Source organism: Streptosporangium sp. NPDC000095 (genome assembly GCF_042899335.1).
In the GTDB taxonomy this organism is placed as follows: domain Bacteria; phylum Actinomycetota; class Actinomycetes; order Streptosporangiales; family Streptosporangiaceae; genus Streptosporangium.
On sequence record NZ_JBIAZS010000031.1, the window covers coordinates 1 to 55,939 of the forward strand.

The 55,939-nt window shown below is 67.6% G+C and carries 54 protein-coding genes and 1 tRNA gene (1 of these 55 cut by a window edge); 40 read left to right on the forward strand and 15 right to left on the reverse strand.

Annotation, left to right across the window (positions count from 1 at the left end):
* Window positions 1-628: 628 nt before the first annotated feature.
* Window positions 629-1,084, reverse strand: coding sequence for a hypothetical protein (locus ACFY3V_RS38115; RefSeq protein ID WP_389780184.1), 456 nt, complete (start codon window positions 1,082-1,084; stop codon window positions 629-631).
* Between the two features lie 376 nt (window positions 1,085-1,460).
* Between ACFY3V_RS38115 and ACFY3V_RS38120 the strand changes: the two genes are divergently transcribed.
* Window positions 1,461-1,889, forward strand: a complete 429-nt coding sequence (locus ACFY3V_RS38120) for a hypothetical protein (protein WP_389780186.1) — start codon at window positions 1,461-1,463, stop codon at window positions 1,887-1,889.
* Between the two features lie 503 nt (window positions 1,890-2,392).
* Window positions 2,393-5,524, forward strand: coding sequence for an NACHT domain-containing protein (locus tag ACFY3V_RS38125; protein ID WP_389780188.1), 3,132 nt, complete (start codon window positions 2,393-2,395; stop codon window positions 5,522-5,524).
* Between the two features lie 8 nt (window positions 5,525-5,532).
* Here ACFY3V_RS38125 and ACFY3V_RS38130 read toward each other — a convergent pair whose 3' ends face one another.
* On the reverse strand, window positions 5,533-6,825 hold the full coding sequence (locus ACFY3V_RS38130; protein ID WP_389780190.1) for a hypothetical protein: 1,293 nt from the start codon (window positions 6,823-6,825) through the stop codon (window positions 5,533-5,535).
* A gap of 346 nt (window positions 6,826-7,171) precedes the next feature.
* On the opposite strand from ACFY3V_RS38130, the gene ACFY3V_RS38135 reads away from it, so the two are divergent.
* Window positions 7,172-7,462, forward strand: a complete 291-nt coding sequence (locus ACFY3V_RS38135; protein WP_389780192.1) for a hypothetical protein — start codon at window positions 7,172-7,174, stop codon at window positions 7,460-7,462.
* A gap of 283 nt (window positions 7,463-7,745) precedes the next feature.
* Here ACFY3V_RS38135 and ACFY3V_RS38140 read toward each other — a convergent pair whose 3' ends face one another.
* Together ACFY3V_RS38140 and ACFY3V_RS38145 are read right to left on the reverse strand one after the other, a co-directional pair.
* Window positions 7,746-7,958 (reverse strand): hypothetical protein, encoded by a 213-nt coding sequence (locus tag ACFY3V_RS38140; RefSeq protein WP_362906728.1) that lies wholly within the window; start codon window positions 7,956-7,958, stop codon window positions 7,746-7,748.
* 42 nt (window positions 7,959-8,000) lie between these two features.
* Window positions 8,001-8,360, reverse strand: coding sequence for a DUF6247 family protein (locus ACFY3V_RS38145; protein ID WP_389780194.1), 360 nt, complete (start codon window positions 8,358-8,360; stop codon window positions 8,001-8,003).
* Between the two features lie 549 nt (window positions 8,361-8,909).
* Between ACFY3V_RS38145 and ACFY3V_RS38150 the strand changes: the two genes are divergently transcribed.
* The 4 genes from ACFY3V_RS38150 to ACFY3V_RS38165 all read left to right on the forward strand — a co-directional run bounded on the left by ACFY3V_RS38150 (window position 8,910) and on the right by ACFY3V_RS38165 (window position 11,232).
* Window positions 8,910-9,827 carry an alpha/beta fold hydrolase gene (locus ACFY3V_RS38150; protein ID WP_362906732.1) on the forward strand — a complete coding sequence of 306 codons (918 nt, stop codon included), beginning with the start codon at window positions 8,910-8,912 and terminating at the stop codon, window positions 9,825-9,827.
* A 21-nt stretch (window positions 9,828-9,848) separates the two neighbouring features.
* Window positions 9,849-10,508 (forward strand): TetR family transcriptional regulator, encoded by a 660-nt coding sequence (locus ACFY3V_RS38155; RefSeq protein WP_362906734.1) that lies wholly within the window; start codon window positions 9,849-9,851, stop codon window positions 10,506-10,508.
* A 120-nt stretch (window positions 10,509-10,628) separates the two neighbouring features.
* The gene (locus ACFY3V_RS38160) at window positions 10,629-10,913 is read left to right on the forward strand and encodes a hypothetical protein (protein ID WP_362906736.1); all 285 of its coding nucleotides are present in this window, start codon (window positions 10,629-10,631) and stop codon (window positions 10,911-10,913) included.
* Window positions 10,843-11,232: a tyrosine-type recombinase/integrase gene (locus ACFY3V_RS38165; protein WP_362906738.1), complete on the forward strand. Its 390-nt coding sequence runs from the start codon at window positions 10,843-10,845 to the stop codon at window positions 11,230-11,232. The genes ACFY3V_RS38160 and ACFY3V_RS38165 overlap by 71 nt, the downstream gene beginning before the upstream one ends.
* An 80-nt stretch (window positions 11,233-11,312) precedes the next feature.
* Here the strand turns inward: ACFY3V_RS38165 and ACFY3V_RS38170 are convergent.
* Window positions 11,313-11,386: transfer RNA gene (locus ACFY3V_RS38170), tRNA-Gly, on the reverse strand.
* Window positions 11,387-11,516: 130 nt separating this feature from the next.
* On the opposite strand from ACFY3V_RS38170, the gene dcd reads away from it, so the two are divergent.
* The 3 genes from dcd (at window position 11,517) to ACFY3V_RS38185 (ending at window position 14,257) form a co-directional block, all read left to right on the forward strand.
* A complete protein-coding gene (dcd, locus tag ACFY3V_RS38175) occupies window positions 11,517-12,092 on the forward strand; it encodes a dCTP deaminase (protein ID WP_362906740.1) in 576 nt (191 codons plus the stop codon).
* 542 nt (window positions 12,093-12,634) lie between these two features.
* On the forward strand, window positions 12,635-13,252 hold the full coding sequence (locus ACFY3V_RS38180) for a DUF47 domain-containing protein (protein ID WP_030924556.1): 618 nt from the start codon (window positions 12,635-12,637) through the stop codon (window positions 13,250-13,252).
* Window positions 13,253-14,257: an inorganic phosphate transporter gene (locus ACFY3V_RS38185; protein ID WP_350943060.1), complete on the forward strand. Its 1,005-nt coding sequence runs from the start codon at window positions 13,253-13,255 to the stop codon at window positions 14,255-14,257.
* A gap of 199 nt (window positions 14,258-14,456) precedes the next feature.
* Here ACFY3V_RS38185 and mshD read toward each other — a convergent pair whose 3' ends face one another.
* On the reverse strand, window positions 14,457-15,374 hold the full coding sequence (gene mshD, locus ACFY3V_RS38190) for a mycothiol synthase (RefSeq protein ID WP_362906743.1): 918 nt from the start codon (window positions 15,372-15,374) through the stop codon (window positions 14,457-14,459).
* A gap of 131 nt (window positions 15,375-15,505) precedes the next feature.
* Here mshD and ACFY3V_RS38195 point away from each other — a divergent pair, with 131 nt between their 5' ends.
* From ACFY3V_RS38195 to ACFY3V_RS38205, 3 genes are all read left to right on the forward strand, one after another.
* The gene (locus ACFY3V_RS38195) at window positions 15,506-17,311 is read left to right on the forward strand and encodes a bifunctional metallophosphatase/5'-nucleotidase (RefSeq protein WP_389780199.1); all 1,806 of its coding nucleotides are present in this window, start codon (window positions 15,506-15,508) and stop codon (window positions 17,309-17,311) included.
* 404 nt (window positions 17,312-17,715) lie between these two features.
* A complete protein-coding gene (locus ACFY3V_RS38200; protein WP_389780201.1) occupies window positions 17,716-18,849 on the forward strand; it encodes a sensor histidine kinase in 1,134 nt (377 codons plus the stop codon).
* A complete protein-coding gene (locus ACFY3V_RS38205) occupies window positions 18,846-19,532 on the forward strand; it encodes a response regulator transcription factor (RefSeq protein WP_350943067.1) in 687 nt (228 codons plus the stop codon). Before ACFY3V_RS38200 ends, ACFY3V_RS38205 begins: the two co-directional genes overlap by 4 nt.
* Before the next feature lie 99 nt (window positions 19,533-19,631).
* Here ACFY3V_RS38205 and ACFY3V_RS38210 read toward each other — a convergent pair whose 3' ends face one another.
* A complete protein-coding gene (locus ACFY3V_RS38210; RefSeq protein ID WP_350943069.1) occupies window positions 19,632-20,345 on the reverse strand; it encodes a response regulator transcription factor in 714 nt (237 codons plus the stop codon).
* Between the two features lie 206 nt (window positions 20,346-20,551).
* On the opposite strand from ACFY3V_RS38210, the gene ACFY3V_RS38215 reads away from it, so the two are divergent.
* The 9 genes from ACFY3V_RS38215 to ACFY3V_RS38255 all read left to right on the forward strand — a co-directional run bounded on the left by ACFY3V_RS38215 (window position 20,552) and on the right by ACFY3V_RS38255 (window position 25,414).
* Window positions 20,552-20,803, forward strand: a complete 252-nt coding sequence (locus ACFY3V_RS38215) for a MoaD/ThiS family protein (RefSeq protein ID WP_362906751.1) — start codon at window positions 20,552-20,554, stop codon at window positions 20,801-20,803.
* Between the two features lie 100 nt (window positions 20,804-20,903).
* Window positions 20,904-21,584: a DUF2993 domain-containing protein gene (locus tag ACFY3V_RS38220; protein ID WP_362906753.1), complete on the forward strand. Its 681-nt coding sequence runs from the start codon at window positions 20,904-20,906 to the stop codon at window positions 21,582-21,584.
* Window positions 21,585-21,632: 48 nt separating this feature from the next.
* Window positions 21,633-22,145 (forward strand): sigma-70 family RNA polymerase sigma factor, encoded by a 513-nt coding sequence (locus ACFY3V_RS38225; protein WP_350943074.1) that lies wholly within the window; start codon window positions 21,633-21,635, stop codon window positions 22,143-22,145.
* Window positions 22,142-23,005 (forward strand): zf-HC2 domain-containing protein, encoded by an 864-nt coding sequence (locus ACFY3V_RS38230; protein ID WP_362906755.1) that lies wholly within the window; start codon window positions 22,142-22,144, stop codon window positions 23,003-23,005. The genes ACFY3V_RS38225 and ACFY3V_RS38230 overlap by 4 nt, the downstream gene beginning before the upstream one ends.
* Before the next feature lie 265 nt (window positions 23,006-23,270).
* Window positions 23,271-23,627: a thioredoxin family protein gene (locus ACFY3V_RS38235; protein ID WP_350943562.1), complete on the forward strand. Its 357-nt coding sequence runs from the start codon at window positions 23,271-23,273 to the stop codon at window positions 23,625-23,627.
* A gap of 91 nt (window positions 23,628-23,718) precedes the next feature.
* On the forward strand, window positions 23,719-23,802 hold the full coding sequence (locus ACFY3V_RS38240) for a putative leader peptide (RefSeq protein ID WP_350943563.1): 84 nt from the start codon (window positions 23,719-23,721) through the stop codon (window positions 23,800-23,802).
* Window positions 23,803-23,864: 62 nt separating this feature from the next.
* A complete protein-coding gene (locus ACFY3V_RS38245; RefSeq protein ID WP_350943077.1) occupies window positions 23,865-24,263 on the forward strand; it encodes a DUF4395 domain-containing protein in 399 nt (132 codons plus the stop codon).
* 15 nt (window positions 24,264-24,278) lie between these two features.
* Window positions 24,279-25,118, forward strand: coding sequence for a sulfurtransferase (locus tag ACFY3V_RS38250; protein WP_350943079.1), 840 nt, complete (start codon window positions 24,279-24,281; stop codon window positions 25,116-25,118).
* Entirely contained in the window at window positions 25,118-25,414 is a 297-nt protein-coding gene (locus ACFY3V_RS38255; RefSeq protein WP_350943081.1) for a DUF1416 domain-containing protein, read from the forward strand. Before ACFY3V_RS38250 ends, ACFY3V_RS38255 begins: the two co-directional genes overlap by 1 nt.
* Before the next feature lie 325 nt (window positions 25,415-25,739).
* Here the strand turns inward: ACFY3V_RS38255 and ACFY3V_RS38260 are convergent, their stop codons facing one another.
* Window positions 25,740-26,795 carry a DsbA family protein gene (locus ACFY3V_RS38260; protein WP_389780206.1) on the reverse strand — a complete coding sequence of 352 codons (1,056 nt, stop codon included), beginning with the start codon at window positions 26,793-26,795 and terminating at the stop codon, window positions 25,740-25,742.
* Between the two features lie 106 nt (window positions 26,796-26,901).
* On the opposite strand from ACFY3V_RS38260, the gene ACFY3V_RS38265 reads away from it, so the two are divergent.
* Window positions 26,902-28,197 (forward strand): hypothetical protein, encoded by a 1,296-nt coding sequence (locus ACFY3V_RS38265; protein ID WP_362906760.1) that lies wholly within the window; start codon window positions 26,902-26,904, stop codon window positions 28,195-28,197.
* Here ACFY3V_RS38265 and ACFY3V_RS38270 read toward each other — a convergent pair.
* From ACFY3V_RS38270 to ACFY3V_RS38280, 3 genes are read right to left on the reverse strand one after another with little or no spacing between them, the layout of a single operon-like run.
* Window positions 28,187-29,392, reverse strand: coding sequence for a hypothetical protein (locus tag ACFY3V_RS38270; RefSeq protein WP_362906762.1), 1,206 nt, complete (start codon window positions 29,390-29,392; stop codon window positions 28,187-28,189). The two genes, ACFY3V_RS38265 and ACFY3V_RS38270, sit on opposite strands and share 11 nt — an antisense overlap.
* Window positions 29,392-30,084 carry a hypothetical protein gene (locus ACFY3V_RS38275; RefSeq protein WP_389780209.1) on the reverse strand — a complete coding sequence of 231 codons (693 nt, stop codon included), beginning with the start codon at window positions 30,082-30,084 and terminating at the stop codon, window positions 29,392-29,394. Before ACFY3V_RS38275 ends, ACFY3V_RS38270 begins: the two co-directional genes overlap by 1 nt.
* Window positions 30,081-30,737, reverse strand: coding sequence for a hypothetical protein (locus ACFY3V_RS38280; protein WP_350943090.1), 657 nt, complete (start codon window positions 30,735-30,737; stop codon window positions 30,081-30,083). The genes ACFY3V_RS38275 and ACFY3V_RS38280 overlap by 4 nt, the downstream gene beginning before the upstream one ends.
* 167 nt (window positions 30,738-30,904) lie before the next feature.
* Between ACFY3V_RS38280 and ACFY3V_RS38285 the strand changes: the two genes are divergently transcribed.
* From ACFY3V_RS38285 to ACFY3V_RS38300, 4 genes are all read left to right on the forward strand, one after another.
* A complete protein-coding gene (locus tag ACFY3V_RS38285; RefSeq protein ID WP_362906768.1) occupies window positions 30,905-32,851 on the forward strand; it encodes a hypothetical protein in 1,947 nt (648 codons plus the stop codon).
* A gap of 274 nt (window positions 32,852-33,125) precedes the next feature.
* Entirely contained in the window at window positions 33,126-36,098 is a 2,973-nt protein-coding gene (locus ACFY3V_RS38290; RefSeq protein ID WP_389780212.1) for an ATP-binding protein, read from the forward strand.
* A 221-nt stretch (window positions 36,099-36,319) separates the two neighbouring features.
* The gene (locus ACFY3V_RS38295) at window positions 36,320-37,606 is read left to right on the forward strand and encodes a MurT ligase domain-containing protein (RefSeq protein WP_350943094.1); all 1,287 of its coding nucleotides are present in this window, start codon (window positions 36,320-36,322) and stop codon (window positions 37,604-37,606) included.
* Complete coding sequence (locus tag ACFY3V_RS38300; RefSeq protein WP_350943096.1) at window positions 37,596-38,312, forward strand: glutamine amidotransferase; 717 nt, start codon at window positions 37,596-37,598, stop codon at window positions 38,310-38,312. The genes ACFY3V_RS38295 and ACFY3V_RS38300 overlap by 11 nt, the downstream gene beginning before the upstream one ends.
* A 57-nt stretch (window positions 38,313-38,369) precedes the next feature.
* Here ACFY3V_RS38300 and ACFY3V_RS38305 read toward each other — a convergent pair whose 3' ends face one another.
* The gene (locus ACFY3V_RS38305; protein ID WP_350943097.1) at window positions 38,370-38,732 is read right to left on the reverse strand and encodes a DsrE family protein; all 363 of its coding nucleotides are present in this window, start codon (window positions 38,730-38,732) and stop codon (window positions 38,370-38,372) included.
* A 67-nt stretch (window positions 38,733-38,799) separates the two neighbouring features.
* Here ACFY3V_RS38305 and ACFY3V_RS38310 point away from each other — a divergent pair, with 67 nt between their 5' ends.
* From ACFY3V_RS38310 to ACFY3V_RS38325, 4 genes are all read left to right on the forward strand, one after another.
* A complete protein-coding gene (locus ACFY3V_RS38310) occupies window positions 38,800-39,309 on the forward strand; it encodes an FABP family protein (RefSeq protein WP_389780215.1) in 510 nt (169 codons plus the stop codon).
* Between the two features lie 146 nt (window positions 39,310-39,455).
* Window positions 39,456-39,761, forward strand: coding sequence for a DUF2470 domain-containing protein (locus ACFY3V_RS38315; protein ID WP_389780217.1), 306 nt, complete (start codon window positions 39,456-39,458; stop codon window positions 39,759-39,761).
* Between the two features lie 649 nt (window positions 39,762-40,410).
* Complete coding sequence (locus ACFY3V_RS38320) at window positions 40,411-40,896, forward strand: winged helix-turn-helix domain-containing protein (RefSeq protein WP_389780219.1); 486 nt, start codon at window positions 40,411-40,413, stop codon at window positions 40,894-40,896.
* A gap of 263 nt (window positions 40,897-41,159) precedes the next feature.
* Window positions 41,160-42,182 carry a LacI family DNA-binding transcriptional regulator gene (locus tag ACFY3V_RS38325; protein WP_389780221.1) on the forward strand — a complete coding sequence of 341 codons (1,023 nt, stop codon included), beginning with the start codon at window positions 41,160-41,162 and terminating at the stop codon, window positions 42,180-42,182.
* Window positions 42,183-42,312: 130 nt separating this feature from the next.
* On the opposite strand, the gene ACFY3V_RS38330 is transcribed toward ACFY3V_RS38325, so the two are convergent.
* Window positions 42,313-45,345: a family 16 glycoside hydrolase gene (locus ACFY3V_RS38330; protein WP_362906779.1), complete on the reverse strand. Its 3,033-nt coding sequence runs from the start codon at window positions 45,343-45,345 to the stop codon at window positions 42,313-42,315.
* Window positions 45,346-45,729: 384 nt separating this feature from the next.
* Here ACFY3V_RS38330 and ACFY3V_RS38335 point away from each other — a divergent pair, with 384 nt between their 5' ends.
* The 7 genes from ACFY3V_RS38335 (at window position 45,730) to ACFY3V_RS38365 (ending at window position 52,281) form a co-directional block, all read left to right on the forward strand.
* Complete coding sequence (locus ACFY3V_RS38335; protein ID WP_362906781.1) at window positions 45,730-46,677, forward strand: ABC transporter permease; 948 nt, start codon at window positions 45,730-45,732, stop codon at window positions 46,675-46,677.
* Window positions 46,678-46,729: 52 nt separating this feature from the next.
* The gene (locus tag ACFY3V_RS38340) at window positions 46,730-47,737 is read left to right on the forward strand and encodes an ABC transporter substrate-binding protein (protein ID WP_362906783.1); all 1,008 of its coding nucleotides are present in this window, start codon (window positions 46,730-46,732) and stop codon (window positions 47,735-47,737) included.
* A gap of 7 nt (window positions 47,738-47,744) precedes the next feature.
* Window positions 47,745-48,539: an ABC transporter ATP-binding protein gene (locus ACFY3V_RS38345; RefSeq protein WP_362906785.1), complete on the forward strand. Its 795-nt coding sequence runs from the start codon at window positions 47,745-47,747 to the stop codon at window positions 48,537-48,539.
* Window positions 48,540-48,655: 116 nt separating this feature from the next.
* On the forward strand, window positions 48,656-49,726 hold the full coding sequence (locus ACFY3V_RS38350; protein WP_350943114.1) for a hypothetical protein: 1,071 nt from the start codon (window positions 48,656-48,658) through the stop codon (window positions 49,724-49,726).
* A 160-nt stretch (window positions 49,727-49,886) separates the two neighbouring features.
* Entirely contained in the window at window positions 49,887-50,621 is a 735-nt protein-coding gene (locus ACFY3V_RS38355) for a cupin domain-containing protein (RefSeq protein ID WP_362906788.1), read from the forward strand.
* 85 nt (window positions 50,622-50,706) lie between these two features.
* A complete protein-coding gene (locus ACFY3V_RS38360; protein WP_350943118.1) occupies window positions 50,707-51,120 on the forward strand; it encodes a Fur family transcriptional regulator in 414 nt (137 codons plus the stop codon).
* Window positions 51,121-51,297: 177 nt separating this feature from the next.
* The gene (locus tag ACFY3V_RS38365; RefSeq protein ID WP_362906790.1) at window positions 51,298-52,281 is read left to right on the forward strand and encodes a glycine cleavage T C-terminal barrel domain-containing protein; all 984 of its coding nucleotides are present in this window, start codon (window positions 51,298-51,300) and stop codon (window positions 52,279-52,281) included.
* Window positions 52,282-52,443: 162 nt separating this feature from the next.
* Here the strand turns inward: ACFY3V_RS38365 and dtd are convergent, their stop codons facing one another.
* Window positions 52,444-52,869 carry a D-aminoacyl-tRNA deacylase gene (dtd, locus tag ACFY3V_RS38370; protein WP_350943120.1) on the reverse strand — a complete coding sequence of 142 codons (426 nt, stop codon included), beginning with the start codon at window positions 52,867-52,869 and terminating at the stop codon, window positions 52,444-52,446.
* Between the two features lie 57 nt (window positions 52,870-52,926).
* Between dtd and ACFY3V_RS38375 the strand changes: the two genes are divergently transcribed.
* On the forward strand, window positions 52,927-53,868 hold the full coding sequence (locus tag ACFY3V_RS38375) for an asparaginase (protein WP_362906792.1): 942 nt from the start codon (window positions 52,927-52,929) through the stop codon (window positions 53,866-53,868).
* Window positions 53,869-53,907: 39 nt separating this feature from the next.
* On the opposite strand, the gene ACFY3V_RS38380 is transcribed toward ACFY3V_RS38375, so the two are convergent.
* Window positions 53,908-55,710, reverse strand: coding sequence for a DUF2207 domain-containing protein (locus tag ACFY3V_RS38380; RefSeq protein WP_389780226.1), 1,803 nt, complete (start codon window positions 55,708-55,710; stop codon window positions 53,908-53,910).
* A gap of 134 nt (window positions 55,711-55,844) precedes the next feature.
* On the opposite strand from ACFY3V_RS38380, the gene ACFY3V_RS38385 reads away from it, so the two are divergent.
* Window positions 55,845-55,939 carry the 5' portion of a neutral zinc metallopeptidase gene (locus ACFY3V_RS38385; protein ID WP_362906796.1) on the forward strand. It continues 949 nt past the right edge of the window, so 95 of the gene's 1,044 nt are visible here — the first part of the coding sequence; the start codon lies at window positions 55,845-55,847; its stop codon lies beyond the right edge, outside the window.

Below are 55,939 nucleotides of genomic sequence, written 5' to 3' on the forward strand. Positions count from 1 at the left end.
GCCCTGTCTCGCATCGAGGGCGGCGGTGGCATTCCGGATATAGCGACACTGCTGCGCCTTGGTGCGGCAATGGGGGTTCGGTTCCGCGTCGAGCTTGTCGTCGACGACGACACCACTGAAATCGAGCCTCTAACGGTGCATCACCGACAGCTCACGAACGCATAAGCTGCAGGCGGCCACTTCCAGGCTCAGTCTGTAAGCTTCCGCTGCTCCTTCCGCAGTAGCGGTCTTCAGCTGCGACAGCCTTGCTCGGGAGTCGTCGGCGCCAGGGGAACGAGGAAAGGCCCAGCTCTAGATCACGTTCTTGAGCTGGGCTTTTGATATCAGAGCGGGTGACGGGAATCGAACCCGCGCTGTCAGCTTGGGAATCATCTACTGACCTTGCTGCTCTGAGCTGGGAAAACGGGGGTGCAGGTCAGAGCGGGGCGAGTCCCCGTGGTTCCCCGTGAGTGACCGTGGTTCCCCGCCTGTTCTGGCACGCATCTGGCACGCGATCAAGGTACCGACCTCTTCCTTATCAGGATCATCCCAGTCATGATCAGGGCCGTACGGTTGGCCGCCGACAAGTGAGGGCGGGTGTAGGTGTGGGCTATTGCAGTAGGAGGCTCAGACCGCTCGGGCGCGTTCTTCACCGCTTGCCGCCCAAGTGTTGTCGTGATGGGCTCTCCAGGTGAGTCACGATAGGTACCCCGGTGAGCTTGAGCTCCCCCTCACCTTTCCGCATCGCCGTTTCAGGATTTGGAGCTACGTGCCCACCCACAGCGGGCTCGTGCTGCGAACCGAATTCGAGCCGGACGAACTTCACGTCGAACTCCTCTTCAAGCCTGTAGGCGCGATCAAGCTTCCCACCTTCATGGACGGCGGTCTTGTCGTTGACGTGGCGGATCGCCCCACGGCGAGTGCCGTTCTGGGAGATCCTGGCGCCCACATCAGTTCCGAGAGCCGTGTCTTCACAGTCAGGGGCGATCACTTCGCGGGCCACGTTGTAGCGGATTACCTGTTTCTCCGTGAAGAACGTCGGACGCGATATAGCCCGTTCTCGCTGTTCTATGGCTACCTCAGCAGCGATTTCAACCGGTGACAACCGACAGCACCCACCCGCCGGATCTTCCCGTCTGCCTCGTCCCACCCCGAAGGGGCAACAGCTCGGGGACGGAGGGTCAAGGCCGTCTTCGCGTGTACGTCAGCCGGTAGACGTTCCTCGGTCATGGGATGTCAACGGTCACAGACGGCCTTGATCCGGAGGAGTCGAGATGTTGGGCTTGCCTGGGACGTGGCAGGCGGGAAGATCCGGCTTTCACCTCAACCATCTACGGCCTTCGTGGGGCAACGTCGATCATCCCGGAGCCGAGTACCCCCGCCGGAGGCATTCGGTCGAAAGGTAGAAGACTCTGGACTCGCGAGAGCGGCTGATGTCAGCGTGAGGTACCCGCAGAGCTTCGATCAGGAATGATCTCTATATGGTCGATGAGAGAGGACTGTCGGCAGAGGACTATGCGTCGATGGTCCATGCAGGTGAGGTGCTGCATGCGAAGGGGTGGCGCAAGGTCTTCACCGTGTCCGAGATGGCTGAGAAGTGGGCATGGCTCGTCGCTAAGGTCGAGAATGGATACGACGACATGGTGGATGAGTACACCAACGATCTTTATTGCCGGGACTGGCTGGCTGAGGCGTGGCCGATGTTGACGCACCCGGTACGGGCGGTCTGGCACTCGGAGATCCACCCGCTTGACGAGCGTTTTCGCGCGGCGACCGTTGACGACGGAGGCAGGGCGATCTCTCGATACCACCGGATTGCCCTCAAGGAGGGTTGGTGGTGGCGGAGGAAGCCGCGGAACCTGACCGGCTCCTTGGAGTCCTACTTTGTTGATGCGCTGGATGACGACTGATCTAGGCCGCCGGGGGCGGCGTAACCGAGAAGTCCCAGGGCGAACGGAGTAGATCAGCTGACGGCGATGTGGCTGGTTTTTGCGCGGTGGCGTGTCGCCGGGGCGGCGAGTGGTTTGGGTACGGCGGGTGCGCGGGTCGGTGGACGGCCCGGGGCGCCGCCGGCCGGGACCGGCGCCCACGCCGCACGCCCGGACGGCGGGCGGTGGAGGGCCGGGTACGGCGGCGCGGCGCGCCGCCGCTTGATACCTATGAGAACAATTCGGCAGTGTATCTGGCCGTTTTAGAGAATACGGGATCTTCGTAACACATCGCCTGGAATCGTATAAATATCAACATATCGTTCATACACTACGTAAAGATGCGCAAACGCGCATTAAAGGGCTGACTGTTGATCTGAAAATATCTTGCCCGAAATCCTAGTTTGCCGTGTTTGGTGACAGGCTGTCGCAAGACCTTCTATACTCCGTTACCGCTGACAACACACCTTCCATGGGAATCTAATATGAATGTTGAATTAATCTTGCTGGCCAGTGAGCCAAATGCTCGCGGCGACCTTTTAACTCGCCTAGCTGGCGATCTTTTTCACTCTCTGGGATACGAAAACTGTCAGTTCAATGTGGCCAAAACTGGGCGCGAAATTGACGTAGTTGCCACTCATCGCTATGAAAATTCCCGGCTTGTAGCTGAGTGCAAAGCTACGGCCGAAAAAATCGGAGGAGCCGATATTAACAAGTTTGCTGGAGTGTTAGATGCGGAGAGGAGGCGATGCGAGGAAACAATAGCTGGCTACTTTGTTTCTTTGAATGGATTCAAGGATTCTGCTGTAGTCCAAGAGCAAGAGATTAAACCTTCTCGCCTTATTTTGATAGACGGCGCCAAGGTGGCAAACGAGATAACGCGCGCTGGCATAGTTGTGCCAGTGAATCGGGCAGTACAATGTGCGGCTAGGATCGCACAGCGGCAAGGCTTGATTGGTAACGTCGGCTCAGATGCTTTGCTTGTTGGTTACAAATCTGGATGGGTTTGGGCGCTTTTCTTAGAACATCAACATGTTCGCACACACGTTTGTATACTGCATGCTGATGGTGCCCCTCTAGCACAGGAATTATGTCTAACCATTCAAACGAAAGCCGAGCAACATCATCAAGATCTGGCAACCCTTCCAACCCTCAATGATATGGATGCAGAGAAATATCCAAATGCAGAAGTCGTTCAGCGTAGGTATTTTCAGCACCTCCTTGCGGAGTATGGAGAAATCACTCTTGAGGGGATGCCGGCAGATCACGAAGTAGGGTCTCAGCAGTTTAAATTAGAAGATCTTTACGTCGGGCTACAGCTGATAGATACACAAGAGGAAGGGCTGGAGAGGCGGAATCATCCACTAGAAAGATCCATCGGACATGTGCTTAGCAGCCATCGGTGCATTGCGATTCTAGGCCCGCCTGGCGCAGGCAAGACAACCACACTTAAGAGGCTAGCGATTGCTTATGCAGATCCGAGGAGAAAAGAAAATATCGATGATGGTTTGCCTAACGAAAAGTGGTTTCCGCTTGTTCTGAGATGTCGCCAACTCAGCGATCGCGCAGGCCTGCCGATAATGGATTTAATCGGCGATCTAGCTGGGCGCGCAGAAATGCCTGAACTTCGTCAGGCGTTCCAAAACCTTATTAGAGTTACTCTTCGGCGCGGGAACTTGCTCCTGCTCGTTGATGGTTTAGATGAAATACCGGACCCCTCAAAGCGTCAGACATTTGTTGCGCAGCTTCGTACATTTTTGGCCACGTACCCTCAAGCGCGCCTAGTGCTCACTTCTCGCGAGACAGGGTATCGTTACGTAGCTACTTCGGTTATGTCTGTGTGTCGACCATTTAAAGTCGCGCCACTCTCCAAGTATGCAATTGAAAAATTAACGATACATTGGCATCGCCATGTAATAGGTGACTCTCCGGTTGTTGAACGGGCCGCCATTGAACTTTCTAGATCTATCATCGCTAGCGATCGGGTGTTTAGGTTAGCAACTAACCCTTTACTCCTCACCACCCTTCTACTGGTACGCCGTTGGGTTGGCCAGCTTCCGCGCCGAAGAAGTGTTCTTTATTCAAAGGCGATCGAAGTTCTACTTATGACTTGGAATGTAGAAGGTCACGCGCCGATCGAACAAGACGAAGCAGTACCTCAGCTGGCTTATGCCGCTTATAGAATGATGGCGTCCGGAAAATCCAATGTCTCTTCTCGCCAGTTAGCTGAGTACTTTGCGGACGCTCGTAGAGATCTTCCGGAGATGCTCTCCTACACTGCATTATCTGTAAGTGATTTTCTTAGGCGGGTCGAAGAGCGGAGCAGCTTGCTTACTCTGAGCGGTTATGCTATTGAAGATGGCGAACTTAGAGAAATGTACGAATTTAAGCATCTGACCTTTCAGGAATACCTTGCTGCTACGGCAATAGCGAACGGTTACTTGCCGCCAAACCTAGCCGAAGCCTCCATTTTGGAAGTGTTGGAAGATCGCTTTTATTCAGATGATTGGCGAGAGGTAGTAGCTCTAACCGCAGTTCTTGCACGTCGAGGCGGATCCGCTATTGTTCAAAACCTTGTGAAGCTTATAGAGAACTTGGAGGAGGATGTATCTAATTCCAAAGACAGATCACGTCAGGTGCCCTATGAAAGCCTTGTTGCTTGCCTGGAGGACGAAGTCGCGATTGCTCCTCCTCTAGTACGGGAAGCTCTGGAAAGGTGTATTAGGTTTTCCAGAGGACCCCGGAACCTATCTCATGCATGTTTCGGAGGTCGCTACGAAAATGAACTCTATGAGGTAGTCACTACAGGATTGCGTCAGCTTGACAAATATGCAGCATCTTGCGGCTCCGAACTCGGTTCCCTTATGGAAATGCGATTAAAGGCTCAGTTTGGTGATGAAACGGCTGTCGCGCAAAGTCTCTTGGAGCGGCTGGAATCTGAAAATGAAGTTTCTCATCTTGAAGTAGCAGCATATTTAATGAAATCCGCGTTTCTGGCGTCCAGAGTTAGTAGAACTAGACGTAGCGCACGTCCGTTTGCATATAGTGAGATCGTTCGAAAAGTTGCAGAAAGAATAATTCGATGCGATGATCTATCCCCAACGCTTTTGTTTATGTATTTGTGGTCTATGTGCTGGGCCATAAGCGTAGTCAACCTCGAGCCAGATCTTCTTATGGATTTAAAGAAGAAAGCTTTTGAGATATGGAGGACCGCTAGAAGCAAATATTTAAGTCGGGAGGCATCCTGGCTTTTGTGGACAGGACCAATAACGGATCGCTGGATAATTGAAGGCGAAGCATTCGAGGCGGATTTAATTGTCGGATTTCTAAATTCTGAATTGCAGTCAATCCATTACCGACCAATCGATCGACAGCGTGCAGCGATGATTGCTGGTTACTATACTGGGGTTTGGTCGGAGGAGGAGCTAACTGCTTTGCTCTCGGCGCATATTGAGAGACAGGAAAATTTGCGTGGTAAAGATCTGGAATTTTACATAAATCTTCTCGAAAGGCTGGGCTCTCAGGGTTTGGAGGTTGCTAAGCCCTTGAAGGAACGCCTGCACGCGGATCAATCATCGAGAGGTGTGCGCCATGTCACCCGAAACACTGAGGTGTAAGGTTTTTCTTAATCTAGAAGCTCTATTTTTCGATTAGTGAGTGCATTACGGGCGGTGCGGTAACGCTCATGGAAATTATTGGCCAGGCGCTCCCGTCGGTATAGTTGACGTAGGATACGGTCGAGATCTGCTGCGCGGTTGACTAGGTCGGTAAGAGATTTGCGTTCAATGTCGAAGGCAGCGAGACCTTGGTCTACTGCGGCGTCAAGGTTGCCACGGCGAGCTTGGATGATGCCGAGGTCGATATGGGCGTCGGCGACGCGCATTGGGGCGTTAGAGGTGCCGTCTGGACGGGTGTGCATCTGGATTGTTTCAAGGGCGTGTTCTTCGGCGCGGTCGTTGTCTTCGAGCCAGGTGTAGGCAGTGGCGGCGTAGAAGACCCACTTGGCGTGGTCAAACACGAAGTGGTGGTCAGGATTGCCAGGAAGCGGGAGTTTCGCCAGGGCATCGGCTCCTCGGGTGAGGGCCTTGTCTGCTTCGCGGCGGTCGCCGATTCGGGCCAGTCCGCGGGCCTCTTGCAGGGTGAGTTGAACCTGGGCGCTGGATTGGCCGGCGACGGCCTGGCCCATGCGGGCGGCGGTGACAACGTCTTCGTAGCGGCCCTCGACCAGGGCGAACCATGCGGACATCTCGTAGGCCCATCCCATGAGTTCGCCGTGGCCGACCTGGCGGCCCATCTCGTAGGCGGCACGGCGGGCGGTCTCGGCTTCCTCACGTTCTCCCAGGTCGTAGTGAACGCACCCAAGTAAGGCCGTCAGCCATCCGGTGATGACGAGGAGTTCGCGGTGCTGGGCGAGGGTGATCCGTCCGCCGAGTAGACCGTTGACCTGGGAAAGGCGCTTCTGGGTCCGGTCGCGCAACGTGGCGGCTGAAACGACGGGGTAGGCGCGGCAGAGTAGATCGACGGCTTCGGCGAGGGCTTCGAGCGTGCCGGTTCCGACGTCGGACGCCTGGAGCTGCTGGGCGAGTTCCATGGTGCCGTACAGGTCGGCCTCGGCTCGCAACGCGTCCATGGGAATGATGCCGGTGGCCTCGATGAGCTGGCCGGCCCCGCGTCTGTTCGGCCGAAATCCCAGGTCTTCGGGTTGAAGTCCGGTCAGCTGGGTGATGGCGATCCGGTACGGAGAATGGGGCCACCTGACCTCTCCGGCCTCCCAGCGTCGAATGCGTTCCTCATCGCATGCCAGGGATTCCTTGATGCCGATCGGTGTCGCGTTGATCCGGTCGGCCAGTTCGGCGCGTGTCAGGCGGTGCTCATTGCGCCACGCTCGGAGCTGGACGTTAGGGATGTTGTCGGGCATCTAGGGCCTTCCTCCCGGCTGGGGGCTCAAGAGGGGGAATTCAGGGGGGCCGTTTGGGGGTCCTGACGATCTTGGATTGCCGGTGGACTTGCCATCAAGCAACACGGTACGTCAGCCCGCCTTCCGCCGCAGGGAGTGCGGATCAATCCGAGGAGATGGCGACGGTGACCCGGCCAGACGAGACCAGCGAGACACGCCCCTGCCCCGCGTGCCGGGGACGTGGAACTAAGCTGCGCAGCTCGCGCCGTGCCCTTCTCTTCGGCGAGAGCAGCGGTGATCAAGAGATGCAGGGAGAACAGGAATGTCTCGACTGCCTCGCAACCGGCCGGGTCGAAAGGAACGTGAGATGAATCCGATCATGCAGGCTGCTGCGGATCACCTCCAGCAGGAACACCAGCAGGACGAGGCCCTTGCCCTCACCCTCCTGCGAGATGAGTTGCTCCGGCTCGGTGTCCGCGCTGAGCTACGCGACAACGACAGTGCGCTGATGGTGCATCGTCCGCGGGTGGGCCTGCCGGTGTGGGTGTTCGTCGGCTACGGCGGCGCTTACTACTCCTGGCAGTTGGCCGAGAAGCGCCACCCGATCAACGACGTGGCGGGCGCGGCCAAGGTTCTGGCCGATTACGCCGGTCGATAGGCGGGCGCGGCGGGGCGGTGTCCTCCGGTACGGAGGGGTGCTGGAGAGCGTCACCACTGCTCCGTCGCGCTCCTCGACACCCGGCAGGCAGCAGAGCGACGCGCGGCCATCCCCACGCAGCCGCCGCGTCCTTCTTCCCTCTCTCTGCCTGCCGGGATCTTCTTTGCCGCCGTACGAATGAGGTCGGGTCGACTCCCGGTTTCATATCGGCCGGGTGGACACAGGACCCTTTGGCTTCCCACTGGCTGCCCTGTGAACGGGCACGACATGCTGTAAGCGACGATCAGTCGCACCAGACCACTTGGATGATCTCTACCAGGCGTCGGTACTCGACAATCAGATATGTGATCATCCCGGCTCCGCCTTCACCGAAGGTACGTGTCCTCACCGGGGCGTCGGGCCGTTCCCTCATGAAAGGGTTACCGTTCCAGGGAGCGACCTGTAGAAACACGGTTGCCTCGTGGAACGCGACGAGCGCCTCGGCTGGAAGGGCCATGATCTGCTCGTCGACCTGCTTGTCCTTGCCGACCGTGTATATCTACACGTCCAGCTTCACGCCGAGTTCGGCGGCCCGCTCGGCCAAGACGTCATGCAGCGGCCGATCCGAGACGTACTCACCGCTCTCGATCTGCTCCTGGACGCGAACGGCCTGCTCAAGAACCTCTTCGTACTCCCCGGTCGCCTTCATCCTGGCCATATGCCACCAGTGAGCGAGTAGATCGTTGACGGGGGAGAGGTCCAGTTCCTCGGTGGCCTTTGTCATGGCCTGGCGGTAGTCCCTGTCGAAGTAGCCGCGATCCTCAGGAGGTAGGCAGGTACGGATGTTGCGGGGGCTCCGGTCTGCTTTCAGGGACTCCACGATCTGCTTGGGGGTGCGTGTGGTGACCAGCTCGTTCATGCTGCCACCTCCTTGGGCTGAAAGCGCTCCAGCCACTGGGGCAACCGGGCGCGATGCGTGTCTTCGAGCTTAGCCGCGCATCAGCCTCTGGTCGGGGTGAAGTGCGGTGATCCAGGCGGTGACCTTGGGGCGGCTTCCGGCCCGGAGGCGAATCGGTGGACAGCCCGAAGTTTGATCTTTGAATTCGGTGATTCGTCGGCATTGTCCAACGCGCAGCCGCTCCGGCCCCGTCGGGCCGGACCTCCATGGTGCGAGGGGTGATCGGCCTCGGCGGTTACCGGAGAACGGCTAAGGCCCCGGTCCGGATCCATGTCCTGACGAGGGCGTTGAAGAGTGGAGCGGGTGACGGGAATCGAACCCGCGCTGCCAGCTTAGGAAGTCTTTCAAGATCATGCGGTTTGAGCCGGGGAAACGGTGACCTGGGCGTATATGTGTCGAGTGACCGTGAGTCCCTGCAGGTTGCTGACCGTACGGGCGTGCGAGCCCTCTCGCGGTCTCGCCGGCCACTCGTTAGGATACGACTGTATCCATTCGAGAGATGGGGTCACCATGCGCATTCCTGACCGGCCGTCCGCCTTCACCAGCGCCTCTGCCCGTGACAAGTACTACGCCGTCTACGACCGGTTGCTCGGCGAGCTGTGGCCGGTGCCGGTAGACGCCATCGACGTGGAGACCCGCGCCGGCACTGTGCGGACCTACCGGGCCGGGCCCGCCGAGGGGGACCCCGTGGTCCTCTTGGCTGGTGCCGGTGCGAACGCGTTGGCCTGGTACCGCTACATTGAGCCGCTGGCGCGCACGCGCCCGGTCCTTGCCGTCGACCCTCTGGGCGAGCCAGGCCGCTCGGTTCAGAGGCGACTGCTCGCGACCGGTGCCGACGTCGGTGGCTGGGTCACCGACGTACTGGCCGCGGTCGGAGCCGAGCGCGCACACGTGGCGGGCTTCTCTGCCGGCGGCTGGGCCGCAGTGGAACAGCAACTCGGCGGGGGCGGCCGGGTCGCGGCGCTGACGCTGGTGGACCCGGGCGGCTTCGCGCCGTTGCCCAGGCGGTTCATCCGCTGGGCCCTTGCCGGGGCCCTTGCCTCCATCCTTCCTCGCACGTTGCGACACCGCATGGCCGGCGTGGTGGACAACGGGGTGCTGCGCGAGGATGGGCTGGTGGAGTTGATGCGGGCCGGCTGGTCCTTCCGCCGGCGCGTGCTTATCCCGCCCGCCTACACCGACGAGCAGATACGCGAGGTGTCCGTACCCGTGCAGGTGTTGCTGGGCGCCCGCAGCGCGCTGCTCGACGCGCAGGCGCTGGCTGCGCGGCTGGCCGATATCGCGCCGTCCTGGCGCGTGGAGATCGTGCCCGGCACCGGACATTCGCTGCCCGTCGAAGCTCCGGACCTGGTCGCCGAGCGGATCCTCACCTTTCCCGGCCAGGCGCGGCCCGAGACCGCAACGCCGAAGCGCAGCACGAACAGGTAGGAAACGGGCATGCCTCGACAAGTGGATCATGACGAGCGGCGGCGCCAGTTGACCGAGGCGCTGCTGCGCATCGCCAGCACCCGCGGCCTGCAGGCAGTATCGATGCGTGAGATCGCCGCCGAGGCCGGGGTCTCGCTGCGCGTCGTCCAGTACTACTTCAACAACAAGCAGGCCCTGCTCGAGTCCGGCCTCACCGAGTTGGGCGCCCGCATGGACCGCCGGGTCAAGCAGCGGGCCGCCGCTGCCGCGGGCGAGCTGACACCGCGAGGCGTTTTCGCCGCCGTCCTCGGCGTGATCGTGCCCTTCGACGAGCAGAGCCGCCTGGATTCCATGGCCTGGACCGCCTACTACACCGCCGCCCTCACTGACCCGGCGCTCGCCGCGGTCGGGCTCACTCTGCCCAACGCACTGGAGAACTTTCTCACCGTACGGTTGACCGCCGCGCAGCAGGCCGGGGACATTGCCCCCGATCGTGACCCGCGTACCGAAGTCGCGGGCCTTCTGGCGCTCGCCAACGGCTTGACCTCGAGTGTCCTCAGCGGGCAGCGCAGCCACGAGGCCGCCACCAAGGTCATCGACTACTGTCTGGACCGCCTGTTCGGGCCGGGCCTTGCTCCTCGGAGCCTGGCCCACGAGATTCGGGCAGGTGCAGACGCGGCCACGAGCCGCAGCGACGATTGACTGGGTTCCGAACGACAGGTTCGCACCTTGCCTACTAAGCGGCGGCGGGTCGGCGACAGAGGTGCAAGCCCGGAATGATGTATTCCTGTCTATCTACACATGCCGCCAAGGACAGAGATCGTGCGATCGCCGACGCCATGGGCGCGATCGTCAAGCAAGGGCTCGGCACGTTTCCGGGCGCTGGTGCTCCTGGCGACGTTCGGCAGTCTGCGGTGGGGTGAGCTCGCTGCGCTCCGGCGCAAGAACCTCGACCTGGACGCCTGGACGGTCCGGGTGGTGGCCTCCACCACCGAACTCAAGGACGGATCGGTGACCGTCGGCCTTCCCAAGTCCGTTGCCGGTATGCGGACGGTCGCTCTTCCCGAGGTGGTCGTCTCGGAGCTCCGCGTACACCGAGGAGCATGACGAGGCGTTCGTCTTCCTCGGTGCGAAGGGTGCGATGCTGCGGCGGCCGGCCTTCAGCCGGATCTGGGCCAAGACTCTGAAGGAGGCGAACCTTTCCGGCGTCCACTTCCACGACCTTCGCCATACGGGCAACACGTTCGCCTCGCAGTCGGGCGCGACGCTGCGGGAGCTGATGAACCGGATGGGGCACTCGACCACCCGGGCCGCGCTGATCTATCTGCACACCGAGAACGGGCGGGATCAGATGATCGCCGACGGCATGGGGAAGCTCGCCGAAGCGGCCCTCAGGAAAGAGGATCCACCGGGATCGGGCACGTAACGGGCACGGAAGATCGAAGAGGCTCGGAAAACAACTAAGGCCCCGGTTCGGATTTGCATCCTGACCTGGGCCTTCAGTCTTGGAGCGGGTGACGGGAATCGAACCCGCGCTGTCAGCTTGGGAAGCTGATGTTCTGCCATTGAACTACACCCGCGTGCGGCGTACCGCGCGTCACCACTCTAGCGGAAAGTTGGGCGGCTCTCGCCCCTGAAGGGGAGCAAGATTCGCAGGACGGGCTTCACGGCTCCGGCGTCGGTGGGTTCCGAGTTGGTAGGTTCCAACACGTGCTGCTTTCCGATCGTGACATCACCGCTGAGATCAAGGCCGGGAGGGTGAGGATCGATCCCTTCCAGTCTGAGATGATCCAGCCGTCCAGCGTCGACGTGCGCCTGGACCGCTACTTCCGGGTCTTCGAGAACCATCGATACCCGCACATCGATCCGGCGGTCGAGCAGCCCGATCTGACGCGGATGGTCGAGCCGGACAAGGACGAGCCGTTCATCCTGCATCCGGGGGAGTTCGTGCTGGCGAGCACGTACGAGGTCGTCACGCTGCCGGACGACATCGCCTCGCGGCTGGAGGGCAAGAGCTCGCTGGGCAGGCTCGGGCTGCTGACACACTCGACGGCCGGGTTCATCGACCCGGGGTTCAGCGGGCACGTCACGCTGGAACTCTCCAATGTCGCGACACTGCCGATCAAGCTCTGGCCCGGTATGAAGATCGGTCAGCTCTGCATGTTCAGGCTCAGCTCTCCGGCCGAGTATCCCTACGGGTCGGAGAAGTACGGATCCCGCTACCAGGGTCAGCGGGGCCCGACTCCGAGCCGTTCCTACCTCAACTTCCACCGGACACCGATCTGAGGCCTCGGGACGGACTCCCGACAAAGATGAACTAACAGTGAATTCAAAATGAACTTTCCTGCCGGTCCGGGCTGCCCTGACGGGGTGAACCTGTCGGGAGGTGGACAGCCCCGGGGCTCGCGACGGCGAGAGGCCGAGGGGGCGGACACACGAGCGAGATTGCCGTGACCAGCGACGACGCGGTTCGTCGGGGGGCCGTGACGGAAATCACTCCGGGGTTTCTCGACGGGGCGACGGCCTCTGGTGATCTCGGTGAACCGCCCGGGAAGTACGTCAGAAGCGGAGGTTTCCGACGTGAACCTGGGGAAGATGCCAGATGGCGTTCAGAGGCGGAGAAGTCCCATACTTGGCCTGTCTTCGTCATACTGTGGCCGAAAACCAGTAAAAACGGTCATCGGAAAGATGCCCTCAAGGCTGCCTCAAGCCGCGTGTCGCTGGGTAGCGACATCGGGAAGAGTGCATGTCTAGCGGGTGAAGTTCGTATTTCCGCTGGTAACCCTTACCCTTCTCTGCGGACCATCCCCGCACATCTGGAGAACGACGTGCGTCTGCGTCTCACACCTAGTGAGGACAGCTACTACGACTTGTTCGCCGACTCGGCGAACAACCTCGTCACAGCGTCCCGCCTGCTGGTAGAGATCATCAGTGACGGATCGGACAGGGAAGCCCTGGCTGAGAAGATGCGCGCATGTGAGCACGCCGGCGACGAGCGTACTCACGCGATCATGAATCGACTCAACGAGAGCTTCATCACCCCCTTCGACCGCGAGGACATCTATCGCCTCGCCTCGAACCTCGACGACGTCATGGACTACATGGAGGCGGCCGCCGACCTCATCGTCCTGTACCAGATCGACCACCTCCCCAAGGAGGTCGTCCGGCAGGTCGAGGTGCTGGAGCGCGCCGCGGAGCTCACCGCCGAGGCGATGCCGCGGCTGCGTTCGATGAAGAACCTCAACGAGTACTGGATCGAGATCAACCGGCTGGAGAACCAGGCCGACCAGGTCTACCGCCGTCTTCTCGCCAAGCTCTTCGGCGGGGAGTACGACGCGTTGACCGTCCTCAAGATGAAGGAGGTCATCGATCAGCTCGAGATGGCCGCCGACGCCTTCGAGCACGTGGCCAACACGATCGAGTCGATCGCGGTCAAGGAAAGCTAAGTGGATCTCACGCTCGCACTCGTCATCAGCGTGGTGGTCGTGGCGTTGGTGTTCGACTACACCAACGGCTTTCACGACGCCGCGAACGCGATCGCGACCTCCGTCTCGACGCGTGCGCTGACGCCGAGGGCCGCGCTGTTCATGGCCGCGGCGATGAACTTCCTGGGTGCGCATCTCGGTACGCAGGTGGCCGCGACCGTCGGCAAGGGCATCATCGACGCCCCACAGGGGAGCCACGGTCTCGTCATCGTCGGTTCCGGTCTGATCGGCGCGATCACCTGGAACATGGTCACGTGGTACTTCGGCCTTCCCTCCTCGAGCAGTCACGCGCTGATCGGCGGTCTCGTCGGTGCCGCGCTCGCCTCGGCGAGCGTCGTCCACTGGGACGGGGTGGTGGAGAAGGTCGTCATTCCGATGATCCTGTCTCCGCTGGTCGGCTTCAGCCTCGCCGGGCTGATCATGATCGGGATTCTGTGGGGGTTCCGGCGTGCCCAGCCCACGAAGGCGAACCGGGGCTTCCGGCACGCGCAGACCGTGTCCGCGGCGGCGATGGCGCTGGGCCACGGCCTCCAGGACGCACAGAAGACCATGGGGGTCATCTTCCTCGCCCTCGTGGTCGGCGGCTACCAGAACGACGGTGACCCGATCCCCCAGTGGGTCATCCTCGCCGCCGCCACGGCCATCTCGCTCGGCACGTACGCGGGCGGCTGGCGGATCATGCGGACGCTGGGGCGCCGGATCATCGCGCTCGACCCGCCGCAGGGGTTCGCCGCGGAGGCGGCCGCCGCGACCGTGCTCTACACGGCGGCCATCGGCTTCGGCGCCCCGATCTCGACCACCCACACGATCACCAGCGCGATCATGGGCGTCGGCGCCACCAAGCGCCTGTCGGCCGTGCGCTGGGGCGTCGCCGGCAACATCGTGACCGCCTGGGTCCTCACGATCCCGGCCGCCGCGTTCGTCGCCGCGCTGTCCTACTTCGTGCTCCACTGGATGATCGAGTAGTTCTCGGGCGACCGCGCCGGACCGGGGTGCCCCCGGTCCGGCGCGTCCTGCCTCCGGGGTCACCTCTCAGCCACAGGGCTTCCGAGGTCACCCTCAGGTACAGGGTCTCCGAGGTCACCCTCAGCCACAGGGCCTCCGGGGTCACTCTCAGGTACCCGGGGGATGTCTCCGTCCCCCGGGGGTCACGCGAGGGATGTCCCTACTTCCGGTACATCACGTCGACGTCCCAGCGGGTGAAGCCCAGCCCTTCGTACAGGCGGATCGCCGCGGGGTTGCTCTCGTCCACGTACAGCATCACCTGGCTCAGGCCCCGCGACCGCAGGTAGGCCAGGCCCGCGACGGTGAGCGATCTGCCCAGGCCGCCTCCCCGCTCCGCGGGGTCGACGCCGACGACGTACACCTCGCCGAGCGGGTCGTGCGCGTGGTCGCCGTCGCCGTGGACCTTGGTCCAGTGAAAGCCCACCAGCCGGTCGCCGTCGCCGGTCGGACGTACGGCGAGGAAGAATCCGGCCGGGTCGAACCAGGGTTCCCGCTCGCGCCGCTCCAGATCCTCGATCGTCCACGCTCCCTGCTCGGGGTGCTGGGCGAACGCCCTGGCGTTGAGCGCCACCCACGCCTCCCGGTCGGAGGTGCCGGGCTCGAACGTGCGCAGCCGCACCCCCTCGGGAAGCTCGAAGCCGGGGATGTCGGAGGACAGGGAGCGGCGCATCCGCCACAGGGACCTGATCCTGTCGAAACCCGCCGACCGGGCGAGGGCCTCGGCGGCCGGATGCCCGCCGTGCGCCCACAGACGCAGGTGCCCGCCGGTGTGGTCGAGCACGGACTCCAGCAGCCGGCGCCCGTATCCCCTCCCGCGGAACGCCGGGTGGACGACCAGCTCCCCGCTGGGTCCCTCCACGGGGTCGGTCGGGTCGACGTGGGCATAGCCCGCGAGGTCGTCCCCGACGTACAGCAGCACGGCTCCGGCCCGCTCGTCGCCGCCGTAGCGCAGGTGCAGCATGACATGTTCGTTGAGCGGTCTGACCTTGTCGGCCTCGGTGGCCGCCTCCACCATCGCGAGAACGTCGGACACCTCCTGGTCGCCGAGCGCTCCCCGGTACTCCACACGCACGTTCATGCTGTGGACTCTAAGCGGGCAGGTCCCTCCCGAGCTCACTGGGGACTGGCAAAAGGCGCCATGCGCTCGCCGGGTGAATCGTTACCTCTAGGCCATTCCTTGCACAGATAGTCCCTTTAGTGTCGTGGTCCATGACGTCTCGTTCCTTCCAGCGGTTGGTCATGGCGGGTGTGCTCGCCGGGACCAGTCTCGTGCTCGCGATTGGACCGGCAGAGGCGGGCAACAAGCCCGCCAAGCCCGCCAAGACGGTGCCGGTCCGCCTGCTCTCCCTCAACGACTTCCACGGCAACCTTGAGCCACCGACCGGTTCATCCGGCCGCATGGTCGACGAGACCGGTGCGACGGTCGACGCGGGTGGTGCCGCGTACGTCGCCACCCACCTCAAGCAGCTCTCCGACAAGAACACGCTGAAGGTCGCCCAGGGCGACCTGATCGGCGCCACCCCCCTGATCTCCGCGGCCTATCACGACGAGCCTTCCGTGGAGTTCCTCGGCAAGGTCGGCGTCACCGCCTCCGCGGTGGGCAACCACGAGTTCGACGAGGGGTACGCCGAGCTCAAGCGCATCATGAACGGTGGCTGCCACCCGGTGGACGGCTGTTCGCCCGCCGGTAGGTGGAAGGGCGCGAAGTACAGCTACATCGGTGCGAACGTCATCTTCAAGCGGCCGGAGAAGGGCGCGGAGAAGCAGGCGCTGGAGGCGCTCGGCGGGACGAACAGCGCCTCGCTGCGCAACCTCCTCAAGGACTACGGCATCCCCGCGCTGCCCCCGGTCGCGATCCGCTGGATGAACGGCGTGCCGATCGGCTTCATCGGCCTCGTCACCAAGACCACCCCGGACATCGTCACCTCCGAGGGCATCAAGGATCTTGAGTTCATCGACGAGGTGAAGGCCGCGAACGTCGCGTCCAAGCTTCTCCAGATCGTCGGCATCAAGGCCCAGGTCGTGCTCGTGCACGAGGGCGACCAGGTCACCGCGGGCCAGTCGCCCGACGCGTGCAGCGCCCAGCCCGGCTCGGGCAACCGGATCGCCACGCAGGTCGACGCCGAGATCGACATGATCCTCAGCGGTCACTCCCACCAGGCGTACCTGTGCAATGTGACCGACCCCAAGGGCGGCACCCGTCTCTACAGCCAGGGCGGCTCCTTCGGACGGGTCATCACCAAGGTCGACTTCCAGGTGGACGTCAAGACCCGCGACGTCGTGCGCTCCACGGTCGTGGCCGACAACCAGGTCGTGACCAGGACCGTCACCCCCGACCCGGAGATCGCCACGTTCGTCCAGACGTGGAAGGACCGCGTCGCGACGGTGGCGAACAGGCCGATCGGCAGGATCACCGCGGACATCACCAACACCGCCGTGGCGTCGGGGGAGTCCTCCCTCGGCAACCTCATCGCGGACGCCCAGCTCGTCTCGACCAGGACCGGCGGCAACGCCGAGATCGCGCTGATGAACCCGGGCGGCGTGCGGGCCAGCCTCAACTACGCGGGCTCGCCCGCGGGTGAGGGAGACGGCGTGGTGACGTACGGCGAGGCGTTCACCGTCCAGCCGTTCAACAACCTCATGCAGGTGGTCACGCTCACCGGCGCGCAGCTCAAGACCGTTCTGGAGCAGCAGTTCGTCGGCGGTCCCAACGCCCAGGCGTTCACCAAGATCCTGCAGCCGTCGTCGAACTTCACCTACACCTACAGCGCGAGCGCGCCGTGGGGTTCGAAGGTCTCCGACATGAAGATCGACGGTGTCGCGGTGACGGACACCCAGACGATCAGGGTCGCGGCCAACAACTTCCTCGTCGGCGGCGGTGACGCGTTCCTCGCCTTCAGGGACGGCACCGACCTGTGGAGCGGCCCGCTGGACATCGACGCCTTCGCCGCCTACTTCGCGGCGAACCCGTCGATCACGCCCCCGGTGCCCAACCACATCACGGTCGTTCCCTGACGCGGGTGCGAACCGTAACGCGGGTGAAAGGTGCGCCGCGCCGCGGAGGTCGCGGTACGTCGTGACGCGTGACGCATCCGCGAGGGTGTGACGCGAGGGAGAGGCCCACCGGACGCGTCCGGTGGGCCTCTCGTTCGAGGTGCACGACTCGTTCGGGGCTACCCGCGACGTCCCGTGTACCCGACTCGTTCGGGTGCCCGACGGCCTCCGCGTGCCCGGTCCGTTCGAGGTGCCCGACCGTGCCCCGCCTCATGTCACGCCGCCTCGGCGGTGTCGCCGTACACCTGCCTCCGCAGGAGCGGTCTCCGCGCTCGTGCGTCAGGCCGGCGTACGTCAGGGGATGTACGGGGGACCTCCTCCTCGCGGGGGTCGGCGAGGCGGATGCGGTGACCTACCGTGTCAGGGTGAGAAGCAGGAGGACCGACGCGCTGACGGCGGCCGGGGTGCTGGCCGGGATCGTCGGGGGCACCTACGGCGGGCTGTCCAGTTCGGGGTCCCCCGAGCGCCCGCTGGACACGTTCGGCCTGGCGTTGATCACGGTGGCGTCGCTGGCGCTCGCGTTCCGGCGGAGCGCGCCGACGCAGGCGGGAGCGATCACGGTGGCCTGCGTCGTGGCCTACTACGCCGGGCGGTATCCGGGGATCTTCGCCGCGGCGCCCGCCCTGATGTCGATCTACACGGCGGCGTCGCTCGGACGGCGTCGCCTCGCGATCTGGCTCGCCGTCGCGATGGGCGTGGGGGTCTACGGCCTCATCGCGCTGTCCGACGTCGACCCCGCCCCCGACGGCGGTTTCACCCTGCTCAGCGGCTGGCTGGTCGCGACGGTCATCCTGGGCGAGACGACCAGGAGCCGCCGCGCGTACCTCGACGAGGTCGAGAGGCGGGCGGTCGAGGCCGAGCGCACCCGCGAGGAGGCGGCGCTGCGCCGGGCCGACGAGGAGCGGCTGTGGATCGCCCAGGAACTGCACGACACCCTCACCCACAACATCTCGGTCATCAACGTCCAGGCGTCCGTCGCGATGCACCTGCTCGACCGGGACCCCGGGCTGTCCCGTGAGGCACTGGCCGTGATCAAGGAGTCGGGACGCGAGGCGATGCGGGAACTGCGTGCCTCGCTGGGCGTGCTGAGGCAGTCCGATCCCGACGGCCCGGAGGCGGGGCTGGACCGGCTGCCCCGGCTGGTCGCGAGGGCGGAGGCGGTGGGGCTGCCGGTGAAGGTCCTCGTCGTCGGAGAGCGCGGGGAACTCGCCCCGGACGTCGACCGGGCGGCCTACCGCATCGCGCAGGAGGCGTTCACCAACGTGCTCCGTCACGCCGGGCCCGCGTCGATCACGCTGACGACCGAGTACCGGCCTGAGACGATCGTGTTGCGCGTCGAGGACGACGGGGAGTCGTCCGCCGAGGTCACGAGGTACGGAATGGGACTGATCGGGATGCGTGAGCGCGCGGTCGCCGCGGGAGGATCGCTCACCGCGGGACCGCGCCCGCAGGGCGGGTTCGCCGTACGGGCCGAGCTGCCCCTGGCGGGGCGGCCGTGATCAGGGTGCTGCTCGCCGACGACCAGGCGTTGATCCGCGCGGGCTTCCGCGCCCTGCTCGACCTGGCCGGCGACATCACCGTCGTCGGTGAGGCGGGCAACGGCGTCGAGGCCGTCGAGATGTCCCGCGCGCTGCGGCCCGACGTGGCGCTGCTGGACGTGAGGATGCCGCTGCTCGACGGGATCCAGGCCACCAGGAGGATCGGCGCCGACCCCGAGCTCGACGCGGTGCGCGTGGTGATCCTGACCAACTACGCCCTCGACGAGTACGTCTTCGCCGCGCTGCGCGCCGGGGCCGGGGGATTCCTGCTCAAGGACATCGAACCGGCCGAGCTGCTGAGGTCGGTGCGGGTGGCCGCCGCCGGTGACGCGCTGCTCTCACCCTCGGTGACCCGGCGGCTGATCGAGGAGTACGTGTCCACCCCGCCCAGGCCCGTGGCGGGACCGGGCCTGGAACGCCTCACCGGCCGTGAGCTGGAGATCCTCGCCCTCGTCGCCACCGGCATGTCCAACGCGGAGATGGCCGATCACCTGGCCATCAGCCACGCCACCGTGAAGACACACGTCAGCCGGTCGATGACCAAGCTCGGGGCGCGTGACCGCGCGCAACTCGTCGTCTTCGCCTACGAGTCCGGACTCGTCACACCGGGCAAGGCCGGGACAGCCGGGCGCGGGGACACCTGAATCCCGCCCTCGCGAGAGCCGTCGCGGGGGCGGGAACGTGCCGGCGCCGTTCCCGGTGACTCCTGGAAGTCCTGGGAGCTCCAGGGGAGAGCGGGATCCCTAGTGGCGGACGGGCTCGCGCTCCTCGACGGCCTCGTTGCCGCGCTCGGGGACGAACCGGTAGCCGACGTTGCGTACCGTGCCGATCAGCGCCTCGTACTCGGCGCCGAGCTTGGCGCGGAGCCGCCGGACGTGGACGTCCACGGTGCGGGTGCCGCCGAAGTAGTCGTATCCCCAGACCTCCTGGAGGAGCTGGGCGCGGGTGAACACCCTGCCGGGGTGCTGCGCCAGATACTTCAGGAGCTCGAACTCCTTGAAGGTCAGATCCAGCGCGCGGCCGCGGAGCCTCGCGGTGTAGGTGGCCTCGTCGATCGACAGGTCACCGTTACGGATCTCGTCCGGCACCTCCTCGGCGGCGGACAGGTTGAGCTTGCCCACGGCCATCCTGAGCCGCGCCTCGACCTCGGCGGGTCCGGCGGTGTCGAGGATGACGTCGTCGGCGCCCCACTCCGCGGTCAGCCCGGCGAGACCGCCCTCTGTGACGATCACCACCAGGGGGCAGGCGACGCCCGTGGTGCGCAGCAGCCGGCACAGGCTTTTGGCCTGGACGAGCTCGCGGCGCGCGTCCACCAGAATCGCGTCGGCGGGCGGGGCGTCGAGCAGGGCGGATGCCTCCGCGGGCGCGACCCGTACCGAGTGCAGCAGTAGCCCCAGCGCCGGAAGCACCTCAGTCGAGGGCTCAAGGGCGTTGGTGAGCAGCAGGAGATTGCTCACGATGCCTCCTTCCCGCGTCATGTCGGCGATAGCCGTACAAACACGTAAGGACCCGGGGGCTACGTTGCCCAGGTCCCGTAGTAGGTGAGGATAACCCACAAGGCCGTAGCGTCCAGCGAACGTCCACCTGGTGAACACCCGTTCTCCAGGTGAATTCGCCGTAATGGTGCGGTAACCCTACGTGTGTTTGGGGAGTTGATTCACAGATGGCGTCGGTCGTTGTCAGATATTGGGCCGCGGCAAAGGAAGCGGCGGGGGTCGCCGAGGAGCGTTCCGAGGCCGCGAACCTTGCCGAGTTGATGACGAAAATCACATCTAACCGTGACAGGTTGGCTCGTGTGCTGAATCTGTCATCGTTCCTGGTGAACGGGGATCCGGTGGGCAGGAGAGCCCATGAGACGATCATCCTGACGGACGGGGCGACGGTCGAGGTGCTCCCCCCGTTCGCGGGCGGCTGAGGAGGACGGAAGCTACCGCCGGCGCGGCGTTTCGGACAGGATTGCCGGGGGAGGTCACGCCAATGGCCCCTCCTGGGCCGGAGAACGAAAAGGGAGTCGAATGCGGAAGCTGATCGGTTTTCTCCTCGTACTTCTCGTTCTCGTGGTGATCCTCGACAGGGTCGCCGTCGCGGGTGTCCAGCGCGAGATCGCCACGCAGGCGACGGCCAAGTACGACCTCTCGGCCCCGCCCGAGGTCACGATCGAGGGCATCCCCTTTCTCACCCAGGCGATCGCCGGGCGCTACGAGGAGGTGAACGTCGCCGCGGGCGCGATGACCGTCTCGGGTATCCGCCTGTCGAGCGTCGACTTCACCCTGCACGGCGTCACGGCCCCGCTGGAGGACCTGGTGCTCCGTCCACGGCAGGTGGACATGCGCGCCGAGCGCGTGGAGGGGGTGGTCGTCGTCCCGGTGGAGACGATCAACCAGAAGGCGCCTCGCGGGATCAAGGCCGAGGTCGCGGGTGACGCGCTCAACATCAGCGGGGAGATCACCGTACTGGGGCAGAAGGTGCCCGTGAAGGCGGATCTCAAGGTCGAGATCGCCGAGGGCGGCCTGCAACTCACCCCGGGGAAGGTGACCCTGGGCGGCGGCATCCCCGTCCCCAACCCCGAGCGGTTCATCAACTACCGCATCCCGATCGGGAAGCTGCCGTACAACCTCAAGCTGACCGAGGTGAAGGTCGTTCCGGAAGGGCTGCGCATCTCGGGCGAGGCCTCCGACGTACCCCTCCGAGGCTGAACGTGGCCCGTGCCTGAACCGGATCGTCCCGCCGTACGTCGTGAGGATGTGAGCCAAGCCGGAACCGCCGACGAGCAACTCGTGAGGGCGCTCTTCGACGAGCACGGCGGGCCACTGTACGGCTACGTGTTGCGGCTGACGGGCGACTCGGGGAGAGCGGAGGATGTCGTGCAGGAAACGCTGTTGCGGGCCTGGCGCCATCCCGACGCGTTCGCCGGCCGCTCCATCCGCGCGTGGCTGTTCACGGTGGCACGCAACCTCGTCGTCGACCAGCACCGCGCGCGCAAGGCGCGCCCCCCGGAGACGGGTGACGAGGCGCTCGCCGTGGTGCCCGCCGACGACGAGCTGGAGCGGGCCGTCGAGTCGTGGGCGATCGCCGAGGCGCTGGCCGCGCTGAGGCCCGAGCACCGCGAGGTGCTGGCCGAGGTCTACTACCAGGGGAAATCCGTGAAGGAGGCCGCAGAGTCGCTCGGCATTCCCGCCGGGACGGTTAAATCGCGCACGTATTACGCGCTTCGGGCGCTCAAGCTGGCGCTGGAGGAGCGGGGGCTCGCGCCATGATGATGACCTGTGAAGAAGTACGGATATCGCTCGGCGTCTACACGCTCGGTGCCCTGGAGCCGGACGAGCGGGTGCTCGTCGAGGCCCATCTCGCCGAGTGCGCCGAGTGCCGGGCCGAGCTGGAGGAGCTGGCCGGGGTGGCGACGTTCCTCGGCAGGGTGTCCGAGGGCGACGTGGCGCAGGTGGCGAGCCCGCCCACGGTGGTGCTCGACCGGCTGCTCAGCGCGAAGGTCAGACGGCACCGTACGAACCGCCTGATGCTCTCGCTCGCCGCCTCGGTCCTGGTGGTCGGGCTCGGCGGCGGGACCCTGTGGGCCGTCACCCAGTCACCTCCGGAGGCCACCACCGCGTCGGCGCCCAAGTCGTCGGCCGAGGACACCGGGGACGCCGGAGCCGCCCGGGACGCCGAGGGCAGGGCTCCGTCCGACGCCGCCGGCAACCAGGAGAGCGCCCAATCCTTCTCGGACTCGGCCGCGCCCGACGGCAACGCCAGGGCGAAGGCCTCCCGTTCCCCGGTGTCCAGTCCCGCGCCGGAGATCCTGCTCGCCCCGAGCGAGCTGCGGTTCAAGGGGACGGACGACACGGGGACGGTCCGGGCGGTGGTGACCGCGTCCGCGGGCGAGGGGGCGACCACGATCAAGGTCGTGCTCACCGGGGTGGCCAAGGGGACGCGCTGCCGGCTGGAGGTGATCGGGGAAGGCGGACTGAGGGAGACGGCGGGCAACTGGGTCGTCAACCGGGCCGCCTATGACAGGTCGGGCTCTTTCTCGGCCACCACCACGATCCCGCCGGAACGGATCACGGCGTTCGAGATCACCACCGCCGACGGACGGGTGCTGCTCACGATCCCCACCCGCTGAACGTGCCGGGGTCGCGTTCGGGATCTCCACCCGCCGAGCCTGCCGGGGGTCGCGCTCGCGATCCCCGTCGCCGTCGAGCCCGTTGGCGTGCTGCTCACGGTTTCCGCCCGCCGAGCCCGCCGGGGCGGCGCTCACGGCCCCCACCGGCCGAAACCGTTGGGGCGGCGAGGGAATGGCCTGGGACGTGCGTCTGTTGTCGTGTTCCGTGACAGGTTTGACGGTGGTGGTCGTCACCCTCGCCCTCGGCACGCTCACGGGCGTGGCGATGCGGCGGCGAGACGGCGTGGCGCGAGAGGTGAAGGGCGAGGTGGAGCGGCTCACGTCCGGCGACATCCACGCGGAGCTGGGGGAGCGGGCCACGCTCGTGCAGTTCTCCACCTCCTTCTGCCAGCCGTGCCGGGCGACCCGGCGGATCCTCGGCGAGGTGGCCGAGATGGTGCCCGGCGTCGCGCACGTGGAGATCGACGCGGAGTCCCGCCTCGACCTGGTCCGATCACTGAACATCCTGCGCACCCCCACCGTCCTCGTCCTCGACGCGTCCGGTCAGGTCGTCAAGCGTGCCTCGGGCCAGCCCAGGAAAGCCGACGTCATCGGCGCCCTCGGTCTGGCGGTGGGCGAATGAGCGGGGCACCCTATCGGCCATTGAACGATCATGTCTCAGAAATTGGACAGGGATGTGACAGATGGCGGGACGCCGGGGTAATGTCATGGACATGAACTCCACGACAGAGCTGCTCACGAAGCGGCGCGCGGTTGATTTCTGCCGCGTGACCACCGCGCTCTGTCGCATTTCCTAAGGGCGATCTCAAGCGGCCGTCGAGCCGCACCGATCTGCACAACCCTTCAGGAGCATCAAGCGATGCAGGTTGATTCCCGAGCTCTCCGTTTCTCCGCGGCCGTGACCACCGTTGTGCTCGCACTCGTCCTTGTGACGGGGAACGCATGGCTGCTGGTCGCGCAGGCCGTCGTGTTCGCGCAGGGCGTTCTCGGCACCTCGCCGTACGGGATGATTTTCAAAGGGATAGTGAAGAGTCCGCCGAAGGAACTCGAGGACGCAGCCCCACCGCGCTTCGCGCAGGGGATCGGCCTCGCTTTCGCACTGGTGGGCTTGGTCGGATACGTCGCACAGATAACGCCGCTGGCCCTCGGCGCCGTCGCAGTGGCACTTTTCGCCGCTTTTCTCAATGCCGGTTTTGGTTTCTGTCTCGGCTGCGAGATGTTTTTGATCATTCGCCGTTTACTACCCGCCGCACGATGATCCTGGAGGATCACCATGAGCCGCTCCGCCGTCCTGGTCGACGCCGACTGGGTCGAGGCCAACCTCGACACCCCCGGTGTCGTTCTCGTTGAAGTGGACGAGGACGCCAGCGCATATGACAAGGGCCACATCCGTGGCGCCGTGAAGGTCGACTGGAAGCAGGACCTGCAGGACCCGGTCCGTCGTGACTTCGTCGACCGCGAGGGCTTCGAGGCGCTGCTGTCCGCCCGGGGCATCGCGAACGACGACACCGTGGTTCTCTACGGTGGCAACAACAACTGGTTCGCCGCCTACGCGTACTGGTACTTCAAGCTGTACGGCCACGAGAACATCAGGCTTCTCGACGGTGGCCGCAAGAAGTGGGAGCTTGAGTCCCGCGAGCTGGTCAAGGAGGTGCCGAGCCGCCCCGCCACGACCTACAAGGCCAAGGAGCAGGACCGGTCCCTGCGTGCCTCCCGCGACGAGGTCGTCGCCGCGATCGGCAAGCTCAGCCTGGTCGACGTGCGCTCGCCCGACGAGTTCACCGGCAAGCTGCTCGCCCCCGCGCACCTTCCGCAGGAGCAGGCGCAGCGTGTCGGCCACGTGCCCACCGCCCGCAACATCCCGTGGTCCAAGGCTGCCAACGACGACGGCACCTTCAAGTCCGACGAGGAGCTCAAGTCCCTCTACGAGGGCGCGGGCGTCGACTTCAGCAAGGACATCATCGCCTACTGCCGCATCGGGGAGCGCTCGGCTCACACGTGGTTCGTGCTGCACGAGCTCCTCGACCAGGCCGGTGTCAAGAACTACGACGGTTCATGGGTTGAGTACGGCTCGCTGGTCGGCGTGCCGATCGAACTGGGAGAGGCCCGATAATGACTCAGGGATGCGCTGCTCCGGAACAGACGGTTGCCCTTCCGGCCGGGATCGATCTTGCGAACCAGGCCGTCATCCAGGGTGTGGTCACGGGCGCGGGCACGGCCTACGCCCGTCTGCTCGACAACGCCGGTGAGTTCACCGGTGAGGTCGTGGTGTCCGAGGAGGGAGTCTTCCGCTTCTTCGCCGCCCCCGGTGACTGGACCGTCCGCATCATCGCGGGCGGCGGGGTCACCAAGGACATCCCGGCCCAGGCCCGCCTGGGTGAGGTCACCCAGCTCGCCGTGGCCGTCTGACCCTTCGGGTCCGGCCTCACCACAGCGAGAACCAGTACGTTGCTCCACCAGCGAGAACAGTAAGAACCAGCACGTTGAAAGGACCGGCGTTCCCTCGGGAGGGCCGGTCCTTTTCGCTGCGCCGGACGCACGGAAGGCCCGCCGTCCCCGGCGGTCCGCGGGTTCCGCGGACCGGCTGTTCCGGAGGGGCGCCTGTTCCGGGGCCGATGTTCCCGGGGATCGCGTCAGGTGGTTGTTCCCGGAGGTTCGTCCCCGGGGATCGTGTCGGGCGGTTGTTCCCGGAGGTTCGCCCTCGGGGAAGAGGGCGAACCTCCGCTTTTTCGCGTCAGACGGTGAGGCGGCTCTCGACACGGTCGACGGCGTCGACGTAGTCGGGATCCGGGGACATGGCCGCGGCCAGACGCAGGTGCGGCAGGGCCTCGGGGTGCCGGTTGGCGCGTTCGAGGGTCCTGCCGAGCAGGAACCGGGCGTAGTGGTCACCGGGGGTGCGCTCCAGCAGCGCCTCCAGCGTCTCCCTCGCCCTGCCCAACTGGGCGGAGCCGAAGTAGGCGCGGGCCGCCAGCAGCCGGACGGCGGGGTCGTCGCCGTGATCGGCCAGCAGCGGGCGCAGGGTTCGCAGGGCGCCGAGGGGGTCCCGCGCATCCAGCAGGGTCTCGGCCTGGCGCAGCCACCTGACCTCGTCGGGGAGTTCCCGCCGGGGAGCGGCGTGCCGTACCAGATCGGCGAGGACCTCCGGCGGCTGCGCGCCCGTGACCGCCGTGTCGCCGACCACGAAGGTCGGCGAGGTGGTGACGCCCTCGGCCTTTCCGCGCAGCAGCCAGGAACGAACCTCGTCCGCGCCGTCGCCGCGGTCGAGGGCCTCGGCCATACCGTCCAGACCGGCCTCGGCGGCGAGCGCCGCCAGGGTGGCGCGGTCCCCGATGTCGGAACCCTCGACGAAGTGGGCGCGCAGGATCCGCTCCACGACCGTGTCCTGGAGTGCGGCGCCGCCCCGCCCGTAGGCGAGGGCGACCACCCGGTGGGCGTCGAACGTGTTCGCCCGCCACACGGCGCCCCGTCGCCCGCCGTCACCGGGCCGGTTCCCTGCCAGGACCGGAGTCGGTGTCGCGGTCGGGGCGGAGGCCGGAGTCGGGGTGGAAGCCGAGGTCAGGGGCGAGAGCGAGGGCGGGGTCGGGTTCGAGGGCGGGGTGAGGGCTCGCAGGGCGCCCTCGGCGACCTGGTCGCGAAGCTCCTCCTCCAGCGGCTCCGACGGCACCGGGGCCATCGGATCGATGACGTACGGGCGCCAGACGATCTCCACGTCCTCGCCGAGTCGCGCCTGCTCCAGGCGTCGCTTGCCGATGTAGGCCCACGCGCAGGCCATGTCGGCCCAGACTTCCATGCGCTTCATTGCCGCTGCAACAAACGGGGGCGGTCGTTTATTCGACCGGCCTCTCGGCCTCGCCGGCCGGGCTGCGTTCCGACAGGGGAGTCGTTAGCATGCCTCGGTGCCTGAAACGCCTGTCATGCCCACACAGTCGCCGGCAGTCGACCGGAGGCCCGCCTCGCTCTCCGCGGCCTCGCTGCCCCTGCACACACTCAAGATCTTCGGTGCCTGTGCCCTCACGTTGATCCTCTGGTTCTCGGTGGGCAGGGTGGTCAGGGAACTGCTGATGGTGGCCGCCAGCGAGGTCTCCCACGGGGACCACCGGCAGGTGCGGCTCGTCGTCACGATGTTCGTCTTCACGTTGATCGTGCTGACCGAACTCGTGGTGATGGTCGGCATGCTGCACTCGGTGCGCGGCGCGCTCCGGGAGATCCGGGCGCGGCGGGAGGCGGGCGAGGCGGACGAGAGCATGTTCGGCGCGCTGAACCGCGCCACCCTGGTCTTCGCCACCATCTACCTCGCCTGGGGTTTCCACACCGCGGACGCCAGGGAGTTCATCGCTGTCGACACCGCGAGGCGGGTCGACCAGGACTTCGCGTCGAGCCTCGCGGGGAACGAGATAGAGGGCGGCACCGGGCTCTCCACGCTGGACGTTCGGGTCTCCATCGGGGTCGCCGTGGTCGCGTACCTGCTCAGGATGCTGTTCGCCCGGTGGCACCTCAACGGCAGGGGCAGGGGCAGTGGCGTGCTCGCGACCTTCTTCGAGCTGGCCTTCGCCTTCTACAGCATCAACGCCCTCCTCGCCTTCGCGGAGGCGCGGGCGGACTGGCTGGACCAGCGGGTCGTCGTGGTGACGTTCAAGGAATGGGCCGAGGCGGCGGGTGAGGCCCTGCCGTGGTGGAAGCCCTTCTGGAACGCGGTCGGGGACACCTGGCCCCACGTGGTCGACGGGCTGATCGTCCCGCTCACCTGGCTCACGGTCGCCTCGCTCGTCTACGGCGCGTTCGCCGAGGACACCCGGGCCGTCGTACGGGGAACCAGGCTCGACGGCGTGGCCACCAGGGTGGAGCGGGCCCACGATCTCACCCGGAGCACGATGACCCACGCCACGGCCGGATTCCAGGAGCGCTGGGTTCCCCCGGCGAACGCCTTCCGGCTCGCGGCGAAGGGCGGTCCCGTGCTGTTCGGCGCCCTGTGCCTCTGCTACGTCGCGATCCGCGTGGTGACCGACTACGCGGATCGGGGGGTGCGGATGCTGATCGGCAACGAGGACCCGTTCGTCTGGGTGGCGCTGGCCGGGCCGGTCGAGTTCGTCAGGGAGCTGGTGGTGCTGACGCTGACCGTCTGCCTGCTGGCGGCCACGTTCGACATCGCGGCCACGCGCGGCCGTGAGGCGGGGAGGACGCTCACCGCCTGAAGCGCAGCACCTGGTCCCGGACGGGGTCCTTCTGTGCCGCCGCCTTCTTGAGGATGTCCTCCACGGGCTGGTTCTCCACCACGTGGAACGTGGCGGGACGGACGTGCACCTCGACCTGCCCGGCCAGATGCCGGGGCACCACGCTGATCATGTCGTAGGAGTAGGCGGTGCCGACCCGGTGGTCCTTGACCTCGTCGGGGATGTCGTCGCTCTCGGGGAGGACCTTCCACACGCGACCGTCGGAATGCCGCATCTCGACCTCGGGATCACCCCGCAGGCTGACGCCCTCGGCGTCCAGCGCGGTCCTCGTCACCTTGATCTTCAGCCACTGGCGGTCGGGCGGGAGGGGCTTCTGGCCGGGCAGGTCGTCCACCTGCTCGACCGAGGCCTTCCACGACACGTGCATCAGCGTCATGGCACCCCCGGCGGCGACGGTGTGGATCCTGTCGGCGGGGTTGCCGGTCCGGTAGACGGTGTAACCGCTCCACGTGGAGGCCGCGATGCCGAGCCCGACGGCCACGATCGCCCCACCGACCCGCAGCGCCGTACGGCGGCCCCGCCTCGGCGGGGTCTTCGGTGCGGACGGTTCTTGGGCGGGCACGTCGTCGGCCGGTACGGCGACGGCTGCAGCCTTTCCCGTTCCCGTTCCCGTTCCCGTGACGGAGGGGCGGGGGAGCGGAAGAGCGGAGATGGAGGGGAACGGCTGGGTCGAGACCTCCGCAGGCTCTTCCTCGGGTGGCTTGGGAGGCCAGACCTGTTCGTCAGGAAATATCCGCAGGGGAGCGGGAGTCCACTGGCCGTCGCCCGGAGGTTGCCGACGCTGAGGTGGGGTGGGACGGCTCCGGGCGGGGGCCGGGGGTGTGGCCGGAGGTTCCTGGGTCTGTCCGGTACGCGCTTGCCGGTCGGCGGGGGACACCGGCCAGGTGCCGAGGGCGGTGGGCCAGGGGTTGCCTCGGTAGGGATCGTGAGACGGTGCGGAAGGGCGACCTTCCTGGGCGGGCCGCTCCTGTCGTACGGGCCGGTTCTCCCGTGCGGGCCGGTTGTCCATCATGGGCGGGTTTCCCGTCGCGGGGTTCTCCCGCGCGTGCCGATCTTCTCGCGCGTGCCGTTCCTCGTGCGCGGGCCGCTCCTCCCGTGAGGTGGACCAGGCGCGGTCCTGGTCGTCCTCGGGGCCTCCCCGGTGTGGCGTCCTCATCAGGTCCTGCTCGCCAACTCGTAGACGTCCTTCGCGGTGAAGGTGAGTTGCCGCGCGGCCGTCTCGTCCAGGCCCAGGTCTATCTCGATCTGGGGTCCGTTCGGCTCGACGATGAAACCCGATGAGGGGGCGAGCAGGATCCGGGAGTCAGGGAGTTCCCCGGGCGGGATCTCGAAGACCGTCACGCCCTCGGTCCACCAGCCCGGCTGGAGGTAGGGGTGGGTGACGGTCAGCGTCTGGTCCACCCTGTCGGAGGCCACGTAACGGCGCCCGCCGGCCGTGAGCAGCCGGGGAGGCCCGAACCGCTGCGGCTCCCAGGTCGCGGTGGCGCCCACCTCGACGATGACGAAGATCCCCTTGGCGGTCACGCGTTCCTGCTCGCCGCTCGCCTTCCTGGTCGCGATGGCCTTGGCCGCGTAGACCGCCTTGACCCGCGCGGAGATCCGGGAGCCGGTGACCTCCTCGTTGAAGGCGCCGGTCGAGGTGAGGGGCGCGTCGTGGTCGGCGGCCTCCGAGCCGAAGGCCTGCAGTCCCACGGCGGAGGCCGCGAGCGTGATCCCGGCCAGTACGGCACCGGCGGTGCGCCACCGGCTCGGCCGCGCGGTGGCCCGGTGGGGGGTTGGCGCCCCGGGCAGGGAGTGTGTTTCCGACTGCGGAGAGGTCTCGGGCCGGTGCTGGAAGGAGACGTTCACGAGCGCGTTCCCCCGGGCATGACGGGCAGCGTGACCTGGGCCGTCACCACGGGCTTCTCCCCGCCCTCGTCACCCTCGCCGTCCTTCGTGACCAGGAACCAGCCCGGCGCGAGGGTGATCCCTTCGCGCCACTCGTACGTGCCGACGTCGATCGTGAGCTGCCTGGGAGGCCGCTGTCCGTCCTCCAGTTCGTACCGGACCACGACGCTGGTCGGCAGGGCCGGGTGCAGTTGACTGCTTTCGCCCCCTCCCGTGGGGGTGAACACCGACGCGCCGTACTTGCCCTTTATCTCCGGGCTGACCTTGAGCAGGGACGTCCCGAAGGACCCACCACCATGACCTTCCTGGTAGGGCACTCCCGTACCGGCGGTCTCCTCGCCCTTGTTGACGACGAGGAGCTCGATCTCCAGGAGGCGCTTGGCCGGGCCGCCGAACAGGCCGGGCTCGCTCACGGTGCGGGAGCCGACGAACGTGGTCGTGAACTGTTCCTGATCCACGGTCGAGCCCTGGCCCAGCCGCTTGGGAGGCTTCTCCGGGGCGGTGGCGAAGCCGCCGAGGACGGTGGTGACTGCCAGACCGGTGACCGTCACCAGAGCGGCGAGCGGGACCGCGATGGGGCGCCGTCCGGTGGGACCCTCGGGAGGGGCAGTCATGAGAAACGATGTTAAACGCTGATGTCCGCCCCATCTGCCCCATCTGTCCCTTAAGTACAGGTAAACCTGGGGAAAATGGAGCGGATTGACGGGAACGCTGCCCGAATACGATGGCGAACTCTTACGCTGTCTCCGAGGCTTTCGATGAGCCCGATGGCGGAGGTTCCGTGGCGGACGTGCATCCCGAGCATGCGCAGCTCCAGGCGGACCGGATCTACCTGGGCTGGCAGTACGCCTTGTTACACCCTGATCCGGGTCCGGCTCCTAAGCGACCCTCGCCCGTCGAGAATCCTCCCGAGCCGCTCGACCCCGAGTGGGTGCGCAGGGAACGCCTCAACGAGGACCTGCTGAACCGGCCGGTCAAGATCGTCCGTGGGTTCATGGCCGCGCTCGCCACCCTGATCCTCGTCCTCGGACTCACCGAGATGCTCAGCTGGTCGTTCGCCGCCGTCGGGGTGATCGCCGCCGGTGGCATCGCGGCGTTCTGCAGCTACGCCGTCTACCAGGGCGACCGGGCGGTACGCCAGCGCATCAAGGAGCGCGAGGTGGCGGGTGACCGGCTGCGGGAGGAACGTGAGCGGGAGCTCTTCCTCGCCCAGGAGGAGCACGCCGCCCGATACCGGGAGTGGGCGGAGAAGAAGGAGCGCCACGATCGCCAGCTGACCTGGTACGCCGTGGCCGTGCCCGACGAGATCGACCGGATCGACGTGGCCGGAGGCACCCTGCCCGGCTGGTCGGCGTTGATCACCCTGCTCGGCGCGACCCGTCTCTACAGCGGCGGCCACCTGACCGTGCTCGACCTGTCCGAGGGCGCGATCGCCAAGGACCTGATCGAACTCGCGCGCAGGGGTGGCGACGACCCGCTGGTCTGGGTGCTGCCGGTCGACCTGCCCCGGCTCGACCTGGGCGCCACGCTCGCCCCGGAGGCCTTCGCCGACGTTCTCGCCCACGTCGTGAGCGTGAGCGAGGAGCACCGTACGACGAGGGATCTGTCGTTCGACAACGCCATCCTGGAGCGGGTCCTGGAGGTCCTCGGCGAGAGCGCCACGATCAACCAGGTCACCGCCGCCCTGCGTGCCCTCGCCCAGGTCGGCGACCCCCGCGAGGACCTGCGGTTCGGCCTGATCACCGCCACCCAGCTGGAGCGGATCGGCACGCTGTTCGGCCGGGGCGTGAGCGACCGGGTGGTGATCGAGCGGGCGTGGGCGCTGGAGTCGCAGCTGCGCAAGCTGGAGACCCTCGGCTCCGAGGCGGTGCGCCTGCCGCCCGCGCGCCTGCGGGTCGTGTCGATGGACCGGCAGGCGGGCGTGTTCGGCAACCGTGTCCTCGGCACGTACGTCGCGACCGCGCTCACCCACATCCTGCGCCAGTCGCCCGCCTCCGAGCGGCCGTGGTACCACACGATCATCGTCGCCGGCGCGGACAAACTCCGTGGCGACGTGCTCGACCGGCTGATGGACGCCTGCGAGACCTCAAGGACCGGCCTCGTGCTCACCTACCGCGCGCTCACCCCGACCGTACGGGAGCGGCTCGGGCGCGGGCACGCGGCGGTGACGTTCATGCGGCTCGGCAACGCCGAGGACGCCCGGATCGCCAGCGAGCACGTCGGCACCGAGCACCGCCTGGAGCTCGCCCAGCTCACCGAGACGATCAGTGCCGCGGGGGCGGGGATGGACGGCGGTTACGTCTCCACGGTCGGCCAGGCGGACGAGGGCGACGAGGAGCGCGACGTGAACCACACGGACCTCAAGGAGGACATCACCTCCTCCACCGAGTGGGGCCGCCGTGCGACCAAGGCGATGGGGGAGACCGAGCGGGTGTTGCACCGCTCCAGGGAGTTCCTCGTCGAGCCCCATCAGCTCCAGCAGCTCCCCACCACCTCGGTGATCGTCACCGACGCCACCGCCGAGGGCCGCAGGGTCCGCCTCGCCGACGCCAACCCGGCCATACTGACCTTCCCCAAGACGACGCTGGGCGAGTTCGACGAGATCAAGGAGGCCGCGCTGGAACAGGCGCAGGAGAAGAAGCCGGAGCCGCGCGCGTCGAGCGCGTTCGAGGACGCGCCGCCCAACCTCGGTCCGCCTCCGGCGCGGCTCGACTGGCGCCGTCGCTGATGAGATTCCGGTCCACGCCGAGGGGCCCGCTCAGGGGGGTGGGAACTCGGGTGAGGATCGTTCGGGCGGCGATGTTTTCGCCGGGTGCGTCAACGAGGCGTCCGTATGTCGTAATGGGATGGTCAATGCCAGGGTGCGAGCCCCGAGTCAGGTTCGACCGTGGTCGCGGGGGTGACCTACCCTCGATCTCGATCATGCGTCGGCCGGTACAACGGAGCGATCCGTGAAGCGTCAACCCTCCGGCCTGGAGCCGGGTCCCCCGGGTGGAGACCAAATGCAGCCAAGTGTGTCCCGTCCGCCCAACGCCCTGACAGGGCCCTGGTACAGAATCCAGGCGATCACGGCGCCCTCGCGCAGTTCCTCCGCGGAGTGGGACTTCGTCACCGTCCTGCCCGCGGTGCTCTCCACGGCCCAGCGCAACCGTCCCTTCGTGGTCGGCTGGCTCTCGCGAGGGTCGGGCGCCCCGCTGGAGCTGATCACCAATGCGGGGCCGCTCACCCCGCCACGCCCGCCCCGCAGGGCCGCCACCGAGGCCGAGCAGGTCCCGGGCGGTCCGGAACCGCTGCTCTTCCCCAGCGGTGCCCGTGGCGTCCGGATCGGTGACGAGTGGCTCCGCGACCTGTCCGACCTCGCCTGGACCGTCTGCCCGGGACGTCAGGCACCTCCGCTCGGCGGACGCAGAGAGCCGGACGCCGACGAGATCAGGCGGCCCACGCTTTTCGAGTCGACGCTGGTCACGCTCATGTCCCGGCCGTTCGCCTGGCTGGTGGTGGCCGAGCAGACCGACCTGCTCGACGCCGAGGTCGCGCACCTGCGCACCCAGCTCAACGTGCTGCGGCAGTACGGTGACGCCTCCGAGCGTTCCCGCTACGACGCGGAACGGGCCGAGCGGCGCATGCAGGAGCTGGACGCCTTTCGCGAGGCCGGGCTCTGGAACGTCCGGGTGCTCGCCGGCGCCGCGGGTCCCGAGGAACTGCGCCAGATCGCCCCGGTGCTCGTCGGCTCCGCCGAGATGAGCCACCACCCCTACCGCCTGCGCAGCGCGCTGTCCGGTCCCGTCTACGGTTTCGCCGAGGCGCTCGCGACCACCCTGCAGGACCCGGCGGACGGCGCGGCCTCCCCGTTCGCGGCCACCGCCGGGGCGCTCGCCGCTCTCGCCGGGCTGCCGCACCGGGAGGTGCCGGGGGTACGGGTCCTCGACGCGGGCTTCTTCGACGTGACCAGCGAGGCGGACACCGTGCCCGGCGAGCTCACCGTCGAGCTCGGGTCCATCCTCGACGGCCAGGACAGGCCGGTCGGCTCGTTCAAGGTCCCGCTGGCCACCCTCAACCGGCACGCGTTCATCACCGGCGCCACCGGCTCCGGCAAGTCGCAGACCGTCAGGCATCTGCTGGAACAGCTCACCGGCGCGGGCATCCCGTGGCTCGCGATCGAGCCCGCCAAGTCCGAGTACGCCTCGATGGGCGGCAGGATCGAGCACCTCGCCCCGGTGACCGTGATCAACCCGTCGGCACCGGAGAGCGTGCCGTTCAGCGTCAACCCGCTCGCCCCCGAGCCCGGATACCCGGTCCAGGCGCACATCGACATGGTCCGAGCCCTGTTCATGGCGGCCTTCGACGCCGAGGAGCCGTTCCCGCAGATCATGTCGCTCGCCCTGCAGCGGGTGTACGAGGCCAACGGCTGGGACGTGGTCACCGGCTGGGCCGCCCCCGGCGCCGCCGTCCGGCCCGCCGTGCCGACCCTCGAACAGCTCCAGCAGCACGCGATGGACGTGATCAAGGAGATCGGCTACGGCAAGGAGGTCCAGGCCGACGTGGAGGGCTTCATCTCGCTGCGGCTGCGGTCGCTGCGGGTGGGCTCCGCGGGCCGGTTCTTCGAGGGCGGGCACCCCGCCGACATCGGCGACCTGCTCCAGCGCAACGTGGTGCTCGCGATCGAGGACGTCGCGAACGACGAGGACAAGGCGTTCCTGATGGGCACCTTGATCATCCGGATCGTGGAGCATCTGCGGATGCGGGCCAGGAAGGAGCGCAGCAGCGGGCTCAAGCACGTCATCGTGATCGAGGAGGCACACCGGCTGCTGCGCGACCGGGGCGCGGGGCGGGCCAGCACGCACGCCGTCGAACTCCTGGCGGGCATGCTCGCCGAGATCCGCGCGTACGGCGAGGGCATCGTGGTCGCCGAGCAGATCCCCACGAAGCTCGTCTCCGACGTGGTGAAGAACACCGCGCTGAAGGTGATCCACCGGCTCCCCGCCGAGGACGACCGCCAGCTGGTCGGCGCGGCGACGAACCTGAGCGAGGAGCAGTCCCGGCAGGTCGTCTCGCTCCCTCCCGGTGTCGCCGCGGTCTTCGCCGACGGCATGGACCGGCCGTTGCGCGTCCAGGTGCCGCTGGGCGAGGACCGCGAGCGTCCGGTTCCCGGCCAGATGCCGCCCATCTGTGGTCGTCGCTCGGCGGCCTGCGGGCAGGAGTGCCGCACCGGCCGGGCGTGCACGCTGGTCGAGCTGCGCGAGGCGGACCTGCTCGCCGCGGCCTCCGACTGGGCGTGGCTGCGGATCTGGGCCGACACGCTGGTGCTGGCGTTCTGCACCAACCGGCCGCTGCCGGGAGTGCCCAGGGCGCTCGCCGGCCTCTGGGCGGATCTCCCGCCGCGACGGCGCGAGTGCCTGCTGGCCACGGCGGTGGAACGCTGCGTGGGCCGTCGCGCGTGGTCGCTGCGGACCGTGAACGACCCGACCACGCTGACCGAGCAGGTCGCCGTGGTCGGGACCAGGCTGCTCGGCCCCGACCGCGACCCCGGCGAGCGGCCGGGACCCGCCTGGGTGATCCCGCAGGTGCGGTGGCTGCATGAGGTGGACAGGCTCTTCCCGTACGGCCAGCCCGCGCCCAACCCGCGCGGCTCCGCGCCGGTTATGGAGTACGCGCTGTTCAACCGTCCGGCCGGGGGCACCGAGCTGCTCGGCCACCGGGCCAAGGCGCTGCGCCACCACCCGCTGTCCATGGAGGTGGAGAGGAACCGGGAGCTGGCCTGGCGGGTGATCCTCGGTGACGACGACCGCGAGAGCGTGGAGCGTGACATCCTCACGGTCACCATCGGCCTCGACCCGGCGGAGCGGCTCCGGCACGTGTCCCAGGCCATGGGGGCCGGCTGGCTGGAGAGTGTGCTGTCGTGGCCAGGCCGGTTCGTGCAGCCCTTCGACGAGGATTCGCCGGAGTCGGCGGAACTCGTCTTCACCGAGGGGTGAGGACGGTGTTGTTTGTCGGCTTTTTTCGGTGCTTTCTCACCGGGTGCGAAGGCTTCCCCATTTCACCGTCACCGAGGGGTGCGTGTGACGTGCCTCCGGGGGTGACGGTGCCGAAGCAGGGCTAAGATCTGCGGCATGAACGATTCGGTGATTCCGGTCCCGCGGCCGGGCCGGTCGGCCGCCGGGTCGTCCCGTGACGGGTCGCCAAGCGAGGAGACGGTATGACTCAGCTTCCGCTGCGGGCGCAGCTCGCCACCGCTCTCGGCCGGACGGCCGCGACCCTGTCCCGGGTCACCGGGCGTGGGGACGGATCGGTGATCGGGGGCAGGGTCAGCCTGGTCCTGGAGCCCGATCTTCTGCGCAAGCTCGCGCACGACCGCAAGCTCGCGCTGGTGAGCGCGACCAACGGCAAGACGACGACGACCCGCCTGATCACCTCCGCGCTGTCGGAGCTCGGCGACGTCGCCACCAACGCCTTCGGCGCCAACATGCCCGCCGGGCACGTCTCGGCGCTGTCGTCGGCCAAGCACGCCCCGTACGGCGTGCTGGAGGTCGACGAGAAATACCTGCCCGAGGTGATCGACACCACCGGGGCCGGGGTCGTCTGCCTGATGAACCTCAGCCGCGACCAGATGGACCGGGCGGGCGAGATCTGGCTGCTCGCCCAGAAGTGGCGGCGGGCGCTCGCCGGCAAGAACACCCATGTGATCGCCAACGCGGACGACCCGCTGGTGACCTGGGGCGCCTCCACCGCGGCCTCGGTCACCTGGGTGTCGGCGGGACAGCCGTGGAAGGAGGACTCCTGGTGCTGCCCCGAGTGCGGCGGCCCCCTCGACCGCAAGGGCATGGAGTACGTCCCGCCCGGCAGCATCGGCGCCGGTGCCACCTCGACGGCGGGGGAGAACGACTGGGCCTGCCGCGAGTGCACCTTCCGGCGGCCCGAGCCGTCCTGGGTCCTCGACGACGACGCGGTGATCGACCCGCGCGGGCAGCGCTGGGTGCTCGACATCCAGCTTCCCGGGCGCGCCAACCGGGCCAACGCGGCGATCGCGCTCGCCACCGCGGAGGTGTTCGGCCTGCCGGTCGAGCGGGCGCTGCCCCGGCTGCGCGAGGTGAAGTCGGTCGCCGGCCGATACACCACGGTGGAACGCGACGGCCGGCACGCCCGGCTGCTGCTCGCCAAGAACCCGGCCGGATGGCTGGAGGCCTTCGACGTGCTCGACGCCTCGCTTCCGGTGATCCTCTCGGTGAACGCCCAGGGGCCCGACGGTCGCGACACCTCATGGCTGTGGGACGTCGACTACCGCGTGCTGCGCGGCAGGCCGGTCTTCGTGACCGGCGAACGGCGGCTCGACCTCGCGCTCCGGCTGGACGTGGCCGACGTGCCGTTCCAACTGGCGAACTCGTTCGAGCAGGCGCTCGCCGCGCAACCGTCGGGCAAGGTCGACGTGATCGCCAACTACACCGCCTTCCAGCAGATCCGATCGGAGTTCGGTCGTGCAGTCTGACAGCGCTCTGCGCCTTGTCTGGATTTATCCGGACCTACTGAGCACGTACGGCGACCAGGGCAACGTCCTGGTCCTGGAGCAGCGCGCCAAGCGCCGGGGCATCCCGGTCGAGACCGTGCACGTACGCTCGGCCGACCCGGTTCCCGAGAGCGGCGACATCTACCTCATCGGCGGCGGTGAGGACCGGCCGCAGATCCTCGCCTCCGAGCGGCTCCAGCGCGACGGCGGCCTGCACCGGGCCATCCAGCGGGGCGCGGCCCTGCTCGCCGTGTGCGCGGGCTACCAGATCATCGGCACCACGTTCGGTGGTGAGGAGGGCCAGCCGGTCGACGGCATCGGCCTGATCGACATCTCCAGCGGGCGCGGTCAGGGCCGGGCCGTCGGGGAGCTGGCGGGGGAGGCGGACCCGGCACTGGGCATCTCCACGCTCACCGGCTTCGAGAACCACATGGGCGTCACCAGGCTCGGGGCAGGGATCCGGCCGCTGGCCCGGACGGCGGTCGGTACGGGCAACGGCGACGGCACCGAGGGCTGCTACACCGGCAAGATCGTCGGCACCTATCTGCACGGTCCCGCGCTCGCCCGCAACCCCGGCCTCGCCGACCTGCTGCTCACCTGGGCGGTGGGCGCCCAGCTGCCGCCGATCGACGACTCCTGGTTCGACCGGCTTCGCGAGGAGCGCCTCACCGCGGTGCTGCCCCGCTGATCAGGCGTCGCTCCTGCCGGCGGGGCGTCTCCGCCGGCAGCGGGTGCTCCGGTGCTCTCAGTAGACGAGGGCCTGGACGCCCTCCTCCAGGACCTCCTCCACGAAGGTGGAGGCGCCCGCGATGCGTATGCCCTCGATCACGTCGTCGACCGTGATGTCCCGTCGGGTCGCGCACTGCGTGCACAGGGTCACCCTGCCGCCCGCGAGCACCGCGTCGAGCAGGTCGCCGAGCTGGGCCGCGTGCGGGAGGGTGAACTCCTTCGCCCGTCCGGGGAGGGCGAACCAGGCGGACTCGCCCGTCAGCCAGAGCGAGACGGGAACGCCGCTCGCCAACGCCGCCGCGGCCACGGTGAAGGCCTGATTGCAGCGCTCAGGCGAGTCTTCGCCCGCGGTAACCTTGATCACCAGTGATCGTGCCATGTTCGCAGCCTATGTGGCCCGGCATCACCGGCGCGAACCATATCGCAGCGGCTCTAGGCTCGTTTCCATGGACGTTCCCGAACTGCATCCCGATCTTGAGCCGATCTCCTTCCTCGTGGGTCGATGGGAAGGCGCCGGGGTCGGTGGATATCCGACGATCGAGAGTTTCAACTTCGGCCAGGAGATCGTCTTCGGTCACAACGGCAAGCCGTTCCTGACCTACAGCAGCCGCACCTGGCTGCTCGACGAGGAGGGCGGCAAGGTCCGCCCGCTGGGCACCGAGACCGGCTTCTGGCGCCAGCTCCCCGGTCGTCAGATTGAGGTGTGCCTGTCACACCCCACGGGCATCGTGGAGATCTACGTCGGCGAGGTGGTCTTCAACAAGATCGAGCTTCAGACCGACGTGGTGGCCCGCACCGCGACCGCGAAGGAGTACACCGCGGGCCACCGCCTCTACGGCCTGGTCAACGGCAACCTGATGTGGGCGTACGACATGGCCTCCATGGGGCAGCCGCTCCAGTCCCACATCTCGGCCGAGCTCAAGAGGGTCGGCGACTTCGTGCCCGACGAGGTGTGAGGTCGGCCCGATGGGGCCCGCTCGGTGGGGCCACCCGGTGGGATTCGTCCCGACGGCGCGTGAGGCGGGGCGCCCGGCACCCGCGCTCGGGTGAGTGTCCGGCACCCGCGCTCGGGTGAGGCGGGGCGCTGGTTACGCTCTGGAACATGAGCACTCCCTTCACCCCCGACGTGGTCGAGGCGATCAAGCGCCACATGAACGACGACCACGCCGATGACGCGCTGCTGATCTGCAGGGGCCTCGGCGGGCAACCCGAGGCCACCGGCGCGACGACGACCGGTGTCGACGCCGAGGCGATCGAGTTCGCCGCTGTGGTCGACGGGCGGGACATCACGGTTCGGGTTCCCTGGAGCACCACGCTGACCGAACGCGCCCAGGTCCGTACGGAGGTCGTCCGCCTCTACCGTGACGCCTGCACCGCCCTCGGCGTCCCCGCACGCGGCGAGCACTAAGGGAACACGATGGGAACGCTGAGGCAGCACTGACCGGCGAATCCCCGCCGTACGAGGTGGCGCCGCCGGTCGGACCTCGCCCACAGGCTCCTCCCGGCCGGGAGAGGGTGATCGAGAAGGAGGAGCGCGGGAAGCCCGGGAAAGGGAAGAACCCCGGGCCACTTCCCCCTGCTCGGCAGGAGGGCCGGTGGACTACAGGCGGGATCGCCCGCCTCCGGCGGCCCGGGGTTCCGGTGATTGTCGTGGATTCGCCGAACGTCGCCTGACGCCCGGACAGAGTCCGGTCGCGGCGTCCTAGCGGACAGCCACCTCGCTAGCCCAACTATGATCAACCATCGTTCGGACCACCTCCTTTCGGCGTGCCTGTACGTTATGAAACTCCGCGCCCTCGAGGCAAATGAATTTTCCAAACCGCCTCTGCCCTCCAGCGCCCGCCCTCTGAGCAGCCCTGATGCGGCTCGGCGAGGGGGTTGGCGGGACGCCACGGCGGCCGGAGCCGATCGTTCGACCGCCGCCGACGCCCTGTGCGAATATCGCCACGATAGGTGTTCGAACGGTCGCCCAAAGTGAACTACTTGCTATAGGTGGACGGCGGTATTCATCTATGAGGGCAATGCCACCTCTACTCCGTTCCAACGTCACAAGGGAGTTGCTCGCCTGGCTGTATTTGCATCCGGAGAACGAGTATTCGACAACCGACCTCACCGCACGAACAGGCTCGTCCCGGGCGACGGTGAGTCGTGAGGTGGACCGGCTCATGGATGCCGGGCCGACGTCGGAGAGGCGACACGGCAACCTTCGTCTTGTCCGCGCCGATCCTGACATGATCGTCGCGCGGCCACTGACCGATCCACTGGCGGTGACCTTCGGTCCGGCAGCCGTCCTGCCGCCTCTTCTTGAGCCGATCTCCGGCATCGACGAGGCGTACATTTACGGCTCCTGGGCTGCTCGATACGTGAATCAGGCCGGACCGCCGCCACGTGATATCGACGCCCTCGTCGTGGGATCCGCGGACGAGCTCTACGACGCGGCGCGAGCGGCCGAACGAATTCTCGGTCGCGAGGTGAACATCAGCCGCATCCCCTTGGCGACGTGGACCGACGACAGCTTGAACCCAAGCGGCTTTTCCCGGTAAATGTGAGTGGCGAAAAGCCGCTACGACATTATTGTGCATTTGGGTTTAATGTAATATAAGGTAAAATTGTGAGTTTCCTGCGAGGGAGACCTGTGTGTCGCTGTGGGCTCATCTGGTTGCGGCCGACCGGCACCCGTCTTGCTCCGCGGACGGCGAGCTGCAAGGTAAGCGCTTACTCGGTGCGCTGATCGCTCCCACCGCTGAGGCAAGGGCTTTCCTGAGTGGCTATTCTGGGTGAAACCGCACGGGGAGGGATTGGATCTGTGGCGACACTGGCTGATGTCGCACGTCTGGCTGGCGTATCGTCAGCCACCGTGTCGCGGATCATCAACGGCAACCCCAAGCCCGTGGCCGAAGCTCTGCGTGAGCGGGTGCTGGCCGCCGTCGAGGAGTTGCAGTACGTGCCCAACGCGCACGCTCAGCTCCTCGCCCGCTCGCATCGCAGCACGATCGGCGTCATCGTGCACGACGTCTCAGACCCGTACTTCGCCGAGATCATCCGTGGGCTGCAACGTGTCGCTACCGAAAACGGGCGACTCGTCATCACCTGCAACAGCTACCGCAACCCGGACAGAGAACTCGAATACGTCGAGCTGCTGCGTGCCCATCAGGTCGCGGCGATCATTCTCGCCGGCTCCGGTTACCACGACGACGCCTTCACCGCCAAGATGAACAGCAAGCTGCGCGTCTACCAGGCCACCGGCGGCCGAACCGTGGTCATCGGCCGCCATGACCACGTCGGCGACGCCGTCTTGCCCGACAACGAGAAGGGCGGCTACCTGCTGGCCGCTGAGCTGTACACCCTGGGCCACCGGCGGTTCGGGGTCATCGCCGGTCCTGAGCAGATGACCACCACCACGGACCGGCTCGCCGGGCTGCGCCGCGCTGTGCGGGAGCATGGACGAAGGTTGCCGGCCCGGCGTATCGCATACGGCGACTTCGACCGCACCAGCGGAATGGCCGCCGCCGCGGCGCTGCTCGACGCTGAGCCGAAGCTGACCGCCATGGCCGCGCTCAACGACTCGATGGCCATCGGCGCCCTCGCGCTGCTGCGTTCGCGTGGCATCGCCGTTCCCGACGAGGTCAGCGTGATCGGCTTTGACGACATGCCTATCGCGTCGGATGTCACCCCCGCGCTCACCACCATCCGTCTCCCGCTCGCCGACATGGGCGCCCGCGCCGTGATCCTCGCCCTGCAGCCGGCCGAAGGCGATGACGTGCTGCGTATCGTGCGGGTGGGAGCGGAGCTCATCCGCCGGGAGAGCGCCGGCCCGGCGCGGCGGTAGCACCTCTTCCCTGTGCCGGGCGCCTTGTCCGGTGGGAGGCGGGTCTCCCCGTCGGTGGTGCGTGAAGGGTGACCCTCGCGACGCCGGGCGTCGCGAGGGTCACCATCGCGGGGTCAGCGGCTCGGTGGTGTCAGAGCCGTTCGATCCAGACGTTGCGGAATCGTGGGTTGTCGCCGGGGTCGCCGTGGTCCTGTAGCTTGATCTTGCCCGGGGCCGGGTCCTCCGCTCTGCCCGCGCCGGTCGGGCCGTTGATGGCCACGTTGTCGTGCACCAGTTGTCCGTTCCACTTCACGGTTATCCGCGCGTCCTCCACCTTCTTGGCCGCGTTGTCGAAGCGCGCCGCACGGAACTCGATGTCGTACGTCTGCCACTCGCCGGTCGGCCGCGCCGCGTTCACGTCCGGCGCCTTCTTCAGATAGAGAGAGCCGGCGCCGTTGAGCTCCGGGGGTCGCCCGTAGGACTCCAGCACCTGCAGTTCGTAGCTCTCGAAGATGTACACGCCGCTGTTGCCGCGGGCCTGCCCGGTGACCTCCGGCGGGTAGTGCGGCTGGTACCACTCGACGTGCATGCGGAAGTCGCCGAACCGTTCCTTCGTGCGGATGTCACCGCCGAGCGACTCCATCGTCCCGTCCGCCACGGGCCACGTCGCCGGGGCGCCGGACGTCGTCTCCCACGCGTCGAGGTTGGTGCCGTCGAACAGCGTGATCCGCTTCTTCGACGGCGTCACCGTGATCTTGTCCAGGTTGACGCGTCCAAAGTCGGTTGCTTCGTAGACGTAGGCGATGGTGTTCGCACCGGGGCGCAGCGTCACCGTCTCCGTCTGGGTCGCCCAGTTGGCCCAGGCCCCGGTGGGGGCGAGCCAGATCTGCTTCTCCTTCTTGCCGTTGACGTACAGGCTCATCGACTTCGAAGGCGGGTTGGTGGGGATCGAGTTGGGGCCGTTCGCGTACCGCAGTTCGATGTCGTGGCGGCCAGCCTTGTCGGCGCGGACGGCGAACGTGGTGCTGGCGCCCGGTTCCCAGTTGCGGTCGACGAAACCGGCGCCCGAGTAGCCGGCGTGGTTGGTGTTCCAGCCGGTCCCACCGGCCAGCTTGGCGGACTCCGCCTCGTACTCGGCCGGCGCCGTCGTGCCGTCGGCCAGCCGGTTGAGCGTGTACCACGCCTCGGTGCTCCACAGTTCCTGACCGGACGCCGAGTCGAACGGGCGCGGGGAGTGCACGTGCACCACGTGGCCCGGCTTCAGGCCCGTGATCTTCAGCGTCACCTTCTTGCGGTCCTTCGACAGGGTCGCCGAGGTGACCTCAAGGGTCTGCTCACCGATCTTCGGGCCGCCGTACTGGGGCGTCGCCACGTACCGCCACTGCTTGACCTTGTACTTGGCGGCGAGGTTCTGCGCGGTCTCGTCGGACAGCGGCTGCGTGTACTCGAGTTCGAAGCCGCCCTTGACGGCCCGCATCTTGCGGATGTCGAACGCCTCGGCGCCGTTGAGGCTGAGCTTCTGCAGGCCGTAGCTGAGCTTGCCCGCCTGGCCCCAGTTGCCCGCCCAGCCGATGCCGCCGGTGTAGATCGCGTTGTCCGGGCCGAGGCCGATCCGGCTCACCCCGGACTCGAGCCCCTGGGTCATGCGGAACACGGCGCCCTGGTACTCGCCCGCGACCTTCTCCAGGTACGCGCGCTGCAGACCGCCGTAGGTCACGTCGCCGAACACCATCTGGCCCTTGAACACGCCGTCGGGCAGCACGATCGGGTTGCTCGGCGAGTTGGAGATCTCGTTGTGCGGCAACCAGAGCACGGGTTCGGTCACCGGCTGGTCGTCGTACGTGCCACTCGGGTTGACGTAGTGGTTGTAGAAGGCGCCCTCCTTGATCCGCACCAGCTTCGACGCCGGCACCCACATGCCCTGGTTGTCGGTGACGAAGATGTCGTTCCCCGGCCCCCAGCCGATGCCGTTGGGCGTGCGCAGCCCACTGGCGATATAGGTCACTTCGCCCGTCTTCTTGTTGATCTTGAGGGTGCTGCCGCGGTGGGGAACGGGCTGCGGGTTGGCGGTCGCGCCGCCGGGGACCATCGAGATGCCCGTGGTGACGTAGAAGTACCCGCCCTTGTACAGCAGGCCGAACGCGAACTCGTGGTAGTTGCCGCTGAACGGCCAGGTCGCGATCCTGCGGTACTCGTCGGTGACCTCGTCGCCTGTCTTGTCCACGAGCGCGGTCAGCTGGTGCTTCTCCGACACGTAGATGGTGCCGTCGACGTACTTGAGGCCCATCGGTTCCTGCAGGCCTTGGGCGATCTTCTTAATGGTCACCTTGCTCGGGTCGGTGTTGCCGGTGACGCCGTCGAGCAGGTAGACCTCGCCGAGCACGGTCACCCGGTCACCGCCCCAGGTGGAGATGGCCAGCCGGCCGTCCGGCAGCCAGTCCATGCCGGTGACCTGCGGCTGGAAGCCGTCCGGGCGCAGGTTCGTCAGCGTGTAGGCCGGGTGCACACCGGTCAGCGGCAGCCCGTCGCCGGGGGCGTCGGTGACGCCCTCACACTGCTTGCGGCCGGGTGAGGTGACCCGTACGACCTCGGAGTCGGTGCTCAGCACCGAGGTCGGCACGAGGGTGTAGCCGGTCGCGCCCGGTGGCCGCCACTCGAGCCGCAGCCGCTTGGTGGACTGGGCGTCGAAGTGCTCGATGCGCAGCGCGTGGTAGCCCGCGGTCAGGTCGATCGAGCCGTCCTTCGGGGTGGCGCCGTGGCGGCCGGGGTGGTCGATCACCTGGGTGCCGTCGAGGAAGAACCGTGCGCCGTCGTCGCTGATGAGCCGGAAGTCGTGGGTCCCGGCGGTGGTGATGTTGAGGTTGCCGCTCACTTCGGTGACGAACTGGTTCGCGAACCCGAAGTCCGCGGTGGTCGTCCAGTCGATCGTCGGCATCACCTTGTCGATGTTGGGTGTCTGGCCTGGTTTGAGCACGCAGTAGTCGAACAGGGCGACCTGCACGTCGTACACGCGCATCGTCACGCCCGGTTCCTGGGGCGGGATGTCGGTCTGGGAGACGGCGTGGACGGGGAGTGGCGTCGACAGGAACGGCAGGAGCAACGCAGCGGCGGCTGTGGCGGCCGCGCCGAACCACCGTCGCCTGCGTCTGGGCCGGCTGGTGGTCGGGGGCGTGCTGTGATCCATCTTCCCTCACAGTGGCTGGGGGGTGGACGTGCGGTCAGGATCAGCGGACAGGTAAGCGTTTTCCTAGGAAAGCGCTTTCGACCGTAAACAGAAGACAGGGTGGCGGTCAAGAGGTCCCTCGAAGGGTGGTTCGCGAGTGAATGTCCCTTTTGTCGCCCAGGGTTGGCGGAGGCGGGCCGGGCAAGGGATTGGATGCTCACATCCAGCACATTTCGGAAACTGTGCCCCTTTTCGGGCGAGTCGAGTGAAAAGAACCGTTGACGGGTACGTGTCCGGCTGGTTACGGTCGTGGCAATCGGACTAGGAAAGCCCTTTCCTGGCTCTGCGAGGCGGTCGCGCCCAGCTTCCGCCCTCACGGTGATCCGACCCGGAGAAGGAGTGCCTGTGCAGAACCAAGCGGCTGACCACGGCATTGACCTGGATGCGAAGAACCAGTCCGCGTCGACGACGACTCCGACAGGGGCACGGGCCGGGACGTCCACCGAGGTAACCGCTCCGGCGAATCGCCCACCCGTCCCGACAGGGCGAGCCGACCATCCTGGCATTCGCCTGCTGCGCTTCGCCGGGGCGCTCTGGCGACCCGCGCTTCTGCTCGCCGCCGTCTTCGCCGTCTGGTGGCTCGTCGCCGAGCTCGGATTGATGCCGAACTACCTGCTGCCCACCCCGGGCCAGGTCTGGGAGACCATGATCGAAGACTGGGCGTTTCTGATGCGGAACACGTATGTGACGCTGTATGAGACGGTCATCGGCTTCATCCTGGCCGGCCTGCTGGGTCTGGGTACCGCTGTCCTGATCGCCTACTCACCCACGATGGAGAAGGCCATCTACCCCATCGTGCTCTTCGCCCAGGTGATTCCGAAGATCGCGATCGCCCCGCTGCTCGTGGTCTGGTTCGGCGTCGGGCTCACGCCGAAGATCGTCCTGGCCGTTCTCATCGCGTTCTTCCCGGTTGTCATCTCCGGGGTGGCCGGTCTGCGATCGACGGATCCGGAGCTGATCGACCTGTCCGCGACCATGGGCGCCGGCCGGTGGAAGACGTTCCGCAAGATCCAATTCCCGAACGCGCTCCCGCATCTGATGGCCGGGTTGAAGGTCGCCGTGACCCTGGCGGTGGTCGGCGCCGTCGTCGGCGAGTTCGTCGGTGCCGACGAGGGTCTCGGCTACGTACTGCTGCTGGCCAACGGCAATCTGGACGCCCCGTTGCTCTTCGCCGACCTGTTCCTGATGTCGTTGATCGGCATCGTCCTCTTCGTCATCGTCGAGGTGGCGGAGGCCCTGCTCATCCCGTGGCACGCCAGCCGTCGTACCGGCGTACCGCTGACCACGTCCTGAATCGCTCCACACACCCCCACCCCCCCGCCGGATGCTTCGGGAGGCATCGCCAATGAGAAGTCTTGGGTATACCGCCGCCGTGCTCCTGCTGGCGGGAACGATGGCCGCCTGCGGCGGCAGCGACGCCGAACAGCCAGGCGCCGCCGACGGCGCCAGAACGGTGAACCTGACCCTGAACTGGGTTCCCTACGGCGAGCACGCTCCGTTCTACTACGGGGTCAAGAAGGGCTTCTACGATGCCGAGGGCATCAAGCTGACGATCAAACCCGGCGGAGGGTCCGGGAAGACCATCCAGGCGGTGGCCCAGGAGCAGACCGACTTCGGCTGGGCGGACACTCCGCCACTGCTCAAGGGCATCACCTCGGGCATGAAGGTCAAGAGCGTGGGGGTGTTCCTCCAGAAGGGCCCGGCTTCCATCGAATCCCTCGCCGAGACCGGAATCAAGGCACCCGCCGATCTCAAGGGAAAGACCGTGGGCGGCACCCCGGGCGATGCCATCTACGCCACCTTCCCCGCCTGGCTCAAGGCCAATGGGCTCTCCGAGCAGGACGTCAAGGTGGTCAACCTCGACGCGGCCGGGAAGATCGCCGCTCTCGCCGAGGGCAAGGTCGACGCCATCCAGGGCTTCTTCCACGATCAGGCGCCGACCATCGAGGCCAAAACCGGCAAGGACGTCGATTACCTGCTCTACGCCGACTGGGGGATGAACATGTTGGGCACCGGCCTGGTGGTCAACGAGAACACGCTGAGCAAGGACCCGGACATGGTGAAGGCGTTCGTCCGGGCCACCCAGAGGTCCTGGAGCGAGGCGGCCAAGGACATCCCCGGCGCCGTCGACGCGATGGCCGAACTGGCCGAGAACGAGCCTGAGAAGGACGTGCTGGTCAAGCAGCTGACGCTGGCCGTGCCGCTGCTCGACGTCGCCGCCGGCGGCACGCCCGGGGTCAACGCCGAGGCGAAGTGGACCGAAACCATCAATCTGATGACCCAGTACGCCGAGCTGGGAGACCCCGGCGCCCCGTCGAAGTACTGGGACGGCTCCTACGGCAGCAACGGGTGAGGCGGCGATGACCACAGCCGCAGCGACGCTGACCGACACCGCGATCGACATCACCGACCTGACCGTCCAGTTCCAGTCGAAACGATCCCAGACCCTGGCGGTCGACAACGTCACCCTACGGGTTGACGCGGGCGAGTTCATCACGATCGTGGGACCGTCCGGGTGCGGGAAATCCACCGTGCTCAAAATCATCGCCGGTCTGGTCAAGCCCACCAGCGGTACGGTCGCCCTCCTCGGCCGGCCGGTCACCCAGCCGCAGAAGGACATCGGCTTCGTCTTCCAGCGGGCGGCCCTGCTTGAGTGGCGAGGTGTGCGGAAGAACATCCTGCTGCAGGCCGAGATGCGTGGGCTGGACCGGGCATGGGCTGCCCGCCGGGCCGACGAACTGATCGAGCTCACCGGCCTGACCGGCTTCGAGAACGCGCTCCCGCACGAGTTGTCGGGCGGCATGCAGCAGCGGGTGGCCCTCTGCCGGGCGCTGCTGCACCAACCGCCGGTGCTCCTCATGGACGAGCCGTTCGGAGCGCTCGACGCGTTGACCCGCGAGCAGCTCAACACCGAGTTGAACCGGATCTGGCAGGAGACCGGGACCACCATCGTCCTGGTCACCCACTCCATCGCCGAGGCGGTGTTCCTCGGCACCCGGGTCGAGGTGATGAGCCCGCGTCCGGGCCGCATCGTGCGCACTCTCCCCGTCGACCTGCCCCTCGACCGGGACTACGCGCAGGTGATGTCCGACGAACGGTTCGACCGGTTGGCCACGCAGATCCGCGAACTCCTCGGCTCGGGAGCCAACCACTGACCGACAGCCACGCGCCGAGGCGGTGGACCGACGCCGCCGGGGCGTGGCTCGGACTCGGTGCGGCGCCCGCCGCGCTGATCCTGGGCGCCGGGATCGCGCACCGGCACGGCGGCGCCGTGCCGGTGCTCGGCCTGGCCGGGGGCGCCGCGCTGATGGCGCTGTTGCTCTTCGGCCAGGGGGCCCTGGGGGTACGGCCGCCGTACGGGGAAGGCGGGACGCTGACCGAGGTCGCGCCCCGGTATCTGCCGGCGGCCGGGCGGCTCCTGCTCGGCTGGGTGCTCGGCGCCGCGATGATCGGGTGGAATGGTTTCAACGTCGGGCTGGGCGGCGCCTCCCTGGCCGCGGTGTTCGGCATCCCCGGACCGATGGGCGCGCTACTGCTCGCGGCAGCCGTCCTGGCCGTGTCCTACGCCTCGCCCGCGGCCGGCAACCGGATCGCCGTGCTCACCACGCTGGCGGCACTCGCCCTGGTCACCGTATGCGTGGCGCTGCTGCGGCCGGCGACGCCGCCGGTGACCCTGTCGATGGGCGGTCCAGGTGGGCTGGGCGGCCTGGGCGTGGCCGCCGACATCGCCGTCATCGGCGGCTACGTGTCGGTCTTCGCGCTGCGCGCACCCGACTTCAGCCGTGGTCTCTCCACCCGCCGGGACCTCGTCCGGTGCGTCCTGTTGCTGGTCGCCCCGGCGGTCGTGGTCATCGCGGCGGGCGCCGGGGTCTGGTTGCACACCGGCTCCACCGACGTGGTCTCGGCGCTGGCAGACGCCGACGGTCTTTCGTCGTACGCCAATCTGTTCGTCACGGCCGGGGTCTTCGCGCCCGCGCTGACCACCACCTACTCGGGCGCCCTGGCGCTGCGCGCGGTCCGTCCGACGATGTCGAACTCGGCCGCCATGCTGATGGTGACCGTACCCGGTGCGCTGTTGGCCACGGTCCGCTTCGACCTTCTGCTGCTGCCCTGGTTGTCGGTGCTCGGGGCGATCCTGCCGCCACTGATCATCCCGATGGCGACGGAGGCGTGGCGGCGTCGGCGCGGCCGGTCGCCCCGGCCGGTCGCGACCTGGACCTGGCTGCCGGCCGGCCTGGTCGCGACCGCGTTGACCGTGGCGGGGTCCCCGGTCGCGGGGGTGGCCGGCCTGGCGCTGGCGTCGTTGGCCACCGTGTCGCACCTCTGGCGTGGCCGTCGGTGACCGATGGCCGGGCAGCGACCTTGACCGGCTCGATGAGCGACCCGGTGCGGCCCGGGGGAGTGGGCGGCCGGTGTTGACGGTGCCGGTGCGTGGTATTAGCGTCGAGCCATAACTGGAAAGCCCTTTCCTGAGAAATTTCTCCCCGAGAAAGGTGATGCCGATGAGCATGTCGACGGAGCGAGTCACACCGCTGCCGGGCGGGGTCGGAGTCTCCCGGCTCTGTGTTTACGATTCGATCGCTCCGGACGGCGAGATCGGCGGTACCCCTCACCTGCACCTGGCCTGCGCCGAGGCGTACGTGGTGATATCCGGATCGGGGCTCGTGCAGACGCTCACGCTTTCCGGATACCGGGAGACCCGGTTGCGTCCGGGGGCCGTTGTCTGGTTCGCTCCGGGCACGATTCACCGGCTGGTCAACAACGGCGGCCTGGAGATCGTCGTCCTCATGCAGAACAGCGGTCTTCCCGAGGCAGGCGACGCCGTGCTGACCCTTCCGCCGGACCTGCTCGCCGACCCCGCGACGTACGCTGCCGCCGTGGCGCTGCCCGGCGGCGGCGCGCCAGGCGCGGACGTGACCGCCGCCTATGCTCGGCGTGACCTCGCCGTACGCGGGTTCGAGCGGCTGCGGGCCGCCGCGCTGGCCGACGATCTCACCCCGTTGCGCGAGTTCCATGCCGCGGCGATCCGCCTCGTCCGGCCGCACGTGGACGACTGGCGGCGGAAATGGCGCGACGGCGCGTTGCGGGCGGCCGACGAGACCGGACATCAGCTCGACGCGCTCGCTCGCGGCGAAGCGCCACACCTGGCCGAGGCGCAGGTCCACCAGATGGCAGAGCCACGCGACCGTGGCCGACTGGGCATGTGCGGCCTGCTCGACACCTATCCGGTGAGTTGACCGCCTCCACAGCGGCGAATCCACCGGTACAGGCGGTCGGGCCGTGGGAGGACGAGGGGAGCCTCGGTGCTCATAGACTCTGTATATGACCGAGACGTCGTGGCATGAGGAACTCCGGGCGCGCGGTTACCGGGTCACTCCGCAGCGCCAGCTGGTGCTTGAGGCGGTCAAGGCCTGCGAGCACGCCACCCCGGAGGAGATCTGCAACCGGGTGCGGGAGACCGCTCGCGGGGTGAACATATCCACCGTCTACCGGACCCTTGAGCTCCTTGAGGAGCTCGGCATGGTCACCCACTCCCATCTCGGGCACGGCGCCCCCACCTACCACCTGACGTCCGAGGCCGATCATGTTCATCTGGTCTGCCGCGGTTGCGGGGAGATCAGTGAAGTGAGCCCCGACCTGGTGGAGGACTTCGTCGCCAACCTCGACCAGAAGCTCGGGTTCCTCACCGATGTGCACCATCTGACGGTCTTCGGCCGCTGCCGCAAGTGCCGTTGAGCCGCCGGGGAGATCGTCGCCGGACCGGCGGGACCCCGGGGCCGGGACTCGTCGCGCTTCGGCCGCCGAGCCACTGAGCCGAGCCGCCGAGCCGCCGGGGTGTGTCGCGCAGGCCGGGACCCGTCTGTGGGAAGAGTCGCCGCCGTGCTCTTTGGCGGAGCCTCGTAGGCTGTGTTCATGCGAAGCCCTCTGCTGGACACTCCCGGCGCGGTCGCGGCCGAGAGCCCCGACGCCGACGTCGCCGGACACTACGGCGACCCGTTCGCCGAGCAGCGCGCGCTGCTCGCCGGGGAGGCGATGGTCGACCGGAGCAACCGCGAGGTCGTCCGGATCTCCGGACCCGATCGTCTGAGCTGGCTCAACAGCCTCAGCTCGCAGAAACTCGACGACCTGAAACCGGGGCGGCCCACCGAGACGCTGCTGCTGGACGCCCAGGGCAGGGTGGAGCACCACCTCGTCCTCGTCGACGACGGCGAGGCGGTGTGGGCGCACGTCGAGCCGGGCACCGGCGCGGAGGTGGCCGCGTTCCTCGACAAGATGCGGTTCATGCTCAGGGTCGAGGTCGCCGACGTGACGGATCGCTACGCCGTGGTCTCCGTGGCCGGGGAGGCGCGCCCCGACCTGCCCGAGGGCGCCGTCGCCGTGGGGCAGGACATCCTGCTCCCGCGCGACCTGCTCGCCGGGCGGCTCGGGCTGGGCCTCGCCGGGCTCTGGGCGTACGAGGCGCTGCGGATCGAGGGGCACCGTCCCCGCCTGGGCTTCGAGACCGACCACAAGACGATCCCGCACGAGGTGGGCTGGATCGGCTCGGCCCTGCACCTCAACAAGGGCTGCTACAAGGGTCAGGAGACCGTGGCCCGCGTCCACAACCTGGGCCACCCGCCCCGCCGCCTGGTCTTCCTGCACCTGGACGGCAGCGTCGACACCCTGCCCAAGCACGGTGCGCCGGTGACCCTGGACGGGGCGGAGATCGGTTTCGTGGGGAGTTCGGCGCGCCATCACGAGCTGGGGCCGGTCGCGCTCGCCGTGGTCAAGCGGACCGTGCCGGTGGACGCCACGCTGGAGGCCGCGGGGGTGGCCGCGTCCCAGGAGGTCATCGTGCCGCCGGACGCCGGACGCAACGTCCAGATCGACCCGAGCCTGCGCCGCCGCATCCGCTGATCTCCCGACGGTGTCGCGTCCCGGGTGGGCTCCTCCGGCCCGCCCGGATGTCGCGGTACGGTCCTCGGCCGCTCCCGTACTCGAATGCCGGCGCCGCGGTCCCGGGCCCCGGGTGCCGTGACACCGTCCTTTCCTCGGCTGTGGCCTCCGGGGCGCGCGGGGTCAGATGTCCAGAATCAGGGTGATCGGGCCGTCGTTGGTGAGCCCGACCTTCATGTCGGCACCGAACACCCCGGTCTCCACGCGGGCGCCCAGCGCGCGCAGTTCGGCGCAGACCGCCTCCACCAGCGGCTCGGCGACCGGTCCAGGGGCGGCGGCCTGCCAGGTGGGACGGCGGCCCTTGCGGGCGTCGCCGTACAGGGTGAACTGGCTGACCACCAGCAGTGGCGCGCCGATGTCGGAGCAGGACTTCTCGCCGGAGAGGATCCGCAGGCCCCAGAGCTTGGCGGCGAGCCTGGCCGCCTCGGCGCGCGTGTCGGTATGGGTCACGCCGACCAGGACGAGCAGCCCCGGCTCGTCGATCGCCCCGACCGTCGCGCCGTCCACCACCACCGACGCGGAACTCACCCGCTGTACGACCGCACGCATACCCCCATCATCCCGTGTCCCCGGGCGTCCCTAGACTTCGGGCGAAAGGAGACAAAGGTGTCTGCTGAGTCGTTGTTCGTCGAGGTTGTCCGCTCGGGGTTCGTGGAGTCCACCCATCGGGCGCGGATGCTCGCGGTGGCCGCCGACGGGTCGCTGGTGAGGGTTCACGGGGCGGTGGACGCCCTGGTGTCGCCGCGTTCGTCCATGAAGCCCCTGCAGGCGCTCGGGATGGTCCGCGCCGGGCTCCCCCTGGAGGGGGAGTTGCTCGCGCTGGCGTGCGCGAGTCACGTGGGGGAGCCGTTCCACGTGGACGGGGTACGGAGGATCCTGGCCGGGGCGGGGCTGCAGGAGAGCGCGCTCGGCTGTCCCGCGGACCTGCCGGAGGACGTCGCCTCCCGCGAGGAGGTGCTGCGTTCAGGAGGGGGCCGGGCCAGGGTCTACATGAACTGCTCGGGCAAGCACGCGGCGATGCTGGCCACCTGCGTGGCCAACGGCTGGCCCCTGGAGACCTACCTCGACCCGGCGCATCCGCTGCAGCGGGCCGTGCGCGCCACGATCGAGGAACTGACCGGCGAGCGCGTCGCCGCGAGCGGGGTGGACGGTTGCGGCGCACCGCTGTTCTTCGTCTCGATGCTGGGTGTGACCCGGGCGTTCCGCGCCCTCGTCCTCGCCGATCCCGACTCCCCGGAGCGTCGCGTCGCCGACGCGTTCCGCGCCCACCCCGAGTGGACGTCGGGGACCACCCGCCCCGAGGCCCGGCTGATGCGGGCGGTTCCCGGGCTGCTGGTCAAGGCCGGCGCGGAGGCTTTCGACGCGTTCGTCTTCGCCGACGGGCGCTCGGGAACCGTCAAGATCGAGGACGGTGGCCAGCGTGCCCGCGTCCCGGTCACCGTCGCGGCCCTGACCGCCCTCGGCTTCGAGGCCCCGGGACTCGACGAGCTCGCCACCGGGGTCGTGCTCGGCGGAGGGCGTCCGGTGGGCGAGGTCCGCGTGCGATAGCCGCCCGGGGCTCGCGTACGGGCTCGTGTAAGGGGGCTCTCAGAGGGAGCGGAACTGGCGGGTGGTGGAGATCGCCCCCGAGGTGGTCATGGTGAAGGTCCGCATCGAGTCGGCGAACCTGGACAGGTCCCACTCGGCCGGGCCGTGATACCAGTACAGGTTGTCGGCCTGCTGTCCGTTGCCGGTGACCGAGGAGACCACGCGGGCCCAGCGGTCGACGTTGTCGAAGATGACGGCGTAGGGCAGGTAGCGGGAGAACAGCTCCACCCGCTGGGCCTCGGGGACGTCCCCGCCGAGGTCGGCGCTGGACAGATACTCCCTGAAACCGATGGTGTGGGCGAGGGCGCCCGCGCCCTTGGCGGTCTTGGCGGGCATGTACTGGCCGCCCACCGCGAGGGCGGCACCGGCGATGATCAGGGCCAGGCCGAGCACCCCGTACGTGGTGAGCCAGGCGAGCCCGACGGTGGCGAGGACGCCGAGCCCGGTGAGGACCACCCCGAGGGTCGTCCAGCGGGTGCGGACGGTGTCGGGGCGGCGGGCGAACCAGCCCTGCGTGACCACGTCGCGGTAGAGCGCCTCGCGGACCCTGCCCAGCTTGGCGCCGAACGATCCCTGGAGCTCCGAGAGCAGCACCGCGTCACGGCCGTCGAAGATGGCGTCGTAGAGCTCCCGCTCGTAGGGCAGCAGCGAGGTGACCTGGGCGGCGGGCATCCGCACGAGCCTCCAGTCGGGGGTCTCGTACGTCTGCCGGGGCTGTTCGTCGATCCTGAGGTAGCCCCGCACGGCCAGGTCGACGATCGTGGCGGTCACGTCGATCACGTCGGCCTGCTCGTCCATGAGGGTGCCGATCTGGCCGGGGCGGACACCGTCCGGCGGGGCGAAGTGACCGTTCTCGACGCCGCTGAGCGAGCCCGACTCGTGGCCGACCACGCGGGCGTCGCGGCCCCTGGTCCAGTAGAGGAGGCCGAGGCCGCCGAGCAGCAGCAGGAGCAGGCCGGCCAGCGCGCCGCCGGTGACGGCGTTCAGGGTGAAGGCGTTGGACAGCTCGAAGCGGCGCTCCAGGACCGGTGCCCCCTTGGTGGCGCCGGCGGGGTAACCGACGACCACGGTGAGCACCTCACCGGCGCCGAGGTCCTGCTGCCCGAACTCGGCGGCGACGCCCGTGTGGTCCATGGACGCCTCGGTGCAGGCGATCGCCGAGGTGAGGGGGCCGGCGAAGCACGACAGGTTCTGCGTCGTGGCCGGCCCGCTCACGCTGACCCTGGCCTGCTCCACGGGAACGGACCAGGCGCCCACCGCGTACCAGCGCAGTTCCTGGGCGTCGGCGAGCGGTGTGACGGCGCCCAGGACGTCGTACTCCAGGGTGGCGCTTCCCGATCCTTTCAGGGTGATGGTCTCGCCGGTCAGCGTGGCGTCGCCCTTGAGGCCGGTGACCTGGTAGAGGCGATCGCTGCGATCGTCGTAGCGGGTCCGGGCGACGAGGTCGCGCGACGGCGCGTCACCCTCGAAGACGACCTCCTCCCTGACGTGGAGCACACCGTCCTGCCGGAGCTCCAGCTGGACGGTCGTGCTGGTCACCTTGCCGTCCTGCGTGGAGCGGACGGCCTGCGCGGAACGTGCGGCACGGATGCTCCGTCCGGTCCGAGAGGAGTGGGGCTCCGCCTCGGTCCGCCAGGCCTTGGGGGGTGCCGCCTCGGTTCGCACGGTCCGGGAGGACTCCGCTCCGGTCGGGCCGCTCGCCAGGGCGGGGGACGCGAGGGCGAGGGACGTGCCGAGCGTGAGCGCGAGGATCGCCGTCGCGGCCAGGGTTCCGGCTGCTCGGTGCGAGAAAGATGCCGCCATGTGCCGGGAGCTTAGCGAGATCCACCGGCCTGTGACGGACCACCCCGTATCCATTTTTTCCCGCTTATAAACCCATATGTGGTTACATCCGCTAGATTGCCGCCCGTAGATCAACTCTTTGGAGGGGCGGTCGCATGCGCTCACGGGGGGCGAACCCGCTGGCCTTCGGCGTGCTCGGGGTGCTCGCCACGGCGTTCACCGCGGTCGTGGTGATCGCGAGTCTGGCCGG

What these genes read in the sequence shown, in the direction of transcription:
- ACFY3V_RS38215 (WP_362906751.1), top strand. Translation starts at nt 20,552, where the DNA reads ATGGCGTCGGTCGTTGTCAGATATTGGGCCGCGGCAAAGGAAGCGGCG.
- ACFY3V_RS38360 (WP_350943118.1), top strand. Translation starts at nt 50,707, where the DNA reads ATGACCGAGACGTCGTGGCATGAGGAACTCCGGGCGCGCGGTTACCGG.
- mshD (WP_362906743.1), bottom strand. Translation starts at nt 15,374, where the DNA reads ATGAACGTGCGTGTGGAGTACCGGGGAGCGCTCGGCGACCAGGAGGTG.
- dtd (WP_350943120.1), bottom strand. Translation starts at nt 52,869, where the DNA reads ATGCGTGCGGTCGTACAGCGGGTGAGTTCCGCGTCGGTGGTGGTGGAC.
- ACFY3V_RS38140 (WP_362906728.1), bottom strand. Translation starts at nt 7,958, where the DNA reads ATGGCCCTTCCAGCCGAGGCGCTCGTCGCGTTCCACGAGGCAACCGTG.
- ACFY3V_RS38250 (WP_350943079.1), top strand. Translation starts at nt 24,279, where the DNA reads ATGAGCCGCTCCGCCGTCCTGGTCGACGCCGACTGGGTCGAGGCCAAC.
- ACFY3V_RS38330 (WP_362906779.1), bottom strand. Translation starts at nt 45,345, where the DNA reads ATGGATCACAGCACGCCCCCGACCACCAGCCGGCCCAGACGCAGGCGA.
- ACFY3V_RS38130 (WP_389780190.1), bottom strand. Translation starts at nt 6,825, where the DNA reads ATGCCCGACAACATCCCTAACGTCCAGCTCCGAGCGTGGCGCAATGAG.
- ACFY3V_RS38230 (WP_362906755.1), top strand. Translation starts at nt 22,142, where the DNA reads ATGATGATGACCTGTGAAGAAGTACGGATATCGCTCGGCGTCTACACG.
- ACFY3V_RS38340 (WP_362906783.1), top strand. Translation starts at nt 46,730, where the DNA reads ATGAGAAGTCTTGGGTATACCGCCGCCGTGCTCCTGCTGGCGGGAACG.
- ACFY3V_RS38150 (WP_362906732.1), top strand. Translation starts at nt 8,910, where the DNA reads ATGCGCATTCCTGACCGGCCGTCCGCCTTCACCAGCGCCTCTGCCCGT.
- ACFY3V_RS38380 (WP_389780226.1), bottom strand. Translation starts at nt 55,710, where the DNA reads ATGGCGGCATCTTTCTCGCACCGAGCAGCCGGAACCCTGGCCGCGACG.
- ACFY3V_RS38365 (WP_362906790.1), top strand. Translation starts at nt 51,298, where the DNA reads ATGCGAAGCCCTCTGCTGGACACTCCCGGCGCGGTCGCGGCCGAGAGC.
- ACFY3V_RS38295 (WP_350943094.1), top strand. Translation starts at nt 36,320, where the DNA reads ATGACTCAGCTTCCGCTGCGGGCGCAGCTCGCCACCGCTCTCGGCCGG.
- ACFY3V_RS38145 (WP_389780194.1), bottom strand. Translation starts at nt 8,360, where the DNA reads ATGAACGAGCTGGTCACCACACGCACCCCCAAGCAGATCGTGGAGTCC.
- ACFY3V_RS38280 (WP_350943090.1), bottom strand. Translation starts at nt 30,737, where the DNA reads ATGACTGCCCCTCCCGAGGGTCCCACCGGACGGCGCCCCATCGCGGTC.
- ACFY3V_RS38235 (WP_350943562.1), top strand. Translation starts at nt 23,271, where the DNA reads ATGCGGCGGCGAGACGGCGTGGCGCGAGAGGTGAAGGGCGAGGTGGAG.
- ACFY3V_RS38270 (WP_362906762.1), bottom strand. Translation starts at nt 29,392, where the DNA reads ATGAGGACGCCACACCGGGGAGGCCCCGAGGACGACCAGGACCGCGCC.
- ACFY3V_RS38220 (WP_362906753.1), top strand. Translation starts at nt 20,904, where the DNA reads ATGCGGAAGCTGATCGGTTTTCTCCTCGTACTTCTCGTTCTCGTGGTG.
- ACFY3V_RS38290 (WP_389780212.1), top strand. Translation starts at nt 33,126, where the DNA reads ATGCAGCCAAGTGTGTCCCGTCCGCCCAACGCCCTGACAGGGCCCTGG.
- ACFY3V_RS38240 (WP_350943563.1), top strand. Translation starts at nt 23,719, where the DNA reads ATGAACTCCACGACAGAGCTGCTCACGAAGCGGCGCGCGGTTGATTTC.
- ACFY3V_RS38260 (WP_389780206.1), bottom strand. Translation starts at nt 26,795, where the DNA reads ATGGAAGTCTGGGCCGACATGGCCTGCGCGTGGGCCTACATCGGCAAG.
- ACFY3V_RS38355 (WP_362906788.1), top strand. Translation starts at nt 49,887, where the DNA reads ATGAGCATGTCGACGGAGCGAGTCACACCGCTGCCGGGCGGGGTCGGA.
- ACFY3V_RS38120 (WP_389780186.1), top strand. Translation starts at nt 1,461, where the DNA reads ATGGTCGATGAGAGAGGACTGTCGGCAGAGGACTATGCGTCGATGGTC.
- ACFY3V_RS38125 (WP_389780188.1), top strand. Translation starts at nt 2,393, where the DNA reads ATGAATGTTGAATTAATCTTGCTGGCCAGTGAGCCAAATGCTCGCGGC.
- ACFY3V_RS38255 (WP_350943081.1), top strand. Translation starts at nt 25,118, where the DNA reads ATGACTCAGGGATGCGCTGCTCCGGAACAGACGGTTGCCCTTCCGGCC.
- ACFY3V_RS38345 (WP_362906785.1), top strand. Translation starts at nt 47,745, where the DNA reads ATGACCACAGCCGCAGCGACGCTGACCGACACCGCGATCGACATCACC.
- ACFY3V_RS38315 (WP_389780217.1), top strand. Translation starts at nt 39,456, where the DNA reads ATGAGCACTCCCTTCACCCCCGACGTGGTCGAGGCGATCAAGCGCCAC.
- ACFY3V_RS38195 (WP_389780199.1), top strand. Translation starts at nt 15,506, where the DNA reads ATGACGTCTCGTTCCTTCCAGCGGTTGGTCATGGCGGGTGTGCTCGCC.
- ACFY3V_RS38135 (WP_389780192.1), top strand. Translation starts at nt 7,172, where the DNA reads ATGAATCCGATCATGCAGGCTGCTGCGGATCACCTCCAGCAGGAACAC.
- ACFY3V_RS38305 (WP_350943097.1), bottom strand. Translation starts at nt 38,732, where the DNA reads ATGGCACGATCACTGGTGATCAAGGTTACCGCGGGCGAAGACTCGCCT.
- ACFY3V_RS38310 (WP_389780215.1), top strand. Translation starts at nt 38,800, where the DNA reads ATGGACGTTCCCGAACTGCATCCCGATCTTGAGCCGATCTCCTTCCTC.
- ACFY3V_RS38245 (WP_350943077.1), top strand. Translation starts at nt 23,865, where the DNA reads ATGCAGGTTGATTCCCGAGCTCTCCGTTTCTCCGCGGCCGTGACCACC.